This window comes from Salipiger sp., assembly GCF_059781815.1.
The window spans coordinates 1-40,919 of the sequence record NZ_JBYNAH010000010.1 but is presented as its reverse complement, the minus strand read 5'-3'; the positions used below and the strand labels follow the sequence as shown (position 1 = coordinate 40,919).

The window sequence follows — 40,919 nt, the reverse complement described above, 5'->3', positions numbered from 1 at the left end:
GGCTACCTGATGGGCGGCGCGGTGGTGACCGAGAGCATCTTCTCCTGGCCCGGCATCGGGCGGCTCGCCGTGGGCTCGATCGTGTCGAGCGATTTCGCCCTCGCGCAGGGCGCCATCATGGTCATGGCGCTGTCGTTCATGGTGATCAACCTGACGGTCGACATCCTCTACGCCCTGCTCGACCCGAGGATCCAGAAATGAGCCAGATCGATCTCCCCCTCGCCGCAGACGCCCCCGGCGCCGCGGAGGCCCCCGCCGCCACCGGCCCCGCCGCATGGTGGCGGCGACTGCTGCGCGACCCGATGGCGGTGGCCGCGCTGCTGGTGCTGGCCGCGATCTGCCTCGCGGCGCTGTTTGCGCCCTGGATCGCGCCCTATGACCCCTACCTCAACTCGCGCGCCATCATGCAGCCCCCGGCCTGGAGCGACATGGGCTCGTCCGAATACCTGCTCGGCACCGATGCGCAGGGCCGCGACATCCTCAGCCGGGTGCTCCACGGCACCCGCCTGACGCTGCTGATCGGCCTTGCCGGCGCCGGTCTCGGCGGCGGGCTCGGCTCGGTGCTGGGCCTCATGGCGGCGTTCAACCGGCGCCTCGACGGCCCGATCATGCGGATCGCCGACATGATGCTGTCGCTGCCGGCGATCCTGCTCGGCCTCGCCATCGTCGCCGCCGTCGGCCAGAGCCTCGGCGCCATCATCCTCGCCCTCGCCATCGCCTCGGTGCCCGACTGCGCCCGCATCGCCCGCGGCGTCGGCACCGGCATCATGCGGCAGGAGTTCATCGAGGCCGGACGCGCCCTCGGGCTGCGCAGCCGGACGATCTTCGTCCGCTACCTGCTGCGCAACGCGCTGTCGTCGCTGCTGGTCTACATGTCGATGCGCTTCGGCCAGGTGATCCTGATCGGCGCCGCACTCAGCTTCCTCGGCCTCGGCGTGCGCCCGCCGGTCTCCGAGCTTGGCATGATGGCCGCGCAGGGCCGCGACGTGTTCCTCTTCGCGCCGCACATCTCCGTCATCCCGTCGCTGCTGATCTTCGTCATCGTGCTTGCCGCCAACGTCACCGGCGATGCGCTGCGCGACGTGCTCGACCCCCGGATGCGGTCGCGCTGACCGCCCCGATCTCCGACAGGACATCCAACAAGACTGCCAACAAGACTAATTGCCAACAAGGGAACCCCTGACATGACATCGACACGCCATCGCCTGACCCTGACCGCCGGAGCCCTGCTCTGCGCCGGGGCCACCGCCGCCGCCGCGCAGAACGTCACCATCGTGCGCGAGCTCGAGAGCAACAACTACGATCCGCAGAAGACCGCCGCTCTCGCCGCGGCCGAGGTGCTCTACATGCTGGGCGACACGCTGGTCGCGATGGAGCCCGACCTCAAGACCCTCACCCCGAGCCTCGCAAAGAGCTGGGAGATCTCCGAGGACGGCCTGACCTACACCTTCACCCTGCGCGACGATGTCAGCTTCTGCGACGGCAAGCCCTTCACCGCCGCCGATGCCGCCTACAGCCTCAACCGCCTGTCCGATCCCGCCACCCAGTCGCCCGCAGGCTGGCGCGCCGGCAAGGTCGAGAGCATCACCGCCCCCGACGACACCACCCTCGTCTACAAGCTCGAAGAACCCTATTCGGAGCTGCTCTACCAGCTCACCCAGAGCTTCGCGACCATCGTCGACAAGGACAATGTCGAGGCGCTCGGCGACAATTTCGGCGTCACCGGCCTCAACACCACCGGCCCGTTCTGCTGGGGCGAGTGGAAGCCGCGCGACGAGATGGTGCTGACGCGCCACGAGGGCTACACTTGGGGCCCCTCGGTCTACGAGAACACCGGCCCGGCGCTTGTCGAGAGCATCACCTGGGAGATCGTGCCCGAGGCCAACACCCGCGTCACCGCGCTGCTAACCGGCCAGGCCGACATCAGCCGCACCATCCCCTACATCGCCTTCGAACGCTTCCGCTCGCTGCCGAACTTCCAGATCAACAAGAGCGATCTCGCGGCCTGGACCGAGTATTTCGGCATGAAGATGGACCGCCCGCTGATGCAGGACATCGCCGTGCGCAAGGCGATGAACCTCGCCTTCAACCAGGCGGCGATGGCCGAGGACATCTACTATGGCGAGGTCATCCCGGCGACGACCTACATGTCGACCACGACCCGCGACTGGAATTCCGAGGCCGACCCGCTGGTCGCCGAGTATGACGTCGAGGCCGCCAAGGCGATGCTCGACGAGGCCGGCTGGGTCGAGGGCGAGGACGGCATCCGCGAGAAGGACGGGATGCGGCTTGCGCCGAAGTTCTACGCCTTCACCGGCTCTGCCCCGCAGGCGCGGGTCGAATACCTGCAGGCCGAGATGCGCAAGATCGGCATCGACATCGAGATCGAGTCCTTCGACCCGACCATCGTCTGGTCGAAGCTGACCACCCAGGAATACGACATGTACCAGATGGGCTTTTCCTACATGTCCGCCGGGGACGGTCTGAACCTCTACTTCCGCTCCGAAAACATGCCGGCGCCCAACCGGATGAACTGGAACGACCCGGAGACCGACGAGCTTCTCGACGCCGCCATGCGCGCCACCGACGATGCGACCCGCGCCGAGGATACCGGCAAGGTCATCATGAAGGTCTCCGAGGCCGCGGTCTGGATCCCGATCTACCACGAGCCGATCAGCATGGTGCAGTCGACCCGGCTGAAGCCGGTGATGCCGCACTCGATCCAGGGCACCGGCTTCTACAAGGGCCTCGACATCGCGCTGGCCGACTGAGCCCCGCTCAAGATCTCCTGCGGCGGCGCGTCCTGCGGCGCGCCGCCGTCCCTACCGATGACGGGACACGATCCATGACCGACCTGCAGCATTTCCATCGCGGCGCCCCCGTGACCCCCGTTCCCGGCCGGACCGCGCCGGTTCTGTCGGTGCGCGATCTGACCACCAGTTTCCACACCCCGGCGGGCTGGCGCAGCGTCGCGCGGGACGTGAGCTTCGACATCGCCCCCGGCGAGACCCTCGCCATCGTCGGCGAGAGCGGCTCGGGCAAGAGCGTCACCTCGATGGCGATCATGGGCCTGCTGCCGCATGGCACCAGCCGCGCCGAGGGCTGGGTCCGGCTCGAGGGCCGCGAGATCCTCAACCTGCCCGACCGCGACATGCAGAAGATCCGCGGAAACAAGATCTCGATGGTCTTCCAGGAGCCGATGACCTCGCTGAACCCGGTCTACACCATCGGCGAGCAGCTGATCGAAGCGCTGCGCGCCCATCGCCGGCTGAGCCGCCGCGATGCCCGCAGCGCCGTGCGCGAGCTGCTCGACCACGTGCGCATCCCCAATGCCGAGCGCCGCATCGACGAGTACCCGCACCAGATGTCGGGCGGGATGCGCCAGCGGGTGATGCTTGCGATGGCGCTGGCCGCGCGCCCCAAGCTGCTGATCGCCGACGAGCCCACCACCGCGCTCGACGTGACGATCCAGCGCGAGATCCTCGAGCTGATCTCGGTGCTGCAGAAGGAAATCGACATGGGCGTGCTGTTCATCACCCACGACATGGGCGTGGTGGCCGAGATCGCCGACCGGACGCTGGTGATGTATCGCGGCGATGTGGTCGAACAGGGCGCCACCACCGGGATCTTCGCCGCCCCGCGCGAACGCTACACCCGCGACTTGCTCGCGGCGGTGCCGCGGCTTGGCGACATGGCGGGCAAACCCGCCCCCGAGCGCTTCGCGCCCGCGGCGGACCGCGCCCCGGCAAGCATGCCGGCCAGAACGCCCTCCTCTGGCGCCGACCGTGCGCCGATCCTCGAGGTCAACGACCTCGCAGTGCATTTCCCGATCCGCGGCGGCATGCTGCGCCGCAGCCCCGGCGCGGTGCACGCGGTCGAGGGCGTCTCCTTCTCGCTCTCCCCCGGCGAGACCCTGTCCATCGTCGGCGAGAGCGGCTGCGGCAAGTCCACCACCGGTCGCGCTATCCTGCGGCTGACGGAGCCGACCTCGGGGCAGGTGAAGATCGACGGCATCGACATGGGCAGCCTCTCGCGCGAGGCCCTGCGCGAGACGCGGCGGCGGGCGCAGATGATCTTCCAGGATCCCTATGGCAGCCTCAACCCGCGCAGCACCATCGGCGAGGCGCTGATCGAGCCCTTCGTGGCGCACCACATGGGCAGCGTGGGCGAGGGCACGCGCAAGGCCCGCGCGCTGCTTGACCGTGTCGGGCTGCAGGCCGACGCCATGGGGCGCTACCCGCACGAGTTCTCCGGCGGCCAGCGCCAGCGCGCCGCCATCGCGCGGGCGCTGATGCTCGATCCGCAGATGATCATCGCCGACGAGGCGGTCTCGGCGCTCGACGTGTCGGTCAAGGCGCAGGTCTGCGACCTGCTGCTCGACCTGCAGGAGAGCCTCGGCCTGTCCTATGTCTTCATCTCGCATGATATGGCCATCGTCGAACGGGTAAGCCACCGGGTCGCGGTCATGTATCTGGGCGAGATCGTCGAGATCGGCAGCCGCGCGCAGGTCTTCGAGAGCCCGAGCCACCCCTACACGCGCCGGCTGCTGGCGGCGGTGCCGCGCCCGGACCCGGCGCTGCGCGGCACCCGCCCGCCGGTGGAGACGCGCGAGCTCAAGAGCCCGATCCGCGCGCCCGGCTACCAGCCGCCCGCGCGCCGCTGGCTCGAGCCCGCCCCCGGGCATCTGGTGGTCGCACACTGAGATCCGCCCCCGCGGCGTGTCCCCGTTCGCCGCGCGGGCCCACCTGGAGGGCGGGTCAGGCCCGCCCTCCGCCTTCACAAGACTGCGGAACGACAACGGCCGCGCAGGGATCTGCGCGGCCGTTTGATGTTCATGCGCCGAAAGCCCGACGCCCTCAGAGGCGGGCGAGGGCGCGGTCGAGGCTGGAAAGGAACTGGTCCATATGCGCGTCCGAGCTCGGCAGCAGCGGGCGGATCTTCAGACATTCGTTCTGCTCGCCGCAGACCCCCACCAGCACCCCCGCCTCGCGCAGCAGCTCGGTGAGCTTCGCGGCCTGCGCCGGGTCTGCTGCCCCATCTGCGCCCAGCACCTCGAGCGCGCCGTAAAGACCCGAGCCGCGCACCGCGCCGGCGGCATCGTGCCGCTTCGCCACCGCGGAAAGCCCCTCGACCAGCTGCGCGCCGCGCAACCGGGCGTTCTCCATCAGGCCCTCGTCGCGGATCACGTCGAGCACCGCGAGCCCGACGGCCGCCGACACAGGGTTGCCGCCAAAGGTATTGAAATAGCGCGTCCGCGCGCCGAACTCGGCCAGCAGCTCCGGGCGCGTGACCATCGCCGCGAGCGGGTGCCCGTTGCCGAGCGGCTTGCCGCAGGTGACGATGTCGGGGGCCACGCCGTGACGCAGGAAGGCCCACATGGCCTCGCCGGGCCGAGCGCGGCCGGACTGTACCTCGTCGGCGACGAAGAGCGCACCCGCCTCCTGCGCCGCCCTGACCCCGCCAGCGACAAAGCCGCGCGGATCGGTGAAGAGGCCCTGCCCTGCAAAGACCGTGTCGAAGATCAGCATCGCCGGTTTCACGCCGGCCTCTTCAAGGCTCGCGATGGCGCCGCGCACCCCGGCCTCGAACCGTGCGGCGACGTCTTCGCCGGGCACCGGGGCGTCGACCACCCGGACATGCGCTGCGGGCGCCGTCGCCGGCCCGAGCGAGGTGGAGATCTCCGCCAGATCGCCGGTCACGCCATGATAGGCGCGGCCCACCACGATCACGCCATCGCCCCCGGTCACCGACCGGCAGATGCGCAGCGCGAGGTCGTTGGCCTCGCTGCCGGTGCAGGTGAACATCACCTGCGAGAGCGGCTCGGGAAAGGTCTCGAGCAAGCGTTCGGCATAGGCCACCACGCCGTCATGCAGGTAGCGCGTATGGGTGTTCAGCGTCGACGCCTGCCGGGTCATCGCCTCGATCACCGCCGGATGGCAATGCCCGACCGAGGGCACGTTGTTGTAGAAATCGAGATATCGGCGCCCGCCCGCATCTTCCATCCAGACGCCTTCGCCGCGCACCAAATGCAGCGGCGTTTCGTAGAAGTGCCGATAGGCCGGGCCAAGCGCCTGCTTGCGCCGGGCGAAGAGGGCGCTTTCGGCGCGAAGCGGTGCTGGGTCGTGCAGGGTCATGAGATCAGTCTTTCCTCTGGGGCCGGTGCAGGACCGCGGCCGGTGATCGTGTCGACGAGCGTCCATGCATTGGCGACATTGCGCATGATATAGGCGCTGTTTTCGGGAAAATGGCTGTTGCGCCAATGGGTAAGAAGGATGCGGGTCGCGAGGCGCGTACAGATGAGATCGGGAAGGAGGTCGCGCTCTTCCGGCAGCAACTCGGCCTCCTGACTGTAGCCCTCGACCAGCGTCGCGAGCGACGCGTCGAGACCCAGCGCGGGGTCGATGAAATAGCTCGCCGCGACCGCCAGCTCATTGATGCGTGGCGCGTGCACCGCGTCTCCAAAATCGATCACCCCGATGCGCAGCGCGCCGCCCTCTTCGCGAACGAGGATGTTGCTCGGGTTCATGTCGTTGTGGATCACCTGATGCGGCAGGCGCTCGGCCCGTGGTGCGATGACCTCCTCGAAGCGAGCGATATGCGCCGCCACCCAATCGCGCCGCGCCCGATCCTCGATCAGCGGCAAAAGCGGCGCCAGCCGCGGCAAGAGCATCTGGTTCCACAGCAGGTCGCGCCGGGCACCGGGCTCGTCGCAGGGCGCGAGCGCCCGGGTCAGTGCCCCGACGGTGCGCCCGATCGCATGCCTCAGCCGATCGCTGCCCGGCGTCACCGGAGAGGCGCCACGCAGCAGGCTGGTGCGGATCAGGGTGTGGGCGGTGCCGCCGATCTGCAGCGTCACCTCTTCCTGGTCGTCGAGCGAAGGACGGAAGGAGGGCACGTCGAACACGTCCTGCCGCGCCGCAGCGCGCATCAGCCGATGCTGCATCTGCCGCGCCGCATCGGTCTCGGCTGCGTTGTAGATCTTGAGGATCGTGACCGTCCCGTCGCCCTCGGTCACAACGAAGTTGAGATCGCGCTCGCCGGTGAGCGCGCGCAGGTCTGCCTTGTTTCCCCAGCCCTGCATCAGAAGGGCGCCCGCGTCCTCGAGGCTCAGCGCCGGTTTCGCGGCGAGCAGGATCTCGGGACCGCCCTCCCCCTCAGGACCAAGACCCTCGAAGGGTGAATAGGCTGGCTGCACGCTCTGTCCTTTCGCATCATACGTGATGCCTGATACATGATGCATCAAAATGAATCAACTCTTCTGCGTCATCCAGCGACCTATTTGGGTGCGTTGCCTGAAGACACTGGCGCCCCTGCACCACGACGGAGCGCAGCACGGCGGCTGAGATGTTGAAAGACGATCATCGCACGGACCCGAGGCAAAATCGGCGACGGCGCGCGCCCTGCGCTGGCCCCGATCCGCTTTTCAACCGCCCATGCGGCGGAACCGCTGCCGCAAGGTGCAAAAATGCACATTAGAGCTGCTCGCCGCTTCGAACCCTCGTTTTCGCGGTTCCGCTCACGAAGGGGCACCGGAGACCCAATCCCGAACGAGCCATAAATTATTGGCTACGACAATCCTTTAGCTCACCGACCCTCGCGGATTCAGCCCCCTGACGCACATGTTCGAGAGCGCGCGTGAGCGGGACGGTGATTTGCAACCCGGCAGCGGGAAGCGCAGATATCCCTCATCCGAACGACACGGACACCACAGATTTCCGCACAAATGTGCGAATACACACCGAAAGGAAACCCAATGAAAAACGTTGCACTCTTCACCGCCGCCGCTCTCGCCGCAGCAACCGCGTTCACCGGCGCCGCCTCGGCCCAGCCCTACAACACCGGCGACTTCGCCCGCGCCGCTCTCGTGAAAATCGCACCCGACGCCGATGTCGCCAGCCTGAGCAACGCCGAGGCGGTTGCCGTCTACCAGAGCGTGCAGTCGGAAACCGGCAACGCCAACCAGACCGCACGCGCCGAAGCGATGATCAACGGCTACAACTGATCCCGCTCGCCGCCCTCGGGCGGCGCGGCAACCGTTCCGGACCGGAACAGCGAAGGGGTGCCCGGCGGGCGCCCCTTTTCGCGTGCTGTGAACCCGTCTCGCCGGGTTCAGACACAGGCCAGACGGTGCTGACGGCGGCCCCGTGCTGCCACCTTCAGGCGCCGCAGGATTGTTGCGAAAGTCATGGCGTCGCCGCAATTTCCTGACAAGATCATCTTAAACGTGTACTTTCGCCAGAAGCTCGCCCAAGAATTCGAGGCCAACCCATGCCACGTTTATCGGTCTCCGCCCCTCTCTGCACGAGACAGGACGAACGGCGGGACAATGCACGGAACCTGCGCGGCCCGGAACATTATTCGCGTGATTTACCCACCCTGACAGGAAGGCCATCGCCATGCTTAGACCCCGCATTTTCCTCGCCACAGCCGTCTGCCTGACGGCACCGGCATGGCCCGTCACCGCACAGACCGGCGATGGCTGCACCGCTGACGGCTGGCCCGACAAGACCGACGCGGCCTTCGCCGCCGACTGCGCCGGCTTCGGCTTCGGCGCCTCCCTTGCGGATCGTGAAACCCTGGCCTGGATGATCTTTGCCCGGGTGAACCAGCTGATCGACGATCCCGATGGCGAGGGCATGTCGGGCACAGGCAAGGTGCCTGTGTGGATGGCCTGGCCCACCGATCCCGACACCTTCGGCACCCGCGAGCCGTTCGAATTCGGCGCGGCGCCGCGCAACGAGATGGAGCCGAGCGTGGAGAAGAAGGATCTGCTCTCGGGGCGCGTCTCCACCGAGGATCCCGACGGCGCCAATGAAGAGGTGACCCGCAACCAGATCAGCTACGACTACCTCGTCGAGAGCGGACTCACGACGAAGATCGACGTGGCCGCCTTCTTTGCCGACAACGCGTTCGTCGACATGCCCGTGGGCTCGATCGAGCTGAAAGCCTCGTGGCTGCAGGTGACCGAGGGCAGCCCGGCCCCCGAGGGCGCACTGACCTTCGCCTTCGAGAGCGGCGAATACTGGTGGCGCGGACTGCATCTGATGGTGAAGATGCAGCCGCTGCCCGATCCGTCGCAGATGTTCTACAGCGAAGAGCCAAGCTGGTTCTGGTCGACCTTCGAGTTCAACGACAACCCCGGCGTCGGCCATGTCCGCGACGCGCTCATCACCCAGCGCGCTCCGCTTGACGAGGCTGCGATCTCGGCGATCCTGCAGGCCGCGGGGCTCGGGGGGTTCGGGTTCGAAGCCTATGCGCCGAACGGCACCCAGATCCGCTTCACGGTGGACGGGACGGGCGAGATCCCGGTGATCCTCGGCCATACCGACATGGAGGATTTCGCAGGATCGCCCAACACCGCGCAGCCGCGCTACTGGACGGGCTTCGAGGCGAGCTGTCACAGCTGCCACGCCAGCGCAGCCTACAACCCCGAGAGCGCGGCGTTCTTCCCCTTCTCGGTGCCCACCGGGGCGCTGCATCCGGGCTACAACAAGAGCGACGCGCAGCAGGTGGTGCGCTATCTCGGGCAGGGCTACAAGCCGCTGGATTTCATGTGGCCGATCGCCTTTCAGGCCAAGTGATCCGGGGCAACGGCGCCGCCGCGTGAGCAGGACTGCGGTCACGCGCCGCCCGAGCGATGATCTGGCTCGGCCGGCGTGCGGCTCATGACGGCCCCCAAGGGGCTTCGCTCCGAAGCCACCCACCGGGTCTGTCCGCCAGCGCAGGCGACCCGGCGGGACATGCCTAGACGCCCCCGCATGGGCGATCAGTGATGACGAGGCATGGCACCGTCCCGCGATCCCGGCAAGGCCCCTGCCCGGGAGCGCGGGTTTTGCATGGATGCCACGGCGGCGCGCCACTACGCTGCGCAGTCAGAGACCTGACGCAGCGCGAGGAACACAGCCATGGACCGGACCTTTCACATCGCGCAGCGCCTGCTGTCGGCCTATGACGAGATGCCGCGCGGCGAACGGCGGCTGGCCGACCTGCTGCTTGAGGATGTCGGCGTGCTGGCCTACCTGACCGCGAGCGATCTGGCCGATCAGGCGGGCGTGTCGAAGGCCACTGCGGCGCGGCTCTTCCGGCGGCTCGGCTATCGCGGCTATCGCGATGCGCAGCGGGAAGTGCGCGAAAACCAGTCCGCCCGGCCCGCGGCACCCGAGGTGCCCGCGTTCTCCGGCGGCTTCCTGTCGCCGGGGGAGTATCTCGACGCGGAGGTGAAGCATCTCGTGCGCACCTTCGAGACCCTCCCGGCCGAGCAGATGTCGGAAGCGGTCGAGATCCTCTGCCGCGCCGCCAAGCTCTGGGTGGTGGGCTTCGGCGAGGGCTACCCGCTGGCGCTGTTCGCCCGCGCCCTGCTGATCAAGGTCTTTCCAGACATCCGGATGATCCCGCTCAGCGGCTTCCCGGTGCCGGAGGAGTTTGCCTCGATCAGCCCGGAGGATGCGGTGCTGGCCTTCGGGGTCGGCCGCCGCACCGCCGAGCTGCGCAACGTCATCGGATCGTCGCGGCGCGCGGGCGCCAAGGTCATCCTCGTCACCAACTCGCTCGCCGCGGGCGACAAGCGTGGCGCCGACCTGATCCTGCGCGGGCGCTCCGACGGGCCGACGGTGTTCGGCTCGATGACCGCTCCGCTGAGTCTCGTCACCTATCTCTGCGCCCGGGTCGCGACCCGCACCGGCGATTCGGCGCAGCGGCGGCTCGACCACATCGAGTCCATCCATTCGCAATGGGCTGAAGAAAGCAGCAAATGAGACCGGTCGGTTTTCAGAACTGAAGAGAACGATCCGGGCCGCAGGCCCAGAAGGAGTCATTTCTGAAAATCGACATATCGTTTATGAACCTTTTTCTTGCGCAATCCTCCATCTCGCCCGGAGCCTTGTCGTCATGTCGTTCCTCGATGCGAGGCGACGCAACGGGATTTGATGGAGATGAGGAACATGGACGACACACGCAGAAGACCGCGCGGATTGCCCGCGCTGCCCGGCCTCGCGCTGACCGCGTCGCTGGCACTCGGGGCGACGACCGCGGGCGCTCAGGAACTGGTCTGGGCCCGCTACGGCGACATCGACAGTCTCGATCCGCACCGCGCCACCAGCACCCTGTCGATGCAGGTCTGGGACCAGATCTACGACACCTTGCTTGCCTTCGACATGGAGGGGAACCCCGGCCCCAACATGGCCGAAAGCTGGGAGGCCAGCGAAGACGGGCTTGAATACACCTTCACGCTTCACGACGGAATACTGTGCCACGACGGCTCGCCGTTCGACGCCAATGACGTGAAGTTCACCATCGACCGCGCCTTCGGCGACACGCCGAGCCTGACCAAGACCAGTTGGGGGCCGATCACCGACGTGACGGTCGTCGATCCGCTGACCTTCAAGATCACGCTGGCAAGCACGTTCGGCGCCTTCCTGCCCTTCCTTGCCGACAGCTTCTCGTCGATGGTCTGCGACAGCAACACCGCCGACACCTTCGGCTCGACCACCGCCATCGGCACCGGGCCGTTCATCCTCGACGAATGGGTCAAGGGCAGCGAGATCGCGCTGTCGAAAAACCCAGACTACGTCAATTTCGGCGAGCCCTTCGACAACAAGGGCGCGCCTCATATCGACAAGCTGCTGATCCGCACCGTGCCCGAAGCGCAGACCCGCCTCGCCGCGCTGCGCACCGGCGAGGTGCATATCGCCGAGCCGCCCTTCGATGACATCGAGGCCATCAAGGAGGCCGGCGAGCTCGAGATCATGGTCGCCGAGAACACCGGTCAGGACGTGTTCTGGGAGTTCACCACCTCGCGCGCGCCCTTCGACGACATTCGCGCCCGCCAGGCGGTGGCCTACGCCACCGATCCGCAGATGGCGATCGACATCATCTACGGCGGCCTGACCAACCGCGAATGGTGCCCGGTCGCCCGCGGCGTCTTTGGCAACGATCAGGAGTTCTGCAAGCAGTACGGCTACGAGTACGACCCCGAAAAGGCCAAGGCGCTGCTCGCCGAGATGGGCTATGGCCCGGACAATCCGCTCGAGACGACGATGTTCGTCTGGACCGGCGGCAACCGGCACAAGCTGGCCGAGATCTTCCAGTCGCAACTGGCGCAGGTCGGCATCGACGCCGGCATCGAGATCATGGACATCGGCACCATGAACGCCCGCGTGAAGGAGCAGAACGAAAGCCCCGACGATCCCTCGCCCGGCACCTTCGACATGATGACTTGGTCCTGGTACGACCCGGATATCCTTTACCAGCTGTGGCACTCGCCGGGCGCCTATTCCGGCTTCCAGAACGCCGAGCTCGACGCGATGCTCGAAGAGACCCGCACCACCATCGACCCCGATGCCCGGCTCGAGAAGGTGCAGGCGGTGATCAAGTACCTGATGGAAAACGCCGTGCATATCGGCCTCTACAGCCCCGGCTGGGAGTGGGTCTTTGCCGTGCGTCCCGAGGTCGAGGGGTTCAAGGTCGGTCCCTTCCTGCACCCGAACTTCCTCGACGTGACGGTGGTCAGCGGGGGCTGAGGCTCGTCCCCCCAAGAGCTTCCTCCCGACCACCCTCTCGGCGCGCGGTCCTGTTCCCGCCGCGCGCCGGACCTTTCCTCCGGCAAGGAGACGCCCCATGGGCAAGTTCATCCTCCAGCGCCTGCTGGCCGCGCTCGTGACCATCTGGATCGCGACCATCGCGGTGACGATCCTGATCCACCTGGTGCCGGGAGACCCGGTGCGGATCATGTATGGCAGCTTCCAGACAACCCCCGAAGAGCTCGAGGCGATCCGCGTGCGGCTTGGCCTCGACCAGCCGATCTGGACCCAGTACCTGATGTATCTCGAGCGTCTCGTGCAGGGCGATCTCGGCCGCTCCATCGTCGGTGACCAGCCCGTGCTCGACGTGCTGCTGACGCGCTTTCCGGCAACGCTGGCACTCACCGTGTCGAGCCTCGCCATCGCCATCGTGGTCGGCATGAGCCTCGGGTTTCTCGCCGCCTACAAGCGCGGGACCTGGGTCGATGTGAGCGCCATGGTGCTGGCCATCGTCGGGGTCTCGATGCCGCATTTCTGGCTCGGCCTGCTGCTGCTCTTCCTGTTTGCCCTGCAACTGCAATGGCTTCCGGTGGCGGGCGGCGACTGGCGCAGCCTGCTGCTGCCGGCACTGACGCTTGGCCTCGCCAATGCCGCCGTACTGGCGCGCCTGACCCGCTCGGCGATGATCGATATCTTCGACCAGGATTTCATCCGCACCGCCCGCGCCAAGGGCCTGCCGCGCTCCATCGTGCTTTACCGTCACGCGCTGCGCTCGGGGCTGGTGCCGGTGGTGTCCATGCTGGGCCTGCAATTCGCCTACCTGATGGGCGGCGCCATCGTGATCGAGAACGTCTTCGCCTGGAATGGCGTGGGCCGGCTCGCCATCGAGGCGGTGCTGTCGCGGGATTACCCGCTCATCCAGGGTTTCATCCTGTTCTTTGCAACCGTGGTCGCGCTGGCATCGGTGGTGATCGACATCGCCTACGCCTTCCTCGACCCCCGCATCCGGTATTCGTGATGATCCACTCATCCTCTACCGCCGAGCTGGCGGACGATCTCGCCACCGCCTCCGCGCCGCGCAAGCGCAGCTTCTGGCGGGCCCTGATCGCCAGCCCGTCGGGCCTGATCGGGCTGGCGATCGTAGCGGTGCTGGTGCTCGCGGCGCTGACCGCGCCGCTAATCGCGCCCTATGATCCGCTGCGCATGGCGGCCGGCCCTCGGCTCGACCCCCCGTCCGCGAGCTATCTCATGGGCACCGACGATTTCGGCAGGGACGTGCTGAGCCGGATCATCTACGGCGCCCGGCTGACGCTGCAGATCGGGGTGATCGCGGTCGGCATCTCGCTCACCTGCGGCCTGCTTCTGGGCCTCGTGGCGGGCTATTCCTCGGGCTGGACCGAACGGGTGCTGATGCGGCTGGTGGATGTGCTCTTCTCCTTCACCGAGATCGTGATCGCGCTCGCCTGCCTTGCCATCTTCGGCGTCGGCCTGACCAACGCGATGATCGCCATCGGCATCGCCTCGATCCCGTTCTACGCCCGGGTGACCCATTCCGTCGTGCTCGTGGAGAAGGGCAAACCCTATTTCGAAGCCGCCATCGCCGCCGGCGCCGGCCATGTCCGACTGATCTTCCTGCACCTGCTGCCCAACGTGGTGCCGACGCTGATCGTCATCGGCACATTGGGGGTCTCTACCGCGATCCTCGCTGCGGCCGGGCTCTCCTTCCTCGGCCTCGGGGCGCAGCCGCCACAGCCGGAATGGGGCTTCATGCTGTCCTCGTCGCGCGATCTCATCAGCCGCGCGCCGTGGATGATGATCTTTCCCGGTCTCGCCATCGCCATCACCGTCCTCGGGTTCAACCTGCTGGGCGACGGCATCCGCGAGGCCCTCGATCCAAGGCAGACAGACCGATGACAGACGACACAGACGCCCCGCTCCTGTCCGTCAGGGACCTGACCATCTCCTTTGGCAAGGGCCGCCACCGGAACGTCGCGGTGAAGGAACTGAGCTACGACCTGCGCGCCGGAGAAACCCTGGCCATCGTCGGCGAGAGCGGCTCTGGCAAGAGCGTGTCGTCGATGGCGCTGCTTGGCCTGCTGCCGCCGGGGTCCGCGACCATCGAGACCGGCAGCGCCCGGTTCGGCGGGCAGGACCTGCTGCACCTGAGCGACGAGCAGCTGCGCGGCATCCGGGGCGACCGGGTGACGATGATCTTTCAGGAGCCGATGACCTCGCTCACCCCGGTGCTGCGCATCGGCCAGCAACTCACCGAGGCGCTTATCGAGCACAAGGGCATGACCCGGGCGGAGGCCGCCGCGCGGGGCCGCGAGATGCTGACACTGGTGGGGCTCGACAAGGTCGAGCGGCGCATGAAGCAGTTCCCGCACGAACTGTCGGGGGGCATGCGCCAGCGGGTGATGATCGCCATGGCGATGGCGTCCGACCCGGCGATCCTGCTGGCGGATGAGCCGACCACGGCGCTCGACGTCACCGTTCAGGCGCAGATCCTCGACCTGATGCGGGACCTCAAGGACCGCTTCGGCACCTCGATCATCCTGATCACCCACGACATGGGCGTGGTCGCCGAGATGGCCGACCGCGTCGTCGTCATGCGCAAGGGGCGCAAGATCGAGGAGGGCACCGTCCGCGAGATCTTCGAGACCCCGCAGCAGGACTACACCAAGGCGTTGCTCGCGGCGGTCCCGCGACTCGGCGCCCATGCGGCGGCGGCGGAGCCGCGCCGGGTGGTCGACGACCCGGCGCGCCCCGGCGCGCGGCTGCTGCACACGCGCGGCATGTCCAAGACCTTCCGCGAGCGCGGGCTCTTCGCTGCAAAGGCGGGCGGCACGGCGGCGATGCAGGACGTGGGCTTCGACCTTGCCGCGGGCGAGACGCTGGCGCTGGTCGGCGAAAGCGGCTCGGGCAAGTCCACCACCGGGCGCGCGGTGCTGCGGCTGCTGGACCTCGACGAAGGCGTCATCGAGATCGGCGGCACCGACATGCGAAGGCTCTCGGGCAAAGCGGTGCGCAAGGCGCGACGCGAAATGCAGATGATCTTTCAGGACCCCTTCGCTTCGCTCAACCCACGCCTCAGCGCCGGGCGGCTGGTGGCGGAGCCGATGGTGATCCACGGCCTTGCAAAGGGCCGCGAGCTGCAGGACCGGACCGAGCAGCTGTTCCTCCGCGTCGGGCTCGAGGCGGACCACATGCGCCGCTTCCCGCACGAGTTCTCGGGCGGCCAGCGCCAGCGCCTGTCGATTGCGCGCGCCCTGTCGGTGAGCCCGAAACTGATCGTCGCCGACGAGCCGACCTCGGCGCTCGACGTCAGTGTCCAGGCGCAGGTGCTCGAGCTGATGCTCGAACTGCAACAGAGCATCGGCCTCGCCTATCTCTTCATCAGCCACGACATGGCGGTGGTCGAGGAGGTGGCGCATCGCGTCGCGGTGATGCGCCGGGGCCGGATCGTCGAGATCGGTCCCCGGCAGGCGGTGCTGAACGATCCGCGCCACGCCTATACCCGCGCCCTGCTTGCGGCGGTCCCGGTCCCCGATCCGACCCGCAGCCGCGGCACCTTGCCAACGCTCGACGCAAGCACGCTGCCCACCGGGCCGCTGACCGAAATCGCTCCGCAACACATGGTGGCAAGTTGACCATAGGAATAGCAGTGATGGCCCCGGGCGCGGCCCGCGCAGCGCTGGCCGGGCTCGAGGCGGTGGAAGCGGTCGGGCGCGGGGCCATTGGCGGTTTTGTCAGCCTTACGGTGCTGGCGCCGGATGGCACGGTGCACGACCTCGGCGTGCAGCGCGGCGGGGCGCGGGCGATGCTGTCCGAGCCACAGCTCGCGGCGCTGTCCGAAGCCCGGCTGGCGGTGCTGATGTCGTCCGCTCCGGATCGCCCGGAGCCGCTCTCGCAGTTTACCCCTGCCGCCGCCGATGCCGGGCTGATGACCGGGCACCGCCTGCCGAACATGCCGGGGCTGGACGGGACGCCCCCGAACCTCGTCGCGCTTCAGGCGCTGCGCGAGGGGCTGTCTCCCACGATGGCGATCGACCGCGCCCTTGGCGATGCCCCGGAACTGGATGCCGGGCTCATCGCCATGACCCCGAACGGCGACCTCGCGCTCGGGAATTCGGCCTCGGTGGCGGCGCGGACCGATATCGGCCAGGCGCTGGTGGTCGAGCCCGGCCTCTCGGCCGCGGTGCTTCACAACTCCATCCTGCCCCACGAGGCGCTCGCGGATCTTGCGGTCTCGGCGATCCGCGACAGACTGACGCCGCTTGACGCCTGGAGCGGCGCGGGCAGTGCCATCGGGCTCAGCGTTCTCCGCGGCCCCCGGGAGCGCGCTCTTCTGCTCGACGCGGATCGCGGCACCGCGCTGGGGTTCGAGGCGGCGGGAGAGGAATGGCAGCGCCCGGAATGGGAGGGTTGCCCGGTGCGGCGCGGCGACCCGGTGATCGCGGCGGGGCAGGTCGTCGGCCATGTCGTGCAGGAGGCCTATTGCATCCTGCGCGGCGGCACCGTGACCCAGGCCCGGGGCGATCACCGGCTCACCTGGACACGGAGCGAGGCGACATGAGCGGCGATTTCGAGTGCGATCTGCTGATACGGAACGGGCGTGTCTTCGACGGATCGGGCGCACCGCCGGTCGCCGCCGATGTGGCCGTCTCCGGCGACCGGATCGTGGCGGTCGGCGCATCGCTCACGCTGTCGGCGCGCGGGGTGGTCGAGGCGGTAGGGCTGGCGCTCGCGCCGGGCTTCATCGACGTCCACACCCATGACGATCTCGCCGCGATGAGCATCGAGACCAGCCTGCCGAAGCTGAGCCAGGGCGTCACCACCGTGGTGACGGGCAATTGCGGCATCAGCCTCGGCCCGAGCCCGCTCACACGCCGCGACACGCTGGTGCCGCCGCTCGACCTGATCGGAACGGCCGAGGATTACCGCTACGCGGATTTCGGCGATTACCTCGCCGCCCTGCGCGGGCGCGCCCCGGGCGTGAACGTTGTGCCGCTGGTCGGTCACACGGTGCTGCGCGCGCGGGCGGTGGACGATCTGACGGGCCCCGCCACCGGCGACGAGATCGAGACCATGCGCCGCGATCTCGCCGCCGCCCTCGATCAGGGCGCGGCGGGGTTTTCCACCGGGCTCGCCTATCCTCCGGCCAAGGCCGCGACGACCTCGGAAGTGCTGGCCCTCGTGCGCGAGGTCGCGAAGGCCGGCGCCCTCTGGACCACCCATATGCGCGACGAGCGGACCGGCGTTGTCTCGGCGGTGGCCGAGACCATCGACATCGCCCGGCGCAGCGGCGCGCGGACGCTGATCTCGCACCACAAATGCTGTGGCGAGGCGGCCTTCGGCCTGTCGCGCACCACGCTTGCGATGATCGAGGAGGCGCGGCGCGAGATCCGGCTCGATATCGACGTCTATCCCTACACCGCAAGCTCGACTGTCCTGATCGAGAGCTTCGCAAGGGACAGCCGCGAGGTCACGGTCAGCTGGTCCGACCCGCACCCGGACATGGCCGGTCGCGATCTCACCGAGATCGCCGCACATTGGGGCATCGACCCGATGGCGGCGCTCGACCGGCTGCGCCCCGGCGGCGCGATCTATCACCAGATGGACGACGGCGATCTCGAGCGGATCCTCTCCTGGCCGCCCTCGCTGGTGGGCTCCGACGGGCTGCCCCGCGACCGCCGCCCGCATCCGCGTCTCTGGGGGGCCTTTCCGCGCGTTCTTGGCCAATACGCCCGCGAAAAGGCGCTGCTGACCATGGCCGGGGCCGTCGCCAAGATGACCGGCCAGACCGCCGACGTGCTTGAGCTGACCGACCGGGGGCGGATCGCCGAGGGGGCCTTTGCCGATCTCGTGCTGTTCGATCCCGAGACCATCCGCGACGCCGCCAGTTTCGACGATCCGGTGCAGCCCTCGGACGGGATCCGCTCTGTCTATGTGAACGGGCGCCTGGCCTACGCCTCCGGTCAAGCCGAGGCCGCTGCCTGCGGCCGGCTCCTTGCGCGCTCAGCGCGGTGCTGAGACCTCCCTTCGGGCCCCGCGACGCTGACCGGTCCTGCCCGTGTCAATCGACGAAAGCTGCGGCCAGCTCCCTGCCCTGGCAGGGGCAGAGAGCCAGCCTCGGATGACCGCAGTGATCCCGTCTCAGCCGATCTGGACCGACGGCCGGGAGCGGCGGTCGGGCGTGGTCTCCAGCCCGCGCCACACCGCAAGGCAGAGCAGCCCGACCGCCAATTCGATGGCGAGCGCGGTGACGATCCCCTCCCCCGGCCAGCCATCCAGCGCCAGCCCGACCGTGCGGCCCGCTGCAAACGCGAGGAAGACCAGCGCCCCGAGCGCCGCCGACAGCCGCGCCATGGCGGGGCGGAGAGCGCCGGCAAGGATCACCGCGCCGAGCGCTGCGAGATTGGCACCGGGCGCCCGCAGCTCGCTGAGCAGCGCCGGGTTTGCACCCAGCGGAATGCCGTATCCGGCGTAGAAGCCGTGCGGGGCGACGGCGATCGCGAGGCCGATGCCAAGCGCGGTCAGCCCGGCGCCACCGAGGGTGAGTTTCTGAAAAAGCGTCGTAACCATGGGATGTCCTTTCGGTCGGTCAAAGGTGGGATCAGGCAGCCGCGTCCCAGGCACCGGCGCGCGCCGCAGAGGCGGCGAACGCGGCAAAGTCGCGCGGGGCGCGCCCAAGCGCACGCTGCACGCCATCCGCCAGCTGCGCGTTGCGACCGTCGAGCGTCTCGCGGGCGATGCCGGTGAGCACATCGGCGATGAGCGGACCCTGCACCGGCAGCAGTGCCGCGTGGAACTCCTCGAAGGTGATCGGCAGATGGGTGACCGAGCGTCCGGACGCAGCCGACAGCGCGGCAGCCATCTCGGCGAAGCTCATCAGCCGCGGGCCGGTCACCTCGTAGAGCGCCCCGTCATGGCCCGGCTCGCTCAGCGCGGCGACCGCGACATCGGCGATGTCGTCGACATCGACGATGGGCTCGCGCACATCGCCGCCGGGCATCGGCAGAAGCCCCGCCATCACCGGCGCCTGCAGCGCCCCTTCCGAGAAGTTCTGCGCGAACCACGCCGCCCGCACGATGGTGAAGCGCAGCCCGGCGCTCCGGACGAGGTCTTCGGCCCGCTGCGCGTGGTGCTCGCCGCGCCCGGTCAGCAGCACCAGCTTGCCCACCCCGGCCTTGCGCGCCTCGGCAACCAGGGCCGCCACGGTCTCGACCGCGCCCGGCACGGCAATGTCGGGATAATACGAGATGTAGACGGCGGAGACGCCATCAAGCGCCGCCGCCCAGGTTTCCGGCGCTTGCCAGTCGAAGGGGATCGCGGCACGGCGCGAGCCGCGGCGGACGGGGAGGCCCTTGGCCTCGAGGCGGGACGCGATGCGGCTGCCGGTCTTGCCGGTGGCGCCGAGAACAAGGATCGGTTGGTGGGTCATTCTGTCTCTCCGTGGGTTGGGATCAATCATCTGTTCGATGCCCCAACCTCCCGCAGATGCGCTGGATGATCCACTCTCGTGCGTCCGGGTTTCTTGCCCAATCGTCCAGAGCAGCTGGACGCAGCGCACAGATCCGGTCACAGTCGCCCCATGACAGAGCCTCACGTTCCCGACCCCTCGCGTCTTGCCCAGCCCACCGGCGATCCTCTGGGAGAGATCCTGCACCTGCTCAAGCTGACCGGCACCTTCTACTGCCAGTCGCGGCTGAGCGCGCCCTGGGGCATCGCGATCCCGGGCTTTCCCGAGGTGATGAGCTTTGCCGTGGTGATCGGCGGGCGGGCGTGGCTGAGGGTCGGAGAAGATGCGCCCTTCGAGATCCAGAAAGGCGATCTCGTGCTGATGACCCACGGCGCACCGATCAGCCTCTACAGCGATCCCGAAGCGCGGCTGATGCAGCTCGAGGAACTGCCGATCCGCAAGGTGACCGAGCTTTACGAGACGGTCGAGTACGGCGGCGGCGGCGCGGCCTGCAGCATCATGTACGGGCTGGTGCGGCTCGATCACGCATCGAGCCCGATGCTGATGGCGCTGCTGCCCGACGTGCTGAAGATCGATCCCTGGGAAGAGGAGGCCGGAAGCTGGCTGCAGGGCACGCTGCAGTTCATAGCGCGCGAGGCCCGCGAGCTGCGCCCCGGCGGCGAGACGGTGATCACCCGGCTCGCCGATGTCGTGGTGATCGAGGCGATCCGGCGCTGGCTCAGCCGCGCGCCGGAGGCCAATCGCGGCTGGCTGAAGGCCGCGCGCGACCCGCAGATCGGCCGCGCCATCGTCGCCATCCACCGCGACCCGGCGGCGGAATGGTCGGTCGAGACGCTGGCGCAGGTCGCGGGCATGTCCCGCTCGGCCTTCGCGGCGCGGTTCACCGCCCTCGTCGGCACCCCGGCGATGCAGTATCTGGCCGAGTGGCGCATGAACCTCGCGCGCCGCACGCTGCGCGAGACCAGCCTGCCCATCGCCACCATCGCCGCAGATCTCGGCTACCAGTCCGAACCGGCCTTCAACCGCGCCTTCAAGCGCGTCTTCGGCACAACGCCCGGACAGGACCGGCGCGCGGCATGGGCCGACGCCGCGTGAGACGAAGAGCGCATTCAGCGGTGACGGGCACGGCAGCGAACGCGCCGCAACGGGTGCGCTCGATCAGCCTCAGCCTTCGGAGGATGCGGCCAGCCCGGCGAGAAGCACCCGCACCAGACGTCGCAGCGCCGCCTCGCGCGCGGGATCGGGGCCCGAGGTGATCAGGGCGGGATGCAGGAAGCCGGCCAGCGCCTCGTCGAGCATCTCGGCCTCGGCCCGACCGCCCAGCCCGGCCTCCGAGAGCAACCCGGTCAGCTCGTCGCTCAGGCGGCGCATGTGATCGCGGATCACCGGGCGCTCCCCCGCGGTCGCTTCGTTGAACCCGTAGAAGATCTCCGGATCGGATTTCGCCCGCGCGCTCTTGATGCGGTAGCGCTCGGCGACCCACGCCTCGATGCGCTCCCGTGCAGGCGCGTTGCCCGCACAGATCTCGGCGGTGCGACGGCGGGCATCGACCAGCCAGCTTTCCGTCACGGCATCGAGCAGCGCCGCCTTGTCGCGGAAATGCGCGTAAAGCGCCGCGTGGCTGACGCCCATCTCGCGCGCCACGTCGGCAAGCCTGAGCTTGGCGAACCCGTGCGCGCGAATCCGCGCGACGGCAATCTCGACAGCGCGCTCGCGCGCCGCTTCGGGGCTGAGACCGGTCCTTGGCACGTCCACCTCCTTGACGCATCGGTCGCTAACAGTTACAGAATCGGAAAAATGTAATCAACCGCCCGCGCGCCCCGGTCCGACATTTCCGTGGCGTTTGCGGGTTTCCCTGTGTCGACATCCCAGATTGGTGCTGCCCGAGCCTTTGGCCGAGGCGCCGGCACCCTGGTCTGCGCGTTGTCCAACCGAAAGACCGCATCATGTTGAGCCTGCTCAAGGAGTCCCGGGCGATCGCGCTGCTGCTGGCGGCCTCGCTGACGATCCTGTCCAACAGTCTGATCAGCCCCTCCCTCCCCGGCATCGAGGCGCGTTTCGCCGACGAAGAGAACGCCGCGCTTCTGGCCCGGCTGCTGGTCACCGCGCCCTCGCTGATGGTGGCGATCCTCGCGCCCTTCGCCGGCGCCTTGGCCGACCGCTTCGGCCGCCGGCTGCAGCTGTTGCTGGGCGTGGCGCTCTTTGCCATCGCCGGCACCGCCGGGCTCTACCTGCCGACCCTCAAGCTGGTGCTGTTCAGCCGGCTGTTCCTCGGCGTCTCGGTGGCGATGATCATGACCGCCCAGACGGCGCTGATCGGCGACTATTTCAAGGGCGAGAAGCGCGGCACCTTCATGGGCCTGCAGATTGCCGCCACCAATTTCGGCGGCCTGATCCTGCTGATGCTGGCCGGCTGGCTGGCCGCCTTTACCCCGCTCGCGCCCTTCGCGATCTACGGCATCGCGCTGGTCTACCTGCCGATCATGATGCTGACGCTGGAAAAATCCGACCGCAGCGCCGCGCAGGTCGAGCCCGCCGCCTCGGAGGGCGAGGCCAACTGGGTGGCCACGCTGCTGCTGGTGATCGTGCTCGCCGGGCTGTGCTTCGTCTGCTTCTACCTGCTGCCGACGCAGGCGCCCTACTACCTCGCCTCGATCGGCCATCCCGAGCCGCAGGCGGCGGGGATGCTGATGGGGGCGATGACCCTCGCCGGCGGGATCATCTCGCTGTTCTTCGGCAAGGTCCGGATGCGGCTCGGTCGCTCCGGCACGCCGGCCTTCGGCTTTCTCGGCTTCGCCATCGGCTTCTGCCTGTTCGGGATCGCGCCGAGCTTTGCCCTCACGCTGATCGGCGCGGCCTTCATCGGCGCCGGCGGCGGCCTGCTGATGCCAACCTTCCTGAGCCTCGCGGTCGGCATCGCGCCGGCGCATCGACGCGGGCTGGCGGCGGGCGCCATCACCACCAGCATTTTCCTCGGCCAGTTCCTGTCGCCCTTCGCCTCGACCCCGCTGATCGCATCGCTGGGCTATGCCTCGACCTTCCTCGCCACCGGAGGGCTTCTGACCCTGCTGGCGCTGGTCGCCTATCTTGGCCTGCGCGCCCCGCGCGACCCGGCGGCGCGTCCGCTGCCGGTCTGAGCCACGCGCGCCTGCCACGGCGCTCCGGTCCCGAACGTCAAAAAAGGCCCGGCCATATGGCCGGGCCTTTTTCTACCGTCTGATCGCACGATCCGGCTCAGAGCCCGGCGAAGTGGAACGCCTTGGTCTCGAGATATTCCTCGATGCCCTCCTGCGCGCCCTCGCGCCCGAGGCCGGAGGATTTCACCCCGCCAAACGGCGCTTCTGCATGGCTCACGGCGCCGGTGTTGAGCCCCACCAGCCCCGCCTCGAGCGCCTCGCCGAAGCGGAAGGCGCGGGCCATGTCGGTGGTGTAGAAATACGCCGCAAGCCCGAACGGCGTGCCGTTGGCGATCTCGAGCGCCTCCTCTTCGGTCTCGAAGCGGAAGATCGGCGCCACCGGGCCGAAGGTCTCCTCGCTGGCCAGACGCATCTCGGGCGTCGCGCCGACGAGCACCACCGGGTCGGCAAACTGCCCGGACAGATCGCGCGCGGCGGTGGCGCGGGTTGCACCCTTGGCCAGCGCGTCCTCCACATGGGCGGAGATCTTGTCGATGGCGGCGGCGTTGATCATCGGGCCGATCTCGGCCCCCGGCTCCGTCCCCGCCGCGACCGTGAGCGCGTCGACCCGGGCCGCCAGCGCCGCGACGAAGCGGTCATGGATGCCCGACTGCACGAGGATGCGGTTGGCGCAGACGCAGGTCTGGCCGCCATTGCGGAACTTGCTCGCCATCGCACCCTCGACCGCCGCGTCGAGATCGGCGTCGTCGAAGACGATGAAGGGCGCGTTGCCGCCCAGCTCGAGGCTCATCTTCTTCAGCGTCGGCGCGCATTGCTCCGCCAGCAGCGCCCCAACCCGGGTCGAGCCGGTGAAGCTCAGCTTGCGCACCACAGGCGAGGCGGTGAGCGTCGCGCCGATCTCCTCGGGGCGCCCGGTCAGCACGTTGAGAACGCCCGCCGGAATCCCCGCACGTTCGGCCAGAACGCAGAGTGCCAGCGCCGAATAAGGGGTGAAATCCGAGGGTTTGATCACCATGGTGCAGCCCGCGGCCAGCCCCGGCGCCACCTTGCGGGTGATCATCGCGTTGGGGAAGTTCCACGGCGTGATGATCGCGCAGACCCCCACCGGCTCCTTCATCGCGAAGATCTTCTTGCCCGGCACCGGGCTCGGGATGATGTGGCCGTTGATGCGGCGGGCTTCCTCGGCGAACCAGCGCATGAAGGAGGCGCCGTAGAGGATCTCGCCCTTCGCCTCGGCCAGCGGCTTGCCCTGCTCGGCGGTGAGGATCAGCGCCAGATCGTCGGCATGGTCGAGCATCAGCTGGTACCACGCCATCAGCAGGTCGGCGCGCTCGGCATGGGTCTTTTTCTTCCACGCCACCATCGCGGCCTCGGCGGCGGCGATGGCGCGGCTTGTCTCTTCGGCGGTGCAGTCGGGCATCTGGCCCAGCGTGCCGCCGGTCGCGGGGTTGGTGACCGCCATGTCGGCGCGGGCGATCCACTGCCCGTCGATCAGCGCCGCCTCGCGGAACAGGTCGGGGTCGGACAGGCTCTCGCGGATGTCGGCGGCAAATGCGCTGTGCAGGGTCATGTCTCAGGCCTCCAGAGCGGCGATGACCGCCGCGGTGATCTCTTGCGTGCTGTTCTGGCCCGGGCGGCTGCCGATGCCCTTCGCGGTCGCCGCTTCGATGGCCGCCAGAACCGCCGCCGATGCCTCGGCCTCGCCCAGATGCTCGAGCATCTGCGCCACCGACCAGATCGCCGCGATCGGGTTGGCGATGTTCTTTCCCGCGATGTCCGGGGCCGAGCCGTGCACCGGCTCGAACATCGACGGCGCGGTGCGGTCGGGGTTGATGTTGGCCGAAGCCGCGAAGCCCAGGCCGCCCTGAATCGCGGCGCCGAGATCGGTGAGGATGTCGCCGAAGAGGTTGGAGGCCACCACCACGTCGAGATCCTGCGGCGCCATCACCATCTTGGCCGCCATGGCGTCGATATGCATGTGGCTCACGGTCACGTCAGGATACTCGGCGGCCAGCTCGCGGGTGACCTCGTCCCAGAACACCATCGAGTATTTCTGCGCGTTCGACTTGGTGACCGAGGTCAGGTGCTTGCGGCGCGCGCGCGCCTGCTCGAAGCCGAAGCGCAGGATGCGCTCGACGCCCGCACGGGTGAAGACCGAGGTCTCGACCGCGACCTCGTTGTCCTTGCCCTGATGCACCCGGCCACCGGCACCGGAATACTCGCCTTCGGTGTTCTCGCGGATGCACAGAATATCGAAGCCCTCGGCCTTGAGCGGGCCCTCGACCCCGGTCAGAAGCCGGTGTGGACGGATATTGGCATACTGGTTGAACGCCTTGCGGATCGGCAGCAGCAGCCCGTGCAGCGACACCGAGTCCGGCACCGTGGCGGGCCAGCCGACCGCGCCGAGATAAATCGCATCGAAGCCGCGCAGGGTCTCGATGCCGTCCTCGGGCATCATCGCGCCATGCTCGAGATAGTACTCGCAGGACCACGGGAAGCTCTTGGTCTCAAAGCTGAAACGGCCCTTGGCGGCGGCGCTCAGCACCTCCATGGCGGCATCGGTGACATCGACGCCGATCCCGTCGCCGGGGATCAGGGCAAGGCTGTAGGTGGTCATGGGCAGGGTCCAGATTAAAGGTCGATCAAGACGGACTTGGTCCGCCGGTTGGCAAGAAAGGCCTCGCGGCCGAGATCCTTGCCGAGCCCCGAGGCCTTCCAGCCCCCGGTCGGCAGGATGTGGTCGCGGGTGCGGCCGTAGCGGTTGATCCAGACCGTGCCGGCCTCAAGCCGCCGCGAAAGGCGCAGCGCGCGGCTGAGATCGCGGGTGAAGAGTCCGGCGGCAAGCCCGTAGGTCTGGTGCGTGGCCAGCGCCATCGCCTCGTCCTCGCCCTTGAAGGTCTGGAAGGTGGCGACGGGGCCGAAGATCTCCTGCGTCACCGCGGGGCTGTCCTGGGTGACGTTGGCGATCAGGGTGGGCTGGTAGAAACTGCCCTCGCGCTCGAAGGCGGCGCCGCCGCAGAGCAGCTCGGCGCCCTCGCCCACCGCCGCCTGCACGATGCCGTCGATGCGCGACAGCTGTCCGGCGGAGATGATCGGCGAGAAGCCTGCCTCGGGGGCCAGCGTGTCCTCGGGGCAATGGCGGGCGAAGCGCGCGATCAGGCGCTCGGCCAGCGCCTCGGCGATGCTCTCCTCGACGAGGATGCGCGAGCCGGCGACGCAGAACTGCCCGGCATTCGGCATGATGCCCCGCTCGAGGCACTCGGCGGTGTGGTCGAGATCGGCATCGGCAAACACCACCATCGGGCTCTTGCCGCCAAGCTCGAGCGTCATCGGCTTGATGCCGGTGCGGGCGATGTTTTCCATGATCGCGGCGCCGGCGCGGGTCGAGCCGGTGAACGAGACCTTGTCGATCTGCGGATGCCCGGTGATCGCGGTGCCGGTGACGGGGCCGTCGCCCAGCACGATGTTGATCAGCCCCGCCGGGATGCCCGCGCGCACCGACAGCTCGGCCATGTAGAGCGTGCTGTAGGGCGTCATCTCGGAGGGCTTGAGCACTACCGCGTTGCCCGCCGCCAGCGCCGGGCCGAGCTTCCAGCCCGCCATCGACATCGGGAAGTTCCACGGCGTGATCGCCCCGATGACGCCATAGGGCTCGTCGGCGATATAGCCGAAGGCGCTGTCGGCGGTGGGCACCAGGTCGCCGCCTTCCTTGTCGGCGAACTCGGCGAAGAAGCGGATCTGCTCGGCGGTGACCATCACGTCGCCGACCTTGGCCTGCGCCAGCGGGCGCGACGAGCAGATCGCCTCGAGATAGGCCAGCCGCTCGGCATCGGCCTCGATCAGGTCGGCCCAGGCATGCATCGCCCGGACCCGCTCGCGCGGGGCGATGCCGCCCCAGTTCGAAGCCGCGCGGGCGGCGCGGGCGGCCTGCACCGCCTCGTCGACCAGCGCCGCGTCGGCGCGGGGGATGGCGCCGATGACCTGCCCGGTGGAGGGCGAAATGACGTCGATCTCGGCGGGGGCGGTCACGGTGCGACCGGCGATGAAATGTCCCGTCGGCAGCGGGGCGTCGAAGCCTGGCATGGCTACTCCTGTCATTCGTTGCGGGCAGCTTCGGCGAAGGCGCCCGGACAAAGCTGCCGAAAGCCGTCTCGCAGCAGAATTCTCTGCGGGATGCAAGCGATTGACAGCTTATTCTGCCTTGTCGGCGCCCGACTCCGCGGCGCTGCCCAACCATGCGCCAATCGGCGCCGGACGGGCCGGCGGCTGGGCCCTGAGCCGGCCCACCTCGGAGGCGCTGCGGCCCGAGGCGGCGGCGAGGATCTCGGCCCCGGCCAGCTGGCAGTAGCGCCCCTGGCAGCGCCCCATGCCGACCCGCGCCAGCGACTTGGCGCGGTTGGCCTCCGGCCCCGAGAGCGGCAGCGTGGCGCGTAGCGCGCCGGCGCGCACGCCTTCGCAGCGGCAGATCACCGTGTCGTCGGGCAGCGCCGCGATGGCCTCCTGCGGCCACGGAAAGGCGCGCGCCATGGCCTCGGCAAAGCGGCGCATCCGCGCCAGCCGGCGCAGCAGCGGCGCGGGATCGGGATGCGGCAACTCCAGATCCTGCAGGCAGGCGATGGCGGCGAGCCGCCCGGCAAGCTCGGCGCCGTCTGCACCGAGAATGCGCAGACCGTCCCCGGCGAGGTAGAGCCCCTCTCCGGCGCGCCCCAGCGCATCCGCCTCCGGCAGCCACTGATGAAACGCCGCGTCCCAGCCAAGCCGCGCCCCTGCGAGCTCGGCCAGCGTGGCATCGGCGCGCAGGTGCCAGCCGAGCCCGACCATGTCGCAGCCCGTCACTTGCCTGCGCCCGCGCGCGTCGCGCCAGACCATCGCGGTGGGGCCGTCCGCGTCGGTCTCGATGCGCTCGAGCCTGACGCCCGCGTGGTAGATCCGCCCCAGCCCGGCGCGCAGCCGCAGCCCGCGCAGCGTCACCAGCGGGCGCGCCAGCGCCATGCCGATGCCGCCCGCGATCTGACGCCCGAGCGGCGCGGTGTCGAGCACCGCCGCCACCTCGGCACCGGCCTTGATCAACTGCGTGGCCAGCAAGGTGAGCAGCGGGCCGGTCCCGGCCAGCACGATGCGGCGGCCAAGCGCCACGCCCTGCGCCTTGAGCGCGATCTGCGCCGCGCCCAGAGAATAGACCCCGCCCGCCTGCCAGCCAGGCACCGGCGCCAGCCGGTCGGTCGCGCCCGTGGCGAGGATCAGCCGGTCGAAGGCGATCTCCTCGCGGGCCTCACCCAGCACATGTGCAACCCCGTCGCGCAGCGCCACGACCGAGCGCCCGGGCAGATGGCTGACGCGGCCCTCGGCCACCAGCGCGTCGAAGCGGGCATGCAGGGCGCGCGCCTTGCCCGCCTCGGAGCCGTAGAGCGTCTCAGCCGGGCGGGAGAAACCCTCGGGCGGGCGGCGGTAGACTTGGCCGCCCGCCCGGGCTGCCTCGTCGACCACCACCGGGCGCAGCCCGGCCGCCGCCAGCGTTTCGGCGGCGCGGATGCCCGCCGGGCCCGCGCCCACGATCAGCACCCGTGTCATGCGCAGCCCCCTCCTGCCTCTCCGGGCCAGTGATCCGGCGCCGCGCTCAGCAGCCGCATCCCCTCGGCCAGCGGTGTCGAGCAGGCGCGCAGGCGCGGGCCGTCCTGCTGCCAGATCCAGCAGTCCTGGCACGCCCCCATCAGGCAGAACCCGGCCCGTGCCTCGGGGCCGAACTCGGCCTGGCGCAGGGCCCGGCGCGACAGCAGGATCGCGGTCAGCACCGTGTCGCCCTCGAGCCCGGTCAGCGCCTCTCCGTCAAGCGTGAACCCGACCGGCGCCCGCGCGGTCTCGGCCAGCCGGACGAGCCGCCCGGCCTGGCCCTGGGCTGCGCTCATTCCGCCGCCTCGGCATAGCGGGCCGGGCGCGGCAGCTCGGGGAAGCGCGCGCAGGTCGCCTCGAACGCCGCGTCCACCGCCGCTGCACCGCTGCCCCCGATGCGGCGGAAGATCTCGGTCTTGGTGAAGAAGCGCCAGTGGATCGGCAGCCCGGCAAGGATCTCGGTCAGCCGGTCATAGGCTTCGCTCGTCCAGCGCGCCTCGTAGCCCTCGCGCTCGGGGCCGTAGTGGAAGAACGCTTCGCCCGGGGCTGGCATCGCGGCACGCGCCTTGGCGGTGGCCTCCTCGTCGACTTCGCCATCCTTGAGGATCACGCCGTAGTCGCGCGCGGCCGCCTCGACGGAGACGTAGCGCCGCGCCACGTCGCGGGCGACCCGCCAGGGCTCACGCTCGAGCGGGTTGCCGCGCCCGCCGCCGCCGGCAGACCGCACCTCGAGCACGTCGCCGGGCTGAAGGATGGCGGTGTCTTTTGATCCCATGCGACGCTCGTCAGGGGTGCCGGGATTGACCACCATGTCCGCGAGCCCCGCCGCGCGGCCGCCATCGGTGCCCCAGGGCCGGAAGAAGGAGCGGTCGCGGTTGCGCGCGGTGATGCGGCTGTCGGGGGTGAAGACCCGGAACGCCATCTCGGTCGCCAGACCGCCGCGCCAGCGCCCGGCGCCGCCGGTGTCCTGCGCCAGCCCGTATTTCACGAACTCCACCGGCACCTCGGTCTCGGTGATCTCGATCGGCGTGTTCTTGAGATAGGCCGCATCCGCGCCCGAGCCGTTGGTGCCGTCGCGATGCGGCATGCCGCCGCCGCCGCCCACCACCGGGTTCACCGCCGCGATCACCGTGCGTTGCGAGCGCTCGTCGCGGGTCATCACGTTGACGATGCAGTTGTTGCCGGCGGGGGCTGCCGGCATCCGGTCGGGGATCGCCTGCACGAAGGCCCCGAAGATCACCGAGCGCAGCCGCGCGCAGGTCAGCGAGCGCATCCCCACCGCCGCCGGCGAGACCGGGTTCAGCACCGTGCCCTCCGGGGTGATGCAGGTGAAGGGCCGGGTCAGGCCGGTGTTGAGCAGGATGCGCGGGTTGAGCGTGTAGAGCACGTAATACACCCCCACCAGCAGCATGGTGTGGCGCGGATCGCCGCCCGAGGGCACGTTGAGCGAGGAGGCCAGCTGTGGGTCCGAGCCGGTGAAGTCGAGGATCGCCTCGTCGCCCCGGATCGTCAGCGTGAGCTTGAGCCGGCAGGGGTTGGCCTCGTCGCTGTCCTCGTCGGCATAGTCGGCAAAGACGTACTCGCCATCGGGGATCTCGGTCAGGATGGCGCGGGCCTGCGCCTCGGCCTGGCTCATCAGCGCCGCGACGCCGCTGACAAAGCCCTGCTTGCCGAAGCGGTCGATCATCGCGTGGACCTTGCGCTCCCCGGTGTTGAGCGCGCCGACCAGCGCCTTGATGTCGCCGATATTGAGCGCCGGCTTGCGCACGTTGGTCGACATGATCTTCATGATCTGCTCGTCGAACACGCCCTCGCGCACCAGCTTCATCGGCGGAAAGCGCAGGCCCTCCTGGTGGATCTCGGTCAGCGAGCGCGACAGCGAGGCCGGCACCGCGCCGCCCATGTCGGTATTGTGGATGTGCCCGCCGGTCCAGGCGACGATCTCGCCCTCGGCGAAGACCGGCTTCCACAGGTGGGTGTCGGGAGCATGGGTGGCCACGTGGCCCGAGTAGGGATCGTTGGTGAAGGCCACGTCCCCTGGGCGGTAGGGCTCTTCGACCATGTCGATGGCGCGGCCATAGGTGAGGCCGGGATACCAGGTCGCGCCCAGCTCCATCGGCACCGCGAAGGTGTCGCCGGTGCGATCCATCAGCATGACGGTGAAGTCCTGGGTTTCCTTCACGAAGGCGGAATGGGCGGTGCGGTGCAGCGTGTGGGCCATGTTCTCGGCCGCGGCGCGGGCGTGGTTGGCGAGCACCTGGAGGGTCATCTTGTCGAACATGGATCAGTCCTCGAACTGCAGGTGGATGTTGAGATGGCCGTCCACCCGGGCGCGGGCGCCCACGGGGATGGCAAAGGTGGTGTCTTCCTGTGCGACGATGGCCGGCCCGTCGAAGACCGTCCCCGCGGCCAGCGCGGCACGCGGATGCAGCGGCACCGGCCGCCAGCCGCCGATATGGACCTGCACATCGCGGCTGTCGCCGGCCTCGACGCGGGCGAGCTCGGCAAGGTCGGGCTTGGGCCCGGCTCCCACGGCCGAGAGCCGCAGGTTGACCATCTCGATCCGGCCCTCGGGATCGTCGAAATCGTAGATCCTGCGGTGGGTCTCGTGGAACGCCTCGGTCAGCCGGTCGAGATCCGACAGCCAGTCGGGCTCGAGCGCCACCTCGATCTCGTAGCTCTGCCCGGCATAGCGCATGTCGGCCGAGAGCCGCAGCTCGATGGCGCCGTCATGGCCCTGCGCGGCGAGCCAGTCGCGGCCCTCGGCGGCCAGGGCCTGGAAGTGGTCGCGCAGGAGCGGCAGCCGGGCGGCATCGAGATCGGCAAAGACGGTGCGGATGAAATCGCCCTTGAGATCGGCCACCAGCCCGCCGAGCGCCGAGACCACGCCGGGGCGGCGCGGTGCCACCACCCGCGGCATGCCAAGCTCGCGGGCGAGGAAGGCGCCGAGCATCGGACCGCCGCCGCCAAACGGCATCAGCGCGAAGTCGCGCAGGTCGACCCCGGCGCGCGAAGACAGCTTCTCGACCTCGACGAACATCTCCGAGATCGCGATGTCGAGGATCGCCTGCGCCGTCTCTTCCACGCCGCGCCCGAGCGTTTGCGCCAGCGCGCCCACCGCTTCCCGCGCCAGATCCACCTTCATGTCGAGCTGGCCATAGGCCATCTCCGAGTGCCCAAGCCAGCCGCAGACCGCCATCGCGTCGGTCACCGTGGCGCGGGTCCCGCCGCGGCCATAGCAGGCCGGGCCCGGCACCGAGCCGGCGCTTTCGGGGCCGACGCGCAGCACCCCGTGCTCGTCCACCGAGGCGATGGAGCCGCCGCCGATGCCGATCGAGCTGACCGAAACCGAGGGGATGTGCAGCGGGAACTCTCCCACCAGCTCGTCCGAGCCGAACTGCACCTCGCCATCGATGATCAGCGCGAAATCCGCCGAGGTGCCGCCGATGTCCAGCGTCAGGATGCGGCTCTCGCCCGCCTGCCGCGCCAGCCAGGCGGCGCCGATGACGCCCGAGGCGGTGCCCGAGAGCAGCATCGAGACGCAGTCGCGGCGCCCCTCGCCGGCGGTCATCACGCCGCCGTTCGACTTGGTCAGCATGGCCCGCGCCGGCACGCCCTGCGCGGTGAGCCGCGCCTCGAGCGCCTCGAGATAGCCCGCGACGCGGGGATGCACATAGCCGTTGAGGATCGCGGTCGAGCTGCGCTCGTATTCGCGGATCACCGGCCAGACCTCGGAGGAGGTGAAGACGAAGAGATCCGGCGCCAGCGCCTCGATCTCCTCGCGCACGGCGATCTCCTGCGAGGGATCGCGCCACGCGTGCAGCAGCGTCACGATGACACCCTCGGCACCGGCGGCGCGCGCCTTCGCCACGGCGTCGGCAACCGCGCCCTCGGGCGCGTCGCTGCGGCTGCCATCGGCGCGCATGCGCAGCGGCAGGCCGAAGATCATGTCGCGCGGCACCAGCGGATCGGGGCGCTGGCAGAACAGCGAATACATCTCGGGCATGCGCAGCCGCGCCAGCTCGATCACGTCCTCGAAGCCCGCGTTGGTGAACATCGCGAGCCGCGCGCCCTTGCGCTGGATGATGGTGTTGATGCCCACCGTGGTGCCATGCACGAAGCGGCTCACCGCCGCCGCATCCAGCCCTTCGCGCTCGGCCAGCAGGTCGAGCCCGGTGCGCAGCTCGGCGCCCGGATCATCCGGCGTGGTCAGCACCTTGAGCGAGGCGATGCGGCCCGAGTTGGCCTCCAGCGCGCAGAAATCCATGAAGGTGCCGCCGATATCGACACCGATCTTCCAGTCTTCGCCCTGAGGGTCCCTGCCGGGGAGTTGGCCGTCCATGGGTCATCGCCTTTCGTTCCGTTTGTCCCAGTCGAGCAGAGCCCGGCGCTGTGGTCCAAGTCGGATGCGGCGGCGTCCCATAAGCCCGGCCTATGGCCGCGCCAGACCCTCCGGCAGCAGCGCCCGGATCTGACCGCGCATCAGCTCGTCGGCGCGCGACAGGGCCCGCCCGCGCAGCGTCAGCAGCGACAGCGGCAGCGAGGGCGAGGCCGCAAGCGGGCGCACCACGATGCCGTCGAACTGCTCCCAGGGCAGCAGCGAATCGACCACCGCGATGCCGAGCCCCGCCTGTACGAAGCCCACCGCCGAGATCGAGCTGTCGATCTCGAGCCGTGGCTCGAAGCGATGCCCATCGCGGCGCGCCGCCTTGTCGAGTTCCTCGTGCGGGCGGGTCTGGGCGCGGTAGGAGATCACGAAGGCATCGCTGAGCTGGCCCAGCCCGATGGCCTCCTCTCCGGCCAGCGGATGGCCCGCAGGCAGCAGGCAGCAGAACCCCGTCCGGCCCAGCACCTCGACCTCGATCTCCTCGGGCATCCGGTCGGTCAGCGCCAGCGCCATCGCCGCGTCGCCCTCGCGCAGCATGGTGCGCAGCGAGTGCACCGGCGCCACGTTGCAGCGCAGCGCGATATCCGGGTGACGGGCGCGGAACGCCGCCATCACCCGCGGCAGCAGCGACATGGCCGGCGGCGTCGAGCAGCCGATGCGCACCAGCCCGGCCCGCCCGAGCCTGAGATCGGCGGTCTTGCGGCGCAGCCCCTCGAGCTCGCCAAAGAGACGCTCGGCCTCGGGATAGAGCTCCTGCGCCTCGGGGGTCGGCTTCAGCCGGCCCTTCTCGCGGGTGAAGAGGGCAAAGCCCAGATCGTCCTCGGCGTGGCGCAGCACCTGGCTCAGCGCCGGCTGCGAGATGTTGAGCATCCTGGCGGCCTCGGTCACGGTGCCGGCCCGCATCACAGCGGTGAAGACCTCAAGCTGTCGTGCCCGCATCTTTCACTCCATAGGTCTGACTTATGATCGAGCCCGCATCCCGTCTTTGACCGCAAGGCCCCTGCCGGGGTCTCTTGGGAGCAGACGAAAAGGAGCTCTCATGCAGGTGATCGTACTCGGCGGCGGGCTGATGGGCACCGCCACGGCGTTCTTCCTCGCCCGGCGCGGTCTGCGCGTGCGGCTGATCGAGCGCGGCGCCATCGGCGCCGGCGCGACGGTCGCCTCCTTCGGCAACATCCGCCGCAGCGGCCGCGCGCTGGTGCAATTGCCGCTGGCGCAGCGCTCGCTGGCGCTCTGGGGTCGGTCCGAGGCGCTGCTGGGCCGCGACGTGGAGTTCCGCGCCACCGGCCACCTGCGGCTGATCTTCGATGAGACCTCGCGCGAGGACATGCGCCGCTTCGCCGCCGCCGCAGAACCGCTCGGCCTTGCGCTGAAAGAGCTGGAGCCGGCCGAGATCGCCGGCCGCTTTCCCGGCCTCGGGCCCTCGGCCATCGCGGCCAGCTTCTCGCCGCAGGACGGCAGCGCCAACCCCCGGCTGGTCAGCCCGGCCTTCGCCGATGCTGCCGCGCGCCTTGGTGCCGAGATCGTCAGCGAGGCCGGCACCCCCGAAATCGCCCTGACGGAGTCGGGCTTCGAGATCACCACGGCCAAGGGCGCGTTCGGCGCCGATCTGCTGGTGAACTGCGCCGGAGCCTGGGGCGTCGAGCTGGCGCGGCGCTTCGGGGAGAACGTCCCGCTCGAGATGCACGGGCCGCAGATGGGCGTGACCGAGCCCCTGCCCCACCGCATCCTGCCGGTGGTCGGGGTCTGGTCGCAGGACAGCGGCGCTTACCTGCGGCAGGTCGAGCGCGGCAATATCGTCTTTGGCGGCGGCGTGCCGCGCATGCCGGTGGACGAGACCGGCTTCGCCCGCTTCGACCCCTCGGGCCTGTCGCGCCAGCTCGAAAAGCTGGTGCGGATCTGCCCGGCGCTGCGCGACGTGGCGATCATCCGGCACTGGTCGGGCTGCGAGGGCTATGTCGCCGACGGGCTGCCGGTGATGGGCGCCTCGGCCACCACGCCGGGCCTGTTCCACGCCTTCGGTTTCTGTGGCCACGGCTTTCAGCTTGGCCCCGGGGTCGGCGATGCCATGGCCGAGCTGATCGCGACCGGCGCCAGCGAGACGCCGATCGCGGCCATGTCGATCGAGAGGTTCGCCGCGTGAGCTCAGAATCCCGCCACCTTTCCCCATTGCGCGCTGTCGAAGCGGCTCAGCCGGTATTGCGCGGTCTCGGTGATCGGGTCGCGCCCGGTGAGCAGGTCGGCCACCAGATGGCCCACCCCCGGCCCGATGCCGAAGCCATGGCCCGAGAGCCCCGCCGCCAGCGTCAGGCCGGGCAGGCCGATTTCCGCGTCGATTACCGGAACGCCGTCCGGCGTGCTGTCGATATAGCCGGCCCACTTGGCCTGAACGGTCGCGCTCTCCAGCGCCGGCAGCAGCGCCTTGGCGCGGGCCAGCGTCTCGCCCACCAGCCGCTCGGAGGGTTTGGGATCGAGGATGCGGGCCCGCTCCATCGGGGTCTCGGCATCGAGCGCCCAGATCTTGCGGGTTTCGAACCCGGCCTGCCAGGCCTGCGGTCCGCCCGGTGCCAGAGCACGCCAGCGCTTGGCGAACATCGGCAGGAAGTGCTTGGCCCCGCGGATCGCGCCGGGGGTGGGGTCGAGATGGCTGCGCCCCGAGATCGCCAGCGTGTGCCCGCCATCGCCGCGCCGCGTCACCGAGACGGCGGCGGTGTGCAGCGCGTCGGGCAGCCCCTCGATGCCCGGCGCCACCGACAGGATCGAGCTGCGCACCGAGGCTTGCGGGAAGGCGATGCCCAGCTGGTGCAGGAAGCTCGCCGCCCAGGCACCGCCCGAGAGCACGACCTGCTTCGTGCGGATGCGGCCCTTCTCGGTGACCACCGCCGAGACCGCCCCGGCCTCGGTCTCGACGCCGCGCGCAGCGCAGCCCTGGATCACCTGACCGCCATGCTTGAGAATGCCCTTGGCGATCAGCGGCGCGGCGCGCGAGGGATCGGCCACGCCGTCGCTCGGCGACCACACGCCCCCGGCCCAGCTCTGGCCGGTGGCAGCACCGCGCTCGGCGGCCTCGGCGGCGCTCAGCATCTGCGTGTCGACGCCCTCGCCACGGGCGAAACGGCCCCAGCGCGCCCAGCCCTCGAGCTCGTTGGCATCGTTGGAGAGATAGAGCAACCCGCAGCGGCGAAACCCGAGATCCTCGCCGATATCGCGCGTCATCTCTTCCCAAAGCGCCAGGCTGCGGGTCGAGAGCGGCAGCTCGCGGGCATCGCGGTTCTGCTGCCGGCACCAGCCCCAGTTGCGGCTCGACTGCTCGGCGCCAACGCGCCCCTTCTCGAGCAGCACCACCTTCAGCCCGGCGCGCGCCAGCCAGTAGGCGGCCGAGGTGCCGACGATGCCCGCCCCGATCACCACGCAATCGGCGGTTTCGGGCAGCTCGGTCTGGGTGTCGATATGCAGCAAGGGGGCGGTCATGATAGTCTCCTGTAGTCCCACCATTTTCTATGATGGCGCGCCCAGTTGCATCTGCCGGATCGCCGGCCCGCCACGGCATTTCCTGTCGAATGCGGTTGACTTGCGGGCGGCCCTGCCCTTCAGAAGACGGAAACGGTGCGCAGACCCCGAAGGAAAGACACGATGAGCCTCAGCTACAAGCTCGACCGGATCGACCTGAAGATTCTCGCCGAGTTGCAGCGCAACGGGCGCATCACCAATGTCGAGCTGGCGGATCTGGTGAACCTGTCGCCCTCGCCCTGCCTGATGCGGGTGAAGAAGCTACAGAAGGCCGGCTACATCACCGGCTACGCCGCGCAGGTCGACATGGCCAAGCTCGGCGAGACGCTGACGGTGTTCACCGAGTTCACCCTGCGCAACCACCGCCAGATCGACTTTGCCCGCTTTCAGGAGGCGCTGGAAAAGGTCGACTGCTGCGTCGAGTGCCACCTCGTCTCGGGCGGCTACGACTATCTGGCGAAATTCGTCACCGCCTCGATCTCGGATTACCAGACCATCATCGAGGACCTGATCGACCGCAATGTCGGCATCGACAAGTATTTCAGCTTCGTGGTGATGAAGACGCCCTTCTCCAAGACCCGGATGCCGCTGAGCCATCTCTTCGCCGACAAGGTCTGAGAGCGCCCACCGCCAAGGCAGGCCCGCGCGCGCCAGAGGCGCAGGGCGCGGGCGACGCGGTCCGACCGCGGCCCGGCGCGATGCGGCTCAGCGGTTGGCGAACTGCGCCACCAGCTCCGGATCCTGCTCGAGCCCGGCCAGCCAGCCGGTGTCGAGCTGCGGCACCGAGGAGATCAGCAGCCGCGAGTAGGGATGCGTGGCCTGCTCCGACATCGCCGCGGCGGGCAGCGCCTCGACCACCTCGCCCTTGTACATCACCAGCACGTCGTCGCAGATCGCCTCGACAGTCGAGAGATCGTGGCTGATGAACATGTAGCTCAGCCCCAGCTCGCGCTGCAGTTCCTTGAGCAGCTCGAGGATCGCGGCGGCCACCACCGTGTCGAGCGCCGAGGTGATCTCGTCGCACAGGATCAGCTCCGGGCTTGCCGCCAGCGCGCGGGCGAGGTTCACCCGCTGCTTCTGGCCGCCCGAAAGCTCGCCCGGCAGGCGGTGGCGCAGGTTGGCCGGCAGGTGCACCATGTCGAGCAGCTCGATCACCCGCGCCTCGCGCGCCTTGCCGCGCAGGCCTTCGTAGAAGGTCAGCGGGCGGGCGAGGATGGCGCCGATGGAATGGGCCGGGTTGAGCGCGGTATCGGCAAGCTGGAACACCATCTGCATGCGCCGCAGCTCGGCCTTGGACCGGTCCTTGAGCGCCGGCCGCATCTCGGTTCCGTCGACCAGCACGCCGCCGCGATAGGCCGGCAGGATCCCCGCCACCGCCCGCGCCAGCGTCGACTTGCCAGAGCCGGATTCACCGATCACACCGAGGTTGCGGCCGCGCTCGAGCTTGAAGCTCACGTTCTTGAGGATCTGCGCCGCCGGGATGCCGTTGCGGGTCGGGCCGTAGCCGGCGCAGAGATCGAACACCTCGAGCACCGGCTTGGGCTTTTCGGCGCGGGCCGGCGGCGCGAGCGGCTGGTGCGGTACCGGCTCGAACGCGGCGAGAAGCTGTTTGGTGTAGGCATGCCGCGGCGCGTGCAGGATCTGCGCGGCCTCGCCGACCTCCTGGATCTCGCCGCCCTTCAGCACGATGATGCGGTCGGCGATCTGCGCCACCACCGCAAGATCGTGGCTGACATAGACGCCCGCGATACCGCCCTTGCGCATCACCGACTTGAAGGCGCGCAGCACCTCGATCTGGGTGGTGACGTCAAGCGCCGTGGTGGGCTCGTCGAAGATGACGAGCTTCGGGTCGCCGATCAGCGCCATCGCCGCCGACAGGCGCTGCAACTGCCCGCCCGACACCTGGTGCGGATAGCGGCGGCCGATGCTGTCGGCATCGGGCAGCGCCAGCGCGCGGAACAGCTCGACCGCCTTCTTCTCGGCCTCGGCGCGCGGCATCAGCTCGTGGATGGAGGCGATCTCGATCACCTGATCCATGATCCGCTTCGACGGGTTGAAGGCCGCCGCCGCCGATTGCGGCACGTAGGAGACCTCGGTGCCGCGCAGCCGCGCGCGGGCGCGGTTCGACATGGCGGTGATCTCGGAGGCGCCGAGGCGGATGGTGCCGCCCTCGATCTCGCAGCCGCTGCGGGTATGGCCCATCAGCGACAGCGCGATCGTGGTCTTGCCCGAGCCGCTCTCGCCGATCAACGCGACGATCTCTCCGGGCGCGATCTCGAAGTTCACGCCCTTGATGATCTCGACCTTGCGGCCCGCATCGGTGGTTGCGCCGATGCGCAGGTTCTCGACGGTGACGAGGGGTGCGGTCATCATTCGCTCCTGTCGCGGATCTTGGTGGGCAGGTTGTCGATGAACATGTTCACCGAGATGGTCAGCGAGGCGATGGCGATCGAGGGGAAGATCACCGCCGGCGCACCGAGGCTCAGCCCTTCGATGTTCTCGCGCACCAGCGCGCCCCAGTCGGCATAGGGCGGCTGCACGCCCAGGCCGAGGAAGGAGAGCCCCGAGAGCACCAGCACGATGAACACGAAGCGCAGGCCGAGATCGGCCAGCACCGGGCCGAGGATGTTGGGAAAGATCTCCTGCAGGATCAGGTAGCGCGTGCTCTCGCCACGGGCGCGGGCCACGGTGACGAAATCCATCGTGTTGACGTTGACCGCCAGCGCCCGGGCGAAGCGGTAGGAGCCCGGCATGTAGATCGCCGTGAGGGTCAGGATCAGCACCGGGATCGACGAACCGACGGCGGCGACCACCACGAGCCCGAAGAGCAGCGAGGGGATGCCGTTGAACGCGTCGAGCAGGCGCGACAACACCATGTCGAACCAGCCGCCCGCGACGGCGGCGACCATGCCGAGGATGACGCCGAGCGTGCAGGCCAGCGTGACCGCGGCCAGCGCGATGCCCACGGTATAGCGCGCGCCCATCAGGATGCGCGAGAAGATGTCGCGGCCGAGATAGTCGGTCCCCATCCAGTAGTCGCCGGTCATCGGGCCGAAATAGTCCCAGTCGACGATCTCGCCCGGCGGGTGCGGCGCGAGCGCCGGGCCGACCAGGGCGACAAGCCCCCAGAACAGCATGATCGCAAGGCCGATGCGGCCAACCCAGTTGAAGCTCCAGCCCGGCCCCTTGGGCTTGGGCGCGTCCTTGGCGGTGGTGGTGTGATACTCTGCCATCATCGACGCAGCCTCGGATTGGAAAGGATCGCGATCAGGTCTGCGAGCGTGATCAGCAGCAGGTAGCTGACGCAGAAGATCATCGCGCAGGACTGGATCAGCGGCAGGTCGCGGGTGCTCACCGCGTCGACCATGAGCTTGGCCACGCCGGGATAGTTGAAGATCGTCTCGACGATGATCACCCCGCCGACGAGATAGCTCAGCGACAGCGCCACCGCGTTGGCGATCGGCCCCAGCGCGTTGGGCAGCGCGTGGCCCAGCACCATGCGCTTGCGCGAGGCGCCCTTGAGCAGCGCCATCTCCACATAGGGGGTGTTGATCGTCTCGATCACCGCGGCGCGGGTCATCCGGATCATCTGCGCCGAGATCACGAAGGAGAGCGTGATCACCGGCATCGCATAGGCCTTGAGCATGGCGCCGAGCGAGCTCATGTCGACCCCATAGCTCAGCGCCGGCAGCCAGTCGAGCCAGACCGCAAAGATCAGCACCGCCAGCGTGGCGACCATGAATTCCGGCACCGAGATCACCGAGATCGTCAGCACCGAGACCACCCGGTCGAACAGCGAGCCGCGCCACATCGCGGCACCGATTCCGAGGCTCAGCGCGATCGGCACCGAGACCAGCGTCGTCACCCCGGCGAGCCGCAGCGAATTGCTCAGCCGGCCCGAGAGCAGCTCCACGACCTCCATGTTGTTCACGTAGGAGGTGCCCAGATCTCCGCCCGCCAATCCGAGAAGCCAGCCGACAAAGCGGCTCAGCGCCGGCTCGTCGAGCCCCATCGCGGTGCGCAGGCCGGCGACGGCCTCGGGCGTGGCGGCCTGGCCAAGCAGGATTTCGGCAACGTCCCCGGGCAGAAGCTCGGTGGCGAAGAAGACGGCAAAGGAGACGATGACAAGCGTCAGCAGGGCAATGCCGAGCCGCTGTATCACCAAAAACCATGGCAGAAGCGATTGGGGCAAGCGGGGCACCTCTTTCGGCCGGTGGGAAGTCAGGCGAAGGGCCCGCACGCGCGGTGCGGGCCCCGATTGTGCGCGAGGATCA

Annotated in this window: 34 protein-coding genes; 17 read left to right on the top strand and 17 right to left on the bottom strand. The window is 69.2% G+C overall.

Annotated elements, in window-relative coordinates; genetic code table 11:
• From AC6RA4_RS02340 to AC6RA4_RS02325, 4 genes are all read left to right on the top strand, one after another.
• On the top strand, nucleotides 1-201 hold a 201-nt coding region (locus AC6RA4_RS02340; RefSeq protein WP_500157023.1), incomplete at its 5' end, for an ABC transporter permease subunit.
• Nucleotides 198-1,112 (top strand): ABC transporter permease, encoded by a 915-nt coding sequence (locus tag AC6RA4_RS02335; protein WP_500157021.1) that lies wholly within the window; start codon nucleotides 198-200, stop codon nucleotides 1,110-1,112. The genes AC6RA4_RS02340 and AC6RA4_RS02335, both read left to right, overlap by 4 nt.
• A gap of 72 nt (nucleotides 1,113-1,184) precedes the next feature.
• Nucleotides 1,185-2,771 (top strand): ABC transporter substrate-binding protein, encoded by a 1,587-nt coding sequence (locus AC6RA4_RS02330; protein ID WP_500157019.1) that lies wholly within the window; start codon nucleotides 1,185-1,187, stop codon nucleotides 2,769-2,771.
• 74 nt (nucleotides 2,772-2,845) lie between these two features.
• Nucleotides 2,846-4,702, top strand: coding sequence for an ABC transporter ATP-binding protein (locus AC6RA4_RS02325; protein WP_500157017.1), 1,857 nt, complete (start codon nucleotides 2,846-2,848; stop codon nucleotides 4,700-4,702).
• A 154-nt stretch (nucleotides 4,703-4,856) separates the two neighbouring features.
• On the opposite strand, the gene AC6RA4_RS02320 is transcribed toward AC6RA4_RS02325, so the two are convergent.
• Both AC6RA4_RS02320 and AC6RA4_RS02315 read right to left on the bottom strand, forming a co-directional pair.
• Nucleotides 4,857-6,134, bottom strand: a complete 1,278-nt coding sequence (locus AC6RA4_RS02320; RefSeq protein WP_500157016.1) for an aspartate aminotransferase family protein — start codon at nucleotides 6,132-6,134, stop codon at nucleotides 4,857-4,859.
• Nucleotides 6,131-7,195: a phosphotransferase gene (locus AC6RA4_RS02315; RefSeq protein ID WP_500157014.1), complete on the bottom strand. Its 1,065-nt coding sequence runs from the start codon at nucleotides 7,193-7,195 to the stop codon at nucleotides 6,131-6,133. Before AC6RA4_RS02315 ends, AC6RA4_RS02320 begins: the two co-directional genes overlap by 4 nt.
• Nucleotides 7,196-7,753: 558 nt before the next feature.
• Between AC6RA4_RS02315 and AC6RA4_RS02310 the strand changes: the two genes are divergently transcribed.
• From AC6RA4_RS02310 to AC6RA4_RS02270, 9 genes are all read left to right on the top strand, one after another.
• On the top strand, nucleotides 7,754-8,002 hold the full coding sequence (locus AC6RA4_RS02310) for a hypothetical protein (protein WP_500157012.1): 249 nt from the start codon (nucleotides 7,754-7,756) through the stop codon (nucleotides 8,000-8,002).
• 394 nt (nucleotides 8,003-8,396) lie between these two features.
• Nucleotides 8,397-9,581 (top strand): hypothetical protein, encoded by a 1,185-nt coding sequence (locus AC6RA4_RS02305; protein WP_500157010.1) that lies wholly within the window; start codon nucleotides 8,397-8,399, stop codon nucleotides 9,579-9,581.
• 324 nt (nucleotides 9,582-9,905) lie between these two features.
• Nucleotides 9,906-10,754, top strand: coding sequence for a MurR/RpiR family transcriptional regulator (locus tag AC6RA4_RS02300; RefSeq protein WP_500157008.1), 849 nt, complete (start codon nucleotides 9,906-9,908; stop codon nucleotides 10,752-10,754).
• 186 nt (nucleotides 10,755-10,940) lie between these two features.
• Nucleotides 10,941-12,518: an ABC transporter substrate-binding protein gene (locus tag AC6RA4_RS02295; protein ID WP_500157006.1), complete on the top strand. Its 1,578-nt coding sequence runs from the start codon at nucleotides 10,941-10,943 to the stop codon at nucleotides 12,516-12,518.
• A gap of 97 nt (nucleotides 12,519-12,615) precedes the next feature.
• Nucleotides 12,616-13,536, top strand: a complete 921-nt coding sequence (locus AC6RA4_RS02290; RefSeq protein ID WP_500157004.1) for an ABC transporter permease — start codon at nucleotides 12,616-12,618, stop codon at nucleotides 13,534-13,536.
• On the top strand, nucleotides 13,536-14,432 hold the full coding sequence (gene nikC, locus AC6RA4_RS02285) for a nickel transporter permease (RefSeq protein ID WP_500157002.1): 897 nt from the start codon (nucleotides 13,536-13,538) through the stop codon (nucleotides 14,430-14,432). The genes AC6RA4_RS02290 and nikC overlap by 1 nt, the downstream gene beginning before the upstream one ends.
• Nucleotides 14,429-16,168 carry an ABC transporter ATP-binding protein gene (locus tag AC6RA4_RS02280; RefSeq protein WP_500157000.1) on the top strand — a complete coding sequence of 580 codons (1,740 nt, stop codon included), beginning with the start codon at nucleotides 14,429-14,431 and terminating at the stop codon, nucleotides 16,166-16,168. Before nikC ends, AC6RA4_RS02280 begins: the two co-directional genes overlap by 4 nt.
• Nucleotides 16,165-17,094 (top strand): DUF6963 family protein, encoded by a 930-nt coding sequence (locus tag AC6RA4_RS02275; protein ID WP_500156998.1) that lies wholly within the window; start codon nucleotides 16,165-16,167, stop codon nucleotides 17,092-17,094. Before AC6RA4_RS02280 ends, AC6RA4_RS02275 begins: the two co-directional genes overlap by 4 nt.
• A complete protein-coding gene (locus AC6RA4_RS02270; protein ID WP_500156996.1) occupies nucleotides 17,091-18,551 on the top strand; it encodes an N-acyl-D-amino-acid deacylase family protein in 1,461 nt (486 codons plus the stop codon). Before AC6RA4_RS02275 ends, AC6RA4_RS02270 begins: the two co-directional genes overlap by 4 nt.
• A gap of 123 nt (nucleotides 18,552-18,674) precedes the next feature.
• Here the strand turns inward: AC6RA4_RS02270 and AC6RA4_RS02265 are convergent, their stop codons facing one another.
• Nucleotides 18,675-19,103 (bottom strand): DUF4345 domain-containing protein, encoded by a 429-nt coding sequence (locus AC6RA4_RS02265; protein WP_500156994.1) that lies wholly within the window; start codon nucleotides 19,101-19,103, stop codon nucleotides 18,675-18,677.
• A 31-nt stretch (nucleotides 19,104-19,134) separates the two neighbouring features.
• The gene (locus tag AC6RA4_RS02260; RefSeq protein ID WP_500156992.1) at nucleotides 19,135-19,962 is read right to left on the bottom strand and encodes an NAD(P)H-binding protein; all 828 of its coding nucleotides are present in this window, start codon (nucleotides 19,960-19,962) and stop codon (nucleotides 19,135-19,137) included.
• A 150-nt stretch (nucleotides 19,963-20,112) separates the two neighbouring features.
• On the opposite strand from AC6RA4_RS02260, the gene AC6RA4_RS02255 reads away from it, so the two are divergent.
• Complete coding sequence (locus AC6RA4_RS02255; RefSeq protein ID WP_500156990.1) at nucleotides 20,113-21,096, top strand: AraC family transcriptional regulator; 984 nt, start codon at nucleotides 20,113-20,115, stop codon at nucleotides 21,094-21,096.
• Nucleotides 21,097-21,165: 69 nt separating this feature from the next.
• On the opposite strand, the gene AC6RA4_RS02250 is transcribed toward AC6RA4_RS02255, so the two are convergent.
• The gene (locus AC6RA4_RS02250) at nucleotides 21,166-21,750 is read right to left on the bottom strand and encodes a TetR/AcrR family transcriptional regulator (RefSeq protein ID WP_500156988.1); all 585 of its coding nucleotides are present in this window, start codon (nucleotides 21,748-21,750) and stop codon (nucleotides 21,166-21,168) included.
• A gap of 197 nt (nucleotides 21,751-21,947) precedes the next feature.
• On the opposite strand from AC6RA4_RS02250, the gene AC6RA4_RS02245 reads away from it, so the two are divergent.
• Nucleotides 21,948-23,138 (top strand): MFS transporter, encoded by a 1,191-nt coding sequence (locus tag AC6RA4_RS02245; RefSeq protein ID WP_500156986.1) that lies wholly within the window; start codon nucleotides 21,948-21,950, stop codon nucleotides 23,136-23,138.
• 97 nt (nucleotides 23,139-23,235) lie between these two features.
• Here the strand turns inward: AC6RA4_RS02245 and AC6RA4_RS02240 are convergent, their stop codons facing one another.
• The 8 genes from AC6RA4_RS02240 to AC6RA4_RS02205 form a co-directional block, all read right to left on the bottom strand.
• A complete protein-coding gene (locus AC6RA4_RS02240; protein WP_500156984.1) occupies nucleotides 23,236-24,708 on the bottom strand; it encodes an NAD-dependent succinate-semialdehyde dehydrogenase in 1,473 nt (490 codons plus the stop codon).
• Nucleotides 24,709-24,711: 3 nt separating this feature from the next.
• Entirely contained in the window at nucleotides 24,712-25,755 is a 1,044-nt protein-coding gene (locus AC6RA4_RS02235) for a tartrate dehydrogenase (protein ID WP_500156982.1), read from the bottom strand.
• A 14-nt stretch (nucleotides 25,756-25,769) separates the two neighbouring features.
• The gene (locus AC6RA4_RS02230) at nucleotides 25,770-27,221 is read right to left on the bottom strand and encodes an aldehyde dehydrogenase family protein (RefSeq protein ID WP_500156980.1); all 1,452 of its coding nucleotides are present in this window, start codon (nucleotides 27,219-27,221) and stop codon (nucleotides 25,770-25,772) included.
• Nucleotides 27,222-27,329: 108 nt separating this feature from the next.
• Nucleotides 27,330-28,709: an FAD-dependent oxidoreductase gene (locus AC6RA4_RS02225; protein ID WP_500156978.1), complete on the bottom strand. Its 1,380-nt coding sequence runs from the start codon at nucleotides 28,707-28,709 to the stop codon at nucleotides 27,330-27,332.
• Complete coding sequence (locus AC6RA4_RS02220) at nucleotides 28,706-29,044, bottom strand: (2Fe-2S)-binding protein (protein WP_500156976.1); 339 nt, start codon at nucleotides 29,042-29,044, stop codon at nucleotides 28,706-28,708. The genes AC6RA4_RS02225 and AC6RA4_RS02220 overlap by 4 nt, the downstream gene beginning before the upstream one ends.
• Complete coding sequence (locus tag AC6RA4_RS02215) at nucleotides 29,041-31,029, bottom strand: hydantoinase B/oxoprolinase family protein (RefSeq protein ID WP_500156974.1); 1,989 nt, start codon at nucleotides 31,027-31,029, stop codon at nucleotides 29,041-29,043. Before AC6RA4_RS02215 ends, AC6RA4_RS02220 begins: the two co-directional genes overlap by 4 nt.
• Nucleotides 31,030-31,032: 3 nt before the next feature.
• Entirely contained in the window at nucleotides 31,033-33,090 is a 2,058-nt protein-coding gene (locus AC6RA4_RS02210) for a hydantoinase/oxoprolinase family protein (protein WP_500156972.1), read from the bottom strand.
• A gap of 90 nt (nucleotides 33,091-33,180) precedes the next feature.
• The gene (locus AC6RA4_RS02205; protein ID WP_500156970.1) at nucleotides 33,181-34,074 is read right to left on the bottom strand and encodes a LysR family transcriptional regulator; all 894 of its coding nucleotides are present in this window, start codon (nucleotides 34,072-34,074) and stop codon (nucleotides 33,181-33,183) included.
• Between the two features lie 100 nt (nucleotides 34,075-34,174).
• Here AC6RA4_RS02205 and AC6RA4_RS02200 point away from each other — a divergent pair, with 100 nt between their 5' ends.
• Complete coding sequence (locus AC6RA4_RS02200) at nucleotides 34,175-35,278, top strand: NAD(P)/FAD-dependent oxidoreductase (RefSeq protein WP_500156968.1); 1,104 nt, start codon at nucleotides 34,175-34,177, stop codon at nucleotides 35,276-35,278.
• Between the two features lie 2 nt (nucleotides 35,279-35,280).
• Here AC6RA4_RS02200 and AC6RA4_RS02195 read toward each other — a convergent pair whose 3' ends face one another.
• Entirely contained in the window at nucleotides 35,281-36,606 is a 1,326-nt protein-coding gene (locus AC6RA4_RS02195; protein ID WP_500156967.1) for an NAD(P)/FAD-dependent oxidoreductase, read from the bottom strand.
• A 162-nt stretch (nucleotides 36,607-36,768) separates the two neighbouring features.
• Between AC6RA4_RS02195 and AC6RA4_RS02190 the strand changes: the two genes are divergently transcribed.
• On the top strand, nucleotides 36,769-37,263 hold the full coding sequence (locus AC6RA4_RS02190) for an Lrp/AsnC family transcriptional regulator (RefSeq protein ID WP_500156965.1): 495 nt from the start codon (nucleotides 36,769-36,771) through the stop codon (nucleotides 37,261-37,263).
• An 87-nt stretch (nucleotides 37,264-37,350) separates the two neighbouring features.
• Here the strand turns inward: AC6RA4_RS02190 and AC6RA4_RS02185 are convergent, their stop codons facing one another.
• From AC6RA4_RS02185 to AC6RA4_RS02175, 3 genes are read right to left on the bottom strand one after another with little or no spacing between them, the layout of a single operon-like run.
• Complete coding sequence (locus AC6RA4_RS02185; protein ID WP_500156963.1) at nucleotides 37,351-39,015, bottom strand: ABC transporter ATP-binding protein; 1,665 nt, start codon at nucleotides 39,013-39,015, stop codon at nucleotides 37,351-37,353.
• Nucleotides 39,015-39,878 (bottom strand): ABC transporter permease, encoded by an 864-nt coding sequence (locus AC6RA4_RS02180; protein ID WP_500156961.1) that lies wholly within the window; start codon nucleotides 39,876-39,878, stop codon nucleotides 39,015-39,017. The genes AC6RA4_RS02185 and AC6RA4_RS02180 overlap by 1 nt, the downstream gene beginning before the upstream one ends.
• On the bottom strand, nucleotides 39,878-40,846 hold the full coding sequence (locus AC6RA4_RS02175) for an ABC transporter permease (protein ID WP_500156959.1): 969 nt from the start codon (nucleotides 40,844-40,846) through the stop codon (nucleotides 39,878-39,880). The genes AC6RA4_RS02180 and AC6RA4_RS02175 overlap by 1 nt, the downstream gene beginning before the upstream one ends.
• Between the last annotated feature and the right edge of the window lie 73 nt (nucleotides 40,847-40,919).

Excerpts from the sequence above, each read along its gene's own strand:
- AC6RA4_RS02335 (WP_500157021.1), top strand. The coding sequence starts at position 198 with ATGAGCCAGATCGATCTCCCCCTCGCCGCAGACGCCCCCGGCGCCGCG.
- AC6RA4_RS02330 (WP_500157019.1), top strand. The coding sequence starts at position 1,185 with ATGACATCGACACGCCATCGCCTGACCCTGACCGCCGGAGCCCTGCTC.
- AC6RA4_RS02325 (WP_500157017.1), top strand. The coding sequence starts at position 2,846 with ATGACCGACCTGCAGCATTTCCATCGCGGCGCCCCCGTGACCCCCGTT.
- AC6RA4_RS02320 (WP_500157016.1), bottom strand. The coding sequence starts at position 6,134 with ATGACCCTGCACGACCCAGCACCGCTTCGCGCCGAAAGCGCCCTCTTC.
- AC6RA4_RS02310 (WP_500157012.1), top strand. The coding sequence starts at position 7,754 with ATGAAAAACGTTGCACTCTTCACCGCCGCCGCTCTCGCCGCAGCAACC.
- AC6RA4_RS02305 (WP_500157010.1), top strand. The coding sequence starts at position 8,397 with ATGCTTAGACCCCGCATTTTCCTCGCCACAGCCGTCTGCCTGACGGCA.
- AC6RA4_RS02300 (WP_500157008.1), top strand. The coding sequence starts at position 9,906 with ATGGACCGGACCTTTCACATCGCGCAGCGCCTGCTGTCGGCCTATGAC.
- AC6RA4_RS02295 (WP_500157006.1), top strand. The coding sequence starts at position 10,941 with ATGGACGACACACGCAGAAGACCGCGCGGATTGCCCGCGCTGCCCGGC.
- AC6RA4_RS02290 (WP_500157004.1), top strand. The coding sequence starts at position 12,616 with ATGGGCAAGTTCATCCTCCAGCGCCTGCTGGCCGCGCTCGTGACCATC.
- nikC (WP_500157002.1), top strand. The coding sequence starts at position 13,536 with ATGATCCACTCATCCTCTACCGCCGAGCTGGCGGACGATCTCGCCACC.
- AC6RA4_RS02280 (WP_500157000.1), top strand. The coding sequence starts at position 14,429 with ATGACAGACGACACAGACGCCCCGCTCCTGTCCGTCAGGGACCTGACC.
- AC6RA4_RS02270 (WP_500156996.1), top strand. The coding sequence starts at position 17,091 with ATGAGCGGCGATTTCGAGTGCGATCTGCTGATACGGAACGGGCGTGTC.
- AC6RA4_RS02265 (WP_500156994.1), bottom strand. The coding sequence starts at position 19,103 with ATGGTTACGACGCTTTTTCAGAAACTCACCCTCGGTGGCGCCGGGCTG.
- AC6RA4_RS02260 (WP_500156992.1), bottom strand. The coding sequence starts at position 19,962 with ATGACCCACCAACCGATCCTTGTTCTCGGCGCCACCGGCAAGACCGGC.
- AC6RA4_RS02255 (WP_500156990.1), top strand. The coding sequence starts at position 20,113 with ATGACAGAGCCTCACGTTCCCGACCCCTCGCGTCTTGCCCAGCCCACC.
- AC6RA4_RS02245 (WP_500156986.1), top strand. The coding sequence starts at position 21,948 with ATGTTGAGCCTGCTCAAGGAGTCCCGGGCGATCGCGCTGCTGCTGGCG.
- AC6RA4_RS02240 (WP_500156984.1), bottom strand. The coding sequence starts at position 24,708 with ATGACCCTGCACAGCGCATTTGCCGCCGACATCCGCGAGAGCCTGTCC.
- AC6RA4_RS02235 (WP_500156982.1), bottom strand. The coding sequence starts at position 25,755 with ATGACCACCTACAGCCTTGCCCTGATCCCCGGCGACGGGATCGGCGTC.
- AC6RA4_RS02230 (WP_500156980.1), bottom strand. The coding sequence starts at position 27,221 with ATGCCAGGCTTCGACGCCCCGCTGCCGACGGGACATTTCATCGCCGGT.
- AC6RA4_RS02225 (WP_500156978.1), bottom strand. The coding sequence starts at position 28,709 with ATGACACGGGTGCTGATCGTGGGCGCGGGCCCGGCGGGCATCCGCGCC.
- AC6RA4_RS02220 (WP_500156976.1), bottom strand. The coding sequence starts at position 29,044 with ATGAGCGCAGCCCAGGGCCAGGCCGGGCGGCTCGTCCGGCTGGCCGAG.
- AC6RA4_RS02215 (WP_500156974.1), bottom strand. The coding sequence starts at position 31,029 with ATGTTCGACAAGATGACCCTCCAGGTGCTCGCCAACCACGCCCGCGCC.
- AC6RA4_RS02210 (WP_500156972.1), bottom strand. The coding sequence starts at position 33,090 with ATGGACGGCCAACTCCCCGGCAGGGACCCTCAGGGCGAAGACTGGAAG.
- AC6RA4_RS02205 (WP_500156970.1), bottom strand. The coding sequence starts at position 34,074 with ATGCGGGCACGACAGCTTGAGGTCTTCACCGCTGTGATGCGGGCCGGC.
- AC6RA4_RS02200 (WP_500156968.1), top strand. The coding sequence starts at position 34,175 with ATGCAGGTGATCGTACTCGGCGGCGGGCTGATGGGCACCGCCACGGCG.
- AC6RA4_RS02195 (WP_500156967.1), bottom strand. The coding sequence starts at position 36,606 with ATGACCGCCCCCTTGCTGCATATCGACACCCAGACCGAGCTGCCCGAA.
- AC6RA4_RS02190 (WP_500156965.1), top strand. The coding sequence starts at position 36,769 with ATGAGCCTCAGCTACAAGCTCGACCGGATCGACCTGAAGATTCTCGCC.
- AC6RA4_RS02185 (WP_500156963.1), bottom strand. The coding sequence starts at position 39,015 with ATGACCGCACCCCTCGTCACCGTCGAGAACCTGCGCATCGGCGCAACC.
- AC6RA4_RS02180 (WP_500156961.1), bottom strand. The coding sequence starts at position 39,878 with ATGGCAGAGTATCACACCACCACCGCCAAGGACGCGCCCAAGCCCAAG.